Annotated in this window: 58 protein-coding genes and 2 pseudogenes (2 of these 60 cut by a window edge); 35 read left to right on the top strand and 25 right to left on the bottom strand. The window is 64.2% G+C overall.

Annotated features, from left to right (window positions below; translation table 11 throughout):
• The 3 genes in view from KAK09_RS09485 to KAK09_RS09475 are tightly spaced (each overlapping or abutting the next) and all read right to left on the bottom strand, a layout consistent with a single transcriptional unit that may run on beyond the window.
• Window positions 1-664, bottom strand: the 5' portion of a protein-coding gene (locus tag KAK09_RS09485; RefSeq protein WP_210878697.1) for an ABC transporter ATP-binding protein. 422 nt of this gene lie to the left of the window's left edge; the window shows 664 of its 1,086 coding nt (coding positions 1-664); it begins with the start codon at window positions 662-664; the stop codon falls past the left edge of the window.
• Window positions 661-1,665 carry an ABC transporter ATP-binding protein gene (locus tag KAK09_RS09480; protein WP_210878696.1) on the bottom strand — a complete coding sequence of 335 codons (1,005 nt, stop codon included), beginning with the start codon at window positions 1,663-1,665 and terminating at the stop codon, window positions 661-663. The genes KAK09_RS09485 and KAK09_RS09480 overlap by 4 nt, the downstream gene beginning before the upstream one ends.
• The gene (locus KAK09_RS09475; protein ID WP_210878695.1) at window positions 1,655-2,356 is read right to left on the bottom strand and encodes a FadR/GntR family transcriptional regulator; all 702 of its coding nucleotides are present in this window, start codon (window positions 2,354-2,356) and stop codon (window positions 1,655-1,657) included. Before KAK09_RS09475 ends, KAK09_RS09480 begins: the two co-directional genes overlap by 11 nt.
• Before the next feature lie 315 nt (window positions 2,357-2,671).
• Here KAK09_RS09475 and KAK09_RS09470 point away from each other — a divergent pair, with 315 nt between their 5' ends.
• From KAK09_RS09470 to KAK09_RS09430, 9 genes are all read left to right on the top strand, one after another.
• Window positions 2,672-3,139 (top strand): RrF2 family transcriptional regulator, encoded by a 468-nt coding sequence (locus KAK09_RS09470; protein WP_210878694.1) that lies wholly within the window; start codon window positions 2,672-2,674, stop codon window positions 3,137-3,139.
• A gap of 180 nt (window positions 3,140-3,319) precedes the next feature.
• Window positions 3,320-4,513: a sulfate ABC transporter substrate-binding protein gene (locus KAK09_RS09465; RefSeq protein ID WP_210878693.1), complete on the top strand. Its 1,194-nt coding sequence runs from the start codon at window positions 3,320-3,322 to the stop codon at window positions 4,511-4,513.
• A 3-nt stretch (window positions 4,514-4,516) separates the two neighbouring features.
• A complete protein-coding gene (gene cysT, locus KAK09_RS09460; RefSeq protein ID WP_210878692.1) occupies window positions 4,517-5,356 on the top strand; it encodes a sulfate ABC transporter permease subunit CysT in 840 nt (279 codons plus the stop codon).
• Entirely contained in the window at window positions 5,349-6,212 is an 864-nt protein-coding gene (cysW, locus tag KAK09_RS09455; RefSeq protein ID WP_210878691.1) for a sulfate ABC transporter permease subunit CysW, read from the top strand. The genes cysT and cysW overlap by 8 nt, the downstream gene beginning before the upstream one ends.
• Window positions 6,213-6,223: 11 nt before the next feature.
• Window positions 6,224-6,943 (top strand): sulfate/molybdate ABC transporter ATP-binding protein, encoded by a 720-nt coding sequence (locus KAK09_RS09450; RefSeq protein WP_210878690.1) that lies wholly within the window; start codon window positions 6,224-6,226, stop codon window positions 6,941-6,943.
• Window positions 6,944-6,946: 3 nt separating this feature from the next.
• Window positions 6,947-7,426, top strand: a complete 480-nt coding sequence (locus KAK09_RS09445) for an Lrp/AsnC family transcriptional regulator (protein WP_210878689.1) — start codon at window positions 6,947-6,949, stop codon at window positions 7,424-7,426.
• Window positions 7,427-7,520: 94 nt separating this feature from the next.
• Window positions 7,521-8,108, top strand: a complete 588-nt coding sequence (locus KAK09_RS09440; RefSeq protein ID WP_210878688.1) for an RBBP9/YdeN family alpha/beta hydrolase — start codon at window positions 7,521-7,523, stop codon at window positions 8,106-8,108.
• A 112-nt stretch (window positions 8,109-8,220) separates the two neighbouring features.
• The gene (locus tag KAK09_RS09435; RefSeq protein WP_210878687.1) at window positions 8,221-8,370 is read left to right on the top strand and encodes a hypothetical protein; all 150 of its coding nucleotides are present in this window, start codon (window positions 8,221-8,223) and stop codon (window positions 8,368-8,370) included.
• Complete coding sequence (locus KAK09_RS09430; RefSeq protein ID WP_210878686.1) at window positions 8,370-9,725, top strand: FAD/NAD(P)-binding protein; 1,356 nt, start codon at window positions 8,370-8,372, stop codon at window positions 9,723-9,725. The genes KAK09_RS09435 and KAK09_RS09430 overlap by 1 nt, the downstream gene beginning before the upstream one ends.
• A gap of 339 nt (window positions 9,726-10,064) precedes the next feature.
• Here the strand turns inward: KAK09_RS09430 and uraH are convergent, their stop codons facing one another.
• On the bottom strand, window positions 10,065-10,418 hold the full coding sequence (gene uraH / locus KAK09_RS09425) for a hydroxyisourate hydrolase (RefSeq protein ID WP_210878685.1): 354 nt from the start codon (window positions 10,416-10,418) through the stop codon (window positions 10,065-10,067).
• Window positions 10,419-10,576: 158 nt separating this feature from the next.
• Here uraH and puuE point away from each other — a divergent pair, with 158 nt between their 5' ends.
• The 4 genes from puuE (at window position 10,577) to KAK09_RS09405 (ending at window position 14,902) form a co-directional block, all read left to right on the top strand.
• Window positions 10,577-11,989, top strand: a complete 1,413-nt coding sequence (puuE, locus tag KAK09_RS09420; protein WP_336244442.1) for an allantoinase PuuE — start codon at window positions 10,577-10,579, stop codon at window positions 11,987-11,989.
• Complete coding sequence (locus KAK09_RS09415) at window positions 11,986-12,471, top strand: ureidoglycolate lyase (protein WP_210878684.1); 486 nt, start codon at window positions 11,986-11,988, stop codon at window positions 12,469-12,471. Before puuE ends, KAK09_RS09415 begins: the two co-directional genes overlap by 4 nt.
• Before the next feature lie 56 nt (window positions 12,472-12,527).
• A complete protein-coding gene (locus KAK09_RS09410; protein WP_210878683.1) occupies window positions 12,528-13,934 on the top strand; it encodes a uracil-xanthine permease family protein in 1,407 nt (468 codons plus the stop codon).
• A 128-nt stretch (window positions 13,935-14,062) separates the two neighbouring features.
• Window positions 14,063-14,902: a bifunctional allantoicase/(S)-ureidoglycine aminohydrolase gene (locus KAK09_RS09405; RefSeq protein ID WP_210878682.1), complete on the top strand. Its 840-nt coding sequence runs from the start codon at window positions 14,063-14,065 to the stop codon at window positions 14,900-14,902.
• Between the two features lie 6 nt (window positions 14,903-14,908).
• Here the strand turns inward: KAK09_RS09405 and KAK09_RS09400 are convergent, their stop codons facing one another.
• Complete coding sequence (locus tag KAK09_RS09400) at window positions 14,909-15,808, bottom strand: LysR family transcriptional regulator (RefSeq protein WP_210878681.1); 900 nt, start codon at window positions 15,806-15,808, stop codon at window positions 14,909-14,911.
• 154 nt (window positions 15,809-15,962) lie between these two features.
• Between KAK09_RS09400 and xdhA the strand changes: the two genes are divergently transcribed.
• Genes xdhA through guaD form a run of 5 tightly spaced genes read left to right on the top strand, consistent with a single transcriptional unit; the run spans window position 15,963 to window position 23,669 of the window.
• Entirely contained in the window at window positions 15,963-17,426 is a 1,464-nt protein-coding gene (gene xdhA / locus KAK09_RS09395; protein WP_210878680.1) for a xanthine dehydrogenase small subunit, read from the top strand.
• A 20-nt stretch (window positions 17,427-17,446) separates the two neighbouring features.
• Window positions 17,447-19,765: a xanthine dehydrogenase molybdopterin binding subunit gene (gene xdhB, locus KAK09_RS09390; RefSeq protein WP_210878679.1), complete on the top strand. Its 2,319-nt coding sequence runs from the start codon at window positions 17,447-17,449 to the stop codon at window positions 19,763-19,765.
• Between the two features lie 3 nt (window positions 19,766-19,768).
• Complete coding sequence (xdhC, locus tag KAK09_RS09385) at window positions 19,769-20,650, top strand: xanthine dehydrogenase accessory protein XdhC (RefSeq protein ID WP_210878678.1); 882 nt, start codon at window positions 19,769-19,771, stop codon at window positions 20,648-20,650.
• Window positions 20,651-20,693: 43 nt separating this feature from the next.
• Window positions 20,694-22,295, top strand: coding sequence for a xanthine/uracil/vitamin C permease (locus KAK09_RS09380; RefSeq protein ID WP_210878677.1), 1,602 nt, complete (start codon window positions 20,694-20,696; stop codon window positions 22,293-22,295).
• A 60-nt stretch (window positions 22,296-22,355) separates the two neighbouring features.
• Complete coding sequence (guaD, locus tag KAK09_RS09375) at window positions 22,356-23,669, top strand: guanine deaminase (protein ID WP_210878676.1); 1,314 nt, start codon at window positions 22,356-22,358, stop codon at window positions 23,667-23,669.
• A 159-nt stretch (window positions 23,670-23,828) separates the two neighbouring features.
• Here guaD and KAK09_RS18735 read toward each other — a convergent pair.
• The 6 genes and pseudogenes from KAK09_RS18735 to KAK09_RS09345 form a co-directional block, all read right to left on the bottom strand.
• Window positions 23,829-24,133: pseudogene (locus tag KAK09_RS18735) on the bottom strand (ISKra4 family transposase); the annotation flags it as partial.
• Between the two features lie 7 nt (window positions 24,134-24,140).
• Window positions 24,141-24,443 carry a DUF4387 family protein gene (locus KAK09_RS09365; RefSeq protein WP_210878674.1) on the bottom strand — a complete coding sequence of 101 codons (303 nt, stop codon included), beginning with the start codon at window positions 24,441-24,443 and terminating at the stop codon, window positions 24,141-24,143.
• Window positions 24,427-25,809 (bottom strand): acyclic terpene utilization AtuA family protein, encoded by a 1,383-nt coding sequence (locus KAK09_RS09360; protein ID WP_210878673.1) that lies wholly within the window; start codon window positions 25,807-25,809, stop codon window positions 24,427-24,429. The genes KAK09_RS09365 and KAK09_RS09360 overlap by 17 nt, the downstream gene beginning before the upstream one ends.
• A 49-nt stretch (window positions 25,810-25,858) precedes the next feature.
• Window positions 25,859-27,382 carry a tripartite tricarboxylate transporter permease gene (locus tag KAK09_RS09355; RefSeq protein WP_210878672.1) on the bottom strand — a complete coding sequence of 508 codons (1,524 nt, stop codon included), beginning with the start codon at window positions 27,380-27,382 and terminating at the stop codon, window positions 25,859-25,861.
• 12 nt (window positions 27,383-27,394) lie between these two features.
• Window positions 27,395-27,832, bottom strand: coding sequence for a tripartite tricarboxylate transporter TctB family protein (locus tag KAK09_RS09350; protein ID WP_210878671.1), 438 nt, complete (start codon window positions 27,830-27,832; stop codon window positions 27,395-27,397).
• Complete coding sequence (locus KAK09_RS09345) at window positions 27,832-28,800, bottom strand: Bug family tripartite tricarboxylate transporter substrate binding protein (protein WP_247651143.1); 969 nt, start codon at window positions 28,798-28,800, stop codon at window positions 27,832-27,834. The genes KAK09_RS09350 and KAK09_RS09345 overlap by 1 nt, the downstream gene beginning before the upstream one ends.
• 165 nt (window positions 28,801-28,965) lie before the next feature.
• Here KAK09_RS09345 and KAK09_RS09340 point away from each other — a divergent pair, with 165 nt between their 5' ends.
• The 3 genes from KAK09_RS09340 to KAK09_RS09330 are packed head-to-tail and all read left to right on the top strand — an operon-like array spanning window position 28,966 to window position 32,044.
• Complete coding sequence (locus tag KAK09_RS09340; protein ID WP_210878670.1) at window positions 28,966-29,631, top strand: response regulator transcription factor; 666 nt, start codon at window positions 28,966-28,968, stop codon at window positions 29,629-29,631.
• Window positions 29,631-31,013 (top strand): sensor histidine kinase, encoded by a 1,383-nt coding sequence (locus KAK09_RS09335; RefSeq protein ID WP_210878669.1) that lies wholly within the window; start codon window positions 29,631-29,633, stop codon window positions 31,011-31,013. Before KAK09_RS09340 ends, KAK09_RS09335 begins: the two co-directional genes overlap by 1 nt.
• Window positions 30,983-32,044: an ABC transporter substrate-binding protein gene (locus KAK09_RS09330; protein WP_210878668.1), complete on the top strand. Its 1,062-nt coding sequence runs from the start codon at window positions 30,983-30,985 to the stop codon at window positions 32,042-32,044. Before KAK09_RS09335 ends, KAK09_RS09330 begins: the two co-directional genes overlap by 31 nt.
• Before the next feature lie 342 nt (window positions 32,045-32,386).
• On the opposite strand, the gene KAK09_RS09325 is transcribed toward KAK09_RS09330, so the two are convergent.
• From KAK09_RS09325 to dctP, 4 genes are all read right to left on the bottom strand, one after another.
• Window positions 32,387-33,202 (bottom strand): alpha/beta fold hydrolase, encoded by an 816-nt coding sequence (locus KAK09_RS09325; protein ID WP_210878667.1) that lies wholly within the window; start codon window positions 33,200-33,202, stop codon window positions 32,387-32,389.
• Window positions 33,178-34,479, bottom strand: coding sequence for a TRAP transporter large permease (locus tag KAK09_RS09320; RefSeq protein ID WP_210878666.1), 1,302 nt, complete (start codon window positions 34,477-34,479; stop codon window positions 33,178-33,180). Before KAK09_RS09320 ends, KAK09_RS09325 begins: the two co-directional genes overlap by 25 nt.
• A gap of 3 nt (window positions 34,480-34,482) precedes the next feature.
• Window positions 34,483-34,986 (bottom strand): TRAP transporter small permease, encoded by a 504-nt coding sequence (locus KAK09_RS09315; protein WP_210878665.1) that lies wholly within the window; start codon window positions 34,984-34,986, stop codon window positions 34,483-34,485.
• Window positions 34,987-35,049: 63 nt separating this feature from the next.
• Window positions 35,050-36,039 carry a TRAP transporter substrate-binding protein DctP gene (dctP, locus tag KAK09_RS09310; RefSeq protein WP_210878664.1) on the bottom strand — a complete coding sequence of 330 codons (990 nt, stop codon included), beginning with the start codon at window positions 36,037-36,039 and terminating at the stop codon, window positions 35,050-35,052.
• Window positions 36,040-36,214: 175 nt separating this feature from the next.
• Here dctP and KAK09_RS09305 point away from each other — a divergent pair, with 175 nt between their 5' ends.
• Complete coding sequence (locus KAK09_RS09305; protein ID WP_210878663.1) at window positions 36,215-37,099, top strand: LysR substrate-binding domain-containing protein; 885 nt, start codon at window positions 36,215-36,217, stop codon at window positions 37,097-37,099.
• Window positions 37,100-37,159: 60 nt separating this feature from the next.
• On the opposite strand, the pseudogene KAK09_RS18730 reads toward KAK09_RS09305, so the two are convergent.
• Window positions 37,160-37,387, bottom strand: a pseudogene (locus KAK09_RS18730) (hypothetical protein); the annotation flags it as partial.
• Window positions 37,388-37,719: 332 nt separating this feature from the next.
• On the opposite strand from KAK09_RS18730, the gene KAK09_RS09295 reads away from it, so the two are divergent.
• The 6 genes from KAK09_RS09295 to KAK09_RS09270 all read left to right on the top strand — a co-directional run bounded on the left by KAK09_RS09295 (window position 37,720) and on the right by KAK09_RS09270 (window position 42,524).
• A complete protein-coding gene (locus tag KAK09_RS09295) occupies window positions 37,720-37,878 on the top strand; it encodes an entericidin (protein ID WP_418895521.1) in 159 nt (52 codons plus the stop codon).
• A gap of 167 nt (window positions 37,879-38,045) precedes the next feature.
• Entirely contained in the window at window positions 38,046-38,486 is a 441-nt protein-coding gene (locus KAK09_RS09290; RefSeq protein ID WP_210878662.1) for a DUF6789 family protein, read from the top strand.
• A gap of 307 nt (window positions 38,487-38,793) precedes the next feature.
• Window positions 38,794-39,564 (top strand): 3-hydroxybutyrate dehydrogenase, encoded by a 771-nt coding sequence (locus tag KAK09_RS09285; protein ID WP_210878661.1) that lies wholly within the window; start codon window positions 38,794-38,796, stop codon window positions 39,562-39,564.
• A gap of 25 nt (window positions 39,565-39,589) precedes the next feature.
• Window positions 39,590-40,333 carry an acetoacetate decarboxylase gene (locus KAK09_RS09280; protein WP_210878660.1) on the top strand — a complete coding sequence of 248 codons (744 nt, stop codon included), beginning with the start codon at window positions 39,590-39,592 and terminating at the stop codon, window positions 40,331-40,333.
• 45 nt (window positions 40,334-40,378) lie between these two features.
• Window positions 40,379-41,422, top strand: a complete 1,044-nt coding sequence (locus KAK09_RS09275) for a patatin-like phospholipase family protein (protein ID WP_210878659.1) — start codon at window positions 40,379-40,381, stop codon at window positions 41,420-41,422.
• A gap of 457 nt (window positions 41,423-41,879) precedes the next feature.
• Window positions 41,880-42,524, top strand: coding sequence for a YiaD family glycine zipper/OmpA-like lipoprotein (locus KAK09_RS09270; protein ID WP_210878658.1), 645 nt, complete (start codon window positions 41,880-41,882; stop codon window positions 42,522-42,524).
• A gap of 533 nt (window positions 42,525-43,057) precedes the next feature.
• On the opposite strand, the gene KAK09_RS09265 is transcribed toward KAK09_RS09270, so the two are convergent.
• On the bottom strand, window positions 43,058-43,789 hold the full coding sequence (locus KAK09_RS09265) for a Crp/Fnr family transcriptional regulator (RefSeq protein WP_210878657.1): 732 nt from the start codon (window positions 43,787-43,789) through the stop codon (window positions 43,058-43,060).
• A 173-nt stretch (window positions 43,790-43,962) separates the two neighbouring features.
• Here KAK09_RS09265 and KAK09_RS09260 point away from each other — a divergent pair, with 173 nt between their 5' ends.
• The gene (locus KAK09_RS09260) at window positions 43,963-44,196 is read left to right on the top strand and encodes a hypothetical protein (protein WP_210878656.1); all 234 of its coding nucleotides are present in this window, start codon (window positions 43,963-43,965) and stop codon (window positions 44,194-44,196) included.
• 80 nt (window positions 44,197-44,276) lie between these two features.
• Here KAK09_RS09260 and KAK09_RS09255 read toward each other — a convergent pair whose 3' ends face one another.
• Window positions 44,277-44,432 carry a DUF3309 family protein gene (locus tag KAK09_RS09255; protein ID WP_210878655.1) on the bottom strand — a complete coding sequence of 52 codons (156 nt, stop codon included), beginning with the start codon at window positions 44,430-44,432 and terminating at the stop codon, window positions 44,277-44,279.
• A gap of 274 nt (window positions 44,433-44,706) precedes the next feature.
• Window positions 44,707-44,880: a CsbD family protein gene (locus KAK09_RS09250; RefSeq protein WP_210878654.1), complete on the bottom strand. Its 174-nt coding sequence runs from the start codon at window positions 44,878-44,880 to the stop codon at window positions 44,707-44,709.
• A gap of 284 nt (window positions 44,881-45,164) precedes the next feature.
• Between KAK09_RS09250 and KAK09_RS09245 the strand changes: the two genes are divergently transcribed.
• Window positions 45,165-46,346, top strand: a complete 1,182-nt coding sequence (locus tag KAK09_RS09245; protein ID WP_272491256.1) for an AI-2E family transporter — start codon at window positions 45,165-45,167, stop codon at window positions 46,344-46,346.
• On the opposite strand, the gene KAK09_RS09240 is transcribed toward KAK09_RS09245, so the two are convergent.
• Window positions 46,293-46,679, bottom strand: coding sequence for a hypothetical protein (locus tag KAK09_RS09240; RefSeq protein WP_210878652.1), 387 nt, complete (start codon window positions 46,677-46,679; stop codon window positions 46,293-46,295). The two genes, KAK09_RS09245 and KAK09_RS09240, sit on opposite strands and share 54 nt — an antisense overlap.
• Before the next feature lie 6 nt (window positions 46,680-46,685).
• Window positions 46,686-46,961 (bottom strand): glycine zipper domain-containing protein, encoded by a 276-nt coding sequence (locus tag KAK09_RS09235; RefSeq protein ID WP_210878651.1) that lies wholly within the window; start codon window positions 46,959-46,961, stop codon window positions 46,686-46,688.
• Between the two features lie 82 nt (window positions 46,962-47,043).
• Between KAK09_RS09235 and KAK09_RS09230 the strand changes: the two genes are divergently transcribed.
• The 5 genes from KAK09_RS09230 to KAK09_RS09210 all read left to right on the top strand — a co-directional run bounded on the left by KAK09_RS09230 (window position 47,044) and on the right by KAK09_RS09210 (window position 52,051).
• Window positions 47,044-47,343: a hypothetical protein gene (locus tag KAK09_RS09230; RefSeq protein WP_210878650.1), complete on the top strand. Its 300-nt coding sequence runs from the start codon at window positions 47,044-47,046 to the stop codon at window positions 47,341-47,343.
• Window positions 47,344-47,915: 572 nt separating this feature from the next.
• Window positions 47,916-48,413: a VOC family protein gene (locus tag KAK09_RS09225; protein WP_210878649.1), complete on the top strand. Its 498-nt coding sequence runs from the start codon at window positions 47,916-47,918 to the stop codon at window positions 48,411-48,413.
• Between the two features lie 58 nt (window positions 48,414-48,471).
• The gene (locus KAK09_RS09220) at window positions 48,472-49,338 is read left to right on the top strand and encodes a branched-chain amino acid aminotransferase (protein WP_210878648.1); all 867 of its coding nucleotides are present in this window, start codon (window positions 48,472-48,474) and stop codon (window positions 49,336-49,338) included.
• A 61-nt stretch (window positions 49,339-49,399) separates the two neighbouring features.
• Entirely contained in the window at window positions 49,400-49,933 is a 534-nt protein-coding gene (locus KAK09_RS09215) for a glutathione peroxidase (RefSeq protein WP_210878647.1), read from the top strand.
• A gap of 51 nt (window positions 49,934-49,984) precedes the next feature.
• A complete protein-coding gene (locus KAK09_RS09210; protein ID WP_210878646.1) occupies window positions 49,985-52,051 on the top strand; it encodes a HelD family protein in 2,067 nt (688 codons plus the stop codon).
• A gap of 5 nt (window positions 52,052-52,056) precedes the next feature.
• On the opposite strand, the gene tdh is transcribed toward KAK09_RS09210, so the two are convergent.
• From tdh to KAK09_RS09190, 4 genes are all read right to left on the bottom strand, one after another.
• The gene (gene tdh / locus KAK09_RS09205) at window positions 52,057-53,079 is read right to left on the bottom strand and encodes an L-threonine 3-dehydrogenase (protein ID WP_210878723.1); all 1,023 of its coding nucleotides are present in this window, start codon (window positions 53,077-53,079) and stop codon (window positions 52,057-52,059) included.
• 16 nt (window positions 53,080-53,095) lie between these two features.
• Complete coding sequence (locus KAK09_RS09200; protein ID WP_210878645.1) at window positions 53,096-54,016, bottom strand: PLP-dependent cysteine synthase family protein; 921 nt, start codon at window positions 54,014-54,016, stop codon at window positions 53,096-53,098.
• Window positions 54,013-55,209: a glycine C-acetyltransferase gene (locus KAK09_RS09195; RefSeq protein ID WP_210878644.1), complete on the bottom strand. Its 1,197-nt coding sequence runs from the start codon at window positions 55,207-55,209 to the stop codon at window positions 54,013-54,015. Before KAK09_RS09195 ends, KAK09_RS09200 begins: the two co-directional genes overlap by 4 nt.
• A gap of 77 nt (window positions 55,210-55,286) precedes the next feature.
• Window positions 55,287-55,324 carry the end of a hydantoinase/oxoprolinase N-terminal domain-containing protein gene (locus KAK09_RS09190; RefSeq protein ID WP_210878643.1) on the bottom strand. It continues 1,963 nt past the right edge of the window, so 38 of the gene's 2,001 nt are visible here — the last part of the coding sequence; its start codon lies off the right edge, out of view; it ends in the stop codon at window positions 55,287-55,289.

Here is a 55,324-nt window from a genome sequence, read left to right as displayed (position 1 = left end):
TCATGTGGCGGATCACGGCAAGATCATGGGCGATGATCACCAGCGTCAGGCCGAATTCCTGCTTGAGATCCTCCAGCAGGTTCACGATCTGCGCCTGAACCGAGACATCCAGCGCCGAGACGGGTTCATCCCCAATCAGAAGCTTCGGACCCGAGGCCAGCGCCCGCGCGATCGAGATGCGCTGCCGCTGGCCGCCGGAAAACTCATGCGGATAGCGATCCGACATGTCCGGCCGCAGCCCCACCCGCGCCATCAGATCCGCCACCCGGGCGCGGCGCGCGGCGGATGACAGGGTGGTATGCACGCGCAGCGGTTCCGCAATGATAGAGGCCACGCTCATGCGCGGGTTCAGCGACGAAAACGGGTCCTGAAAGATGAATTGCAGTTCTGATCGCAGCGCCCGCATCCGCGCCGCACCGAGCGCCGTCAGATCTTGCCCGTCATAGACGACGCGGCCCGCGCTGGGTTCGATCAGGCGCAGCAAGAGCCGCGCCAGCGTGGATTTCCCGCAACCGGATTCCCCGACAATGGCAAAGGTTTCGCCGCGCCGGACCTGTAGCGACACACCGTTGACGGCGTGGATTGTGGTCGCCCGCGCCAGCAGGCCGCCGCCTTGCCGGAAGCGGCGCTGCAGATCGTGGGTCTCCAGAATGAAATCGCTCATTGCGCCGCCACGATCTGATCGAGCGGCGCGCGAAGGCAGGCGACTGACTGGCCTGCCCGGTCCGCAACCAATGTCGGTCGCTTCATCGAACAGTCGGGGATCGCCAATGGGCAACGGGTCGCAAAGCGGCAGCCTGCAGGCATCGCCTCGGGCGCGGGCACCGCGCCGGGGATCGTCAGCAGCCGCCCCTGCCGCCCCGCAATCGCAGGCATCGAGCCCATCAGGCCCAGCGTGTAGCAATGCTGCGGCTCTTCGAAGATCCGGCCCACCGGGCCGCTTTCGACCACGCGCCCGGCATACATGACCGCCACGTCATCGGCGATTTCCGCCACCACGCCCAGATCATGGGTGATCATCAAAAGCGCCGCTCCGGTGTCGTCCTGCAATTCGCGCATCAGGTCGAGGATCTGCGCCTGGATCGTCACATCCAGCGCCGTTGTCGGCTCATCCGCGATCAGCACCTCTGGATCGTTGACCAGCGCCATGGCGATCATCACCCGCTGGCGCATACCGCCCGACATCTGGTGCGGGTAATCGTCCAGCCGGGTTTCGGCGGCGGGCATGCGCACCTTGCGAAACATCTGCAACGCGCGGTCGCGGGCCTCGGCCCGTGAACAGCGCTTGTGACGCCGCACCGCCTCTGCCACCTGATGGCCGACGGTGAAGGCCGGGTTGAGGCTGGTCATCGGTTCCTGAAAGATCATCGCCATGCGATTGCCGCGCAGATCCTCTATCGCGCGTTCGGGCAGGTCCAGAAGATCCGTCCCGTTGAACCGCACCGTGCCTTGCGTGATCGTCGCCGCGCGTTTCGGCAATAGGCCCATGATCGCCAGCGAGGTCACGGATTTTCCGCAGCCCGACTCGCCCACCAGGCACAGTGTCTTGCCGCGCGCGATTGAAAAACTGACGCTGTCGATCAGATCCAGCGCCTGCCCGCGAAAGCGGATCGACAGATCGCGCACCTCCAGTGTGCTGTCGGGCTGGAGGGGGTCAGGAGGCATCCTCAAGCTCCTCCAGCGAAGTCAGGCGCAGGATGCTGTCATGCAGCGTCATCAGATGGGCGCGCATCGCCTCGCCGGCGCGGACCGGGTCATGCGCGGCGATGGCGGCCAGCAATGCGCGGTGCTGACGCGTCGTTTGCGCAAGATTGGCCCGGCTGCGCGCACGTTCGCGCAAGGCCCGCCAGGCGTCATCGTGGCGCGCGCGGTCCATCGAGTCGAAGATCATTAGAAAGAACCGGTTTCCCGCCGCACGGGCGATCTCCCGGTGAAAGGCGGAATCCCACAGCTCGCGTCCGTCGGCGTCGTGGGTGTCTTCCAGCCGGGTCAACGCATCTTCCATGCGCGCTATATCGGCGGCCGAGGCGCGCAGAGCGGCCAGTTGTGCCAGTTGCGGCTCCAGCCGCAGGCGGACTTCCATGATTTCGGAAAAATTGGCCTCCAACGCAGGGCTGCCCGACAGGGTATCGGGGCGCGGTCCGGCGAATGTCCCGGCACCCTGTCGCCGCCAGACCAGTCCTTCGGCCTCCAGCACCTCCAGCGCGCGCCGCACCGAGCGGCGGCTGATCCGCAGTGAGCCGGCCAACTGACGCTCGGTCGGCAGGCGATTGTCGCCGGTGGCCGGGATGTCGCGCAGCATGGCGCGCAGCCGCTCCAGCGCAAGCGAGGAATTGTCGCGTTCGGGATCGGTCATGAGGAACCTTTGCGAACCAATCGTCAATAGGTTCATCATGGGCAATTCTCCGCCCCGCGCAACAGGAATCTGCACCCCGCTAGTCCCGCCGCCTTCTGATCGTTGGCGCTATGAGCGTGATCCGCTGGGTGATCCGTAAAGGCGGCAGTGAAAACCACTTGGTGCACTTATTTCGCTCAAGGCGTTAAGCGAGCCTGCGATATTCACTTTAAGCGTCGGTGGTTTCGATCGCAATTAGGACGCGGGTCTCGCCTTTCGCACAGATCCTGATAAAGTTGACCTTGTTAGTCGCACTTTCGAGGCCACATACCAAAGATGATCACCCACAAGACAAAATATGCCCTCAAATCCCTGATGGTTCTGGCTGACGAGAAGGCAGACACAGGCGAGGCGTTGCGGATCGAGGAAATCGCAGAGCGGTCCGGCGCGCCAAAGCGGTTTCTGGAGCATATTCTGCTTGATCTCAAGCGGGCGGGGCTGATCGGAAGCAGGCGGGGCCGCAATGGTGGTTATGAGCTGATCAAGGAGCCGCGCCGCATTTCGATCGCCGAGGTGCTGCGCCTGATTGACGGGCCGATGGCCCCGCTGCCGTGTCTGTCGCGCCGCGCCTATCGCCGGTGCGAGGATTGCACGGATGAACAGACCTGCCGCGTGCGGGCCGTCTTTGGCGGGTTTTACGCGACATATATCCTGATGATCGAATCCCTGACGCTGGCCGATTTGCAACAAGATGCCGATCCCCTGGTGCGCTTTGCTGACGCTGCCCAAGCCGTCGGAGAATAGGATTCTATAATCACGATCAAAATGGACGTGATTTTTCCTTTGCAATACTCGACTAACTCTGTCGTTATTAACGTGTCAGACGGCGCCAGCCTGGAACAGCCCCAGAGTGACTGGTTGCACCTTCCTCGGCCCCACCCGTCTGACACGAGATTTGGACACGGGGTTGCAAAGGAGACACCCATGTATCGCACGATCCAGCTTGGCGCATATGCGCAGGCACAGGGAAAATTCATCCGAAGTCTGGGCGATGGCCGTATCGAGATCGAGACCGGCACCAAGCGGCTTGTCGGACGGGCCGTTGAAACCCGGCGCGTGGTGGCCGACATCGGCGCACGGCTCTTGGGGCAGCGCGGCTTGCGCGGCGGGCTTGTGGCGACGGTGGCTGCTCTTGGCCTGATGCTCAGCCCGGTCGGGACGGGCGTGGCCAAGGCACAGGACGGCGTCAATATCCTCAACGTCTCTTACGACCCGACCCGCGAATTTTACCGCGAATACAACGAGCTTTTCAACGCGTGGTGGGTCGCGCAGGGCAATGCCCCGGTCACCATCCAGCAATCGCATGGCGGCTCTGGTGCACAGGCGCGGGCCGTGATCGACGGGCTGGAGGCGACGGTGGTGACGCTGGCGTTGGCCGCCGATATCAACGCCGTGGCCAGTCGCGCGCAGGGCAAGGTGCCCGAGGACTGGCAGAGCCGTTTGCCGCACAATTCCTCGCCCTATACCTCGACCATCGTGTTTCTTGTCCGCGAGGGCAACCCCAAGGGCATTCAGGACTGGGGCGACCTGATCAAGGATGGCGTTCAGGTCATCACCCCCAACCCCAAAACGAGCGGTGGCGCTCGCTGGAATTACCTTGGGGCCTGGGCCTGGGCGGAAAACGAATTCGGCGGTGACGAAGAAAAGATCCGCGACTTCGTCGGCAAGGTCTACAAGAACGTGCCGGTTCTGGACACGGCTGCGCGCGGGTCCACCACCACCTTTGCACAACGCGGCATAGGCGATGTTCTGCTCGCCTGGGAGAACGAGGCCTATCTTTCGTTGAAGGAGCTGGGCGAGGACAAGTTCGACATCGTGGTCCCGTCGGTCTCGGTGCTGGCCGAGCCTCCGGTGGCGCTGGTCGAGGGGAACATCACAACTGAGGCGCAGCGCGCCGCAGCCGAGGCCTATCTCAACCATCTCTACAGCGCGCCGGCGCAGGCTCTGGCTCTCAAGCATTTCTATCGTGCCTGGGATGTGTCGGCGGCAGCCGCAGAGGACATCGAGCGGTTCCCCGAGGTGAAACGGCTGGGTATCGACCATTTTGGTGGCTGGGCCCAAGTGCAACCGCAGCACTTTGGCGAAGGCGGCATCTTTGACCAGATATATTCGGAGTAATCCATGAGGGCGAGCATCCTGCGCTCGCCCTCACCCCTGCCGGGGTTTGGGCTGAGCTTCGGGATCATGATGGCGATTTTGTCCATCGTGGTCCTTCTTCCCATCGGGGCACTTCTGGGCCGGGGCCTGATGATCGGCCCCGGTGATCTGTGGGACATGGTGAATTCGCGCCGCATCTGGTCGGCGCTGTCGCTGTCGTTCCGCGCGGCACTGATTGCGTCCCTGTTCAATCTGGTGTTCGGGATCGTGCTGGCCTGGGTGCTGGTGCGCTACCGCTTCTGGGGGCGCAAATTGGTGGATGCCGCCGTGGACCTGCCCTTTGCCCTGCCGACGGCGGTGGCGGGCATCGCGCTCACGGCTCTTTATGCGCCGAACGGCGTATTCGGGCAGGCGCTGGCGCCATTGGGCATCAAGGTCGCCTATACCGAATTGGGCATCTGGATGGCGCTCATCTTCATCGGGTTGCCGTTCGTGGTGCGCACGGTGCAGCCGGTGATCGAGGAACTTGACCGCGAGGTCGAGGAGGTCAGCGCCACCCTGGGCGCGCGCCGGGCCTATACGCTGCGCCGGGTGGTCCTGCCGACGCTGGCGCCTGCGGCCCTGACGGGCTTTGCGCTGGCGCTGGCGCGGTCGGTCGGCGAATACGGCTCTGTCATCTTTATCGCGGGCAACATTCCCAACCTGACCGAGATCGCGCCGCTGCTGATCGTGATCCGGCTGGAGGAATACAATTACGACGCCGCCGCCGCGATCGGTATCGCCATGCTGCTGATTTCCTTCGCGATGTTGCTGGCAATCAACCTCATCCAGATCTGGAGCAGACGGAGGATCGGTCTTGTCTGACATCACATTCATTCGGGCCGAGTCCGTCACCACCGAGCCGCGCCTTGTGCGTGGCGCTGTGATCGGAACCGTGCTGGTTCTCATCGCCATACTGCTCTTTGCGCCACTCATCGCCGTCTTTGCCGAGGCGCTGTCGCGCGGTTGGGCGGCTGCGGTCGCATCGCTTGGCGCGCCAGATGCACGCTCGGCCATCCGGCTCACGATGATCGTGGCGGCCATCGCGGTGCCCTTGAACGCGGTCTTCGGCATCGCTGCCGCCTGGGCGATCACCAAGTTCGACTTTCGCGGCAAGGCGTTTCTGATCACGCTGATCGACCTGCCGTTTTCGGTCTCGCCGGTGGTGGCCGGTCTGGCGCTGGTGCTGCTATTCGGGGCAAATTCATCCCTTGGCGCGTGGTTCATCGCCCATGACGTCAGGATCGTCTTTGCCTTTCCCGGCATTGTGCTGGCCACGATGTTCGTGACCTTTCCCTTTGTGGCGCGCGAACTGATCCCCGTCATGATCGAACAGGGCCGGGCCGAGGAAGAGGCGGCGCTGACGCTGGGGGCATCCGGCTGGCGCGCCTTCTTAACCGTGACCCTGCCCAATATCCGCTGGGCGCTGCTTTATGGCGTGCTGCTGTGCAACGCGCGCGCCATGGGTGAATTTGGCGCGGTTGCGGTCATCTCGGGCAAGATCCGGGGCGAGACAACGACCATGCCGATCATGATCGAGATGCTTTACAACGAATATCTCTCGGTCGCGGCCTTCTCTCTGGCTGCCGTGCTGGCGCTTCTGGCGCTGGTCACGCTCACCCTCAAATCGCTTCTCGAATGGCGTCACGCGGATGTTCTGGCCGCGACGCGCCGTCACTGAAAGGGAAACCCATGCATATCGAAATCGAGGAACTGGCCAAGGAATTCGGCACCGAGCGGGCGCTGCATCCGGTCTCTCTCTCCATCCCGTCGGGTGCGCTTATCGCACTTCTGGGGCCGTCCGGTTCGGGCAAGACGACGCTTTTGCGCATCCTGGGCGGGCTGGAGTTCCCGACCTCGGGGCGGGTGCTGTTTGACGGGTCCGACGCCACTGGCCTCACGGTGCAGGAACGGCGCGCGGGCTTTGTGTTCCAGCATTACGCGCTGTTCAAGCATATGACGGTGTTCGAAAACATCGCTTACGGCCTGCGCGCGCGCAAACGCCGCGAGCGCCCGACCGAGGCCGAGATCGGGCGGCGGGTCAATCGCCTGCTCGACCTGATCCAGCTGCCCGATATCGGCCCGCGCTATCCCACCCAGCTTTCGGGCGGGCAGCGGCAGCGGGTGGCGCTGGCGCGCGCGCTGGCGATCGAGCCGCGGATGCTGCTTCTGGATGAACCCTTTGGCGCACTTGACGCCAAGGTGCGCAAGGAATTGCGCGGCGGGTTGCGCGACATTCACGATACCACGGGCCTGACGACCATCTTTGTCACCCACGATCAGGAAGAAGCAATGGAACTGGCCGATCTGGTGGTGGTCATGTCGATGGGCCGGATCGAGCAGGTGGGCAAGCCTGGGGACATCCGCGCGCGGCCCGCCAATGATTTCGTGCGCGCGTTCACGGCGGCCTGAGCCATGAGCAAGACCGATCTGGACCGGATCGACCGCAAGATCCTGCATGAGCTGATGCGCGACGCGACCATCCCCGTCGCGCAACTGGCGGAACGGGTAGGGCTGTCACAAACCCCTTGCTGGAAGCGGGTGCAAAAGCTCGAAGCGGCGGGCATCATCATGGGCCGCGTGGCGATCGTTGACCCCGCGCAAATCGGCCTTGGCCTCCGGGTTTTTGTCGAGATTGAAGCGCCCGACCATTCCCGCGAGTGGCGTGCCGAATTCCGTGCCGCCATAGCGGAGTTCCCTCAAATCGTCGAGGTGCATCGCATGGCGGGCGATGTGGATTACCTGCTGAAGGTGGCCGTGGCCGACATGGCCGCCTTTGATGAATTTTACCTGCATCTCACCCGCCGCCTGCCGTGCCGCAACGTGACCTCCAAGTTCTCGATGGAGGTGATCCGTGACACGACGGTCTGGCCCATCGACACAGTTACGGCCTGATATTCCAAGGAGACTGAGATTCCAAAACCCCCATGAAATTTGGAACCCTAAAACACGATAAAGATGATAGTGTATATGGGAAAGGAGATCACCCATGATCAGAACCCTGCTTATTCCCGGCCTCGACGGCTCTCCCGCGCCGCATTGGCAACATTGGTGGGAACGCATGGACCCGACCGCGCGCATCGTCGAGCAGAAATGCTGGGATCGCCCGCGCCCGGATCAATGGCTGACCGAGATCGCCGGCGCGCTGCTTTTGCATCCCGGTGCGGTTCTGGTGGGTCATTCCCTTGGCGCGGTGGCGGCGGTGCAGCTCTTGTCGCGCTGGCCGCAGCTCAAGGTCGGTGGCGCGCTTCTGGTCGCCCCGGCAGAACCATCGCGCGACCCGCGAACGGCGCCCTTCGGCAAGCTCCCCGATGGCCCGCTGCGGGTGCCCACCATTGTCGCCGCCAGCCGCAACGATCCCTGGATGTCGCAGCCGCGTGCGCGCTGGCTGGCCAGACGCTGGGGCGCCGAATTCGTCGATATGGGCGAGGCGGGGCATGTCAACGTGGCCTCGGGCTTTGGCCCCTGGCCCGAGGGGCGCGCCCTGCGCGATCTTATCTGGTCGTTGCCTGCCCTGCCTGGCCGCGCCACGGCCAGCCTGCAAGACCATCTGACCCGAAAGGAGGCCATCGCATGACCCCCGTTTTCAACCGCATCCGCCGCGCCATGCCGATCACGGTTTTCGCGGTCAGTTATCTCACGCTTCTGGCCGTCGTCATCCTGACCTGATCCCGATAGGAGGGATTGCAATGATCTGCTACGCCCCCGATCCCGGCCTTGCCGGTCTGGGCGCGCCGGAATACGGCGTGCCCGAGGATGGGTCCTTGCCTTCTCGTGGCGAGGTCGTGCTTGGCCTTGTCTGCCTTGGGCTCACCTGTCTCATTCTCGGGGCCCTGTGATGGACGGCACATTCGCGCATCCCGCCCGCCATGCGCTGATCATCGGGGGCGGGGCGAGCGGGGCGCTGATGGCGACACACCTGTTGCACCGCGCCCCCGAAATCCGCGTCACCATCGTGGAAAAGCGCGGCATCGTCGGTTGCGGCATCGCCTATGCGACCGACAACCCCGAGCATCTGCTCAACACCCGCGTTCACAACATGAGCGCCTTTCCCGACGATCCCGGTCATTTCCTGCGTTGGCTGCGCACGCGCGATGAGGATTGCGGTGCGACCGAACAGTGCTTTGTCAGCCGCGCCACCTATGGCCGCTATCTCGAAAGCCTCGTGGCGCCCTGGCGCGACGACCGGCTGCGCTGCGTCTCGGGCGAGGTGCTGCGGATCGAGGAGACGGACAAAGGCGTGAGCGCGCATCTTGATGACGGGACCGTAGTTCTGGCAGATACCGCGATCCTCGCCACCGGCCATGCGGTGCCCGCCGCACCGCGCGACGGATTGCGCGGCGCGTGGGATTTCACCCCGCCCGAGGATCTGGATGCGCAGGTGGTGATCGTTGGCACCGGACTGTCGATGGTGGATCATGTGGTGGCGCTGCTGGCGCGGGGCCATCGCGGGCCGATCACCTGCCTGTCGCGCCGGGGCCTCTTGCCACAACCGCATGTCAACGGCGCGGCCCAACCGATCGGGCGCGCCGAGGTGCCGCTTGGCGCCTCCGTCAGCGCGCTTTTGCGTTGGCTGCGCGGGCATGTGCGCGCCGCCGAGGCGCAGGGCCTCCCCTGGCAGCTTGTGCTTGACGGGTTGCGCCCGCATGTGGCGGCCATCTGGCGATCCTGGGATACCGGGACGCGTGCCCGTTTCCTGCGCCACGGCGCAAGCCGCTGGGAGGTGCATCGCCACCGGATGCCGCCGCAATCGGCGCGGGCCATCGAGGCCGCGCGCGAGACCGGGCAATTGACGCTTCTGCGCGCGCGTCTCACCGGGGCGGTGCCCATTGGCGCTCAGACCGGCATCGTCACCGCCCGGTCCGACGGCACCGAGCGGATGCTGATCGCCGATCACGCGATCAACTGCCGTGGCATCCGTCGGAACCCCGAGACCGACAGTGCCCCGGTGATCCGGAACATGCTGGCGCGGGGGCTGGCGCGGCTCGATCCGCTGCGCCTCGGGCTGGATACGACCCCCGGCGCGCGGGTGATCGCGCGCGGCGGCGTCGCCTCTCGCCGGATCTTCGCCATCGGGCCCTGCGCGCGCGGCGCCCTGTGGGAAATCACCGCGATTCCCGACATCCGCCTGCAATGCGCCGATCTCGCCTGCGCGCTGAGCGGTCATGCTGGCATCGTCAAACAGCGAAGCTGACATTCTCCCTGCCGCGTCGGGACGGCATCTTTTCTCTCTTTTCACCGATATCTTTGGATTGGGAGCAAGGCGCATATACATTATACTAAATCATGATAGATATAATCGTTAAAAAGAAGGTTCATGAGCGAGACCATCGGTTTCGTCGGCAGCGCCAGCCAACCCTCACGCACCCGCGCTCTCGTTGCGGCGGCGGTGAAGGACGCCGCTCGCCAGACGGGCTCGGGCCATGCGCGGGATCATCGCCAGAACGACAACCCCACACTCAAACCCAAGCCGGGTGAGATGGTGGGCCTGTTCACCCACCGCCGCCACGATCCGCGCCACCGAGACCGCGCGTTAACTGCCGCGATAGGTCGAATAGCCGAAGGGCGAGAGCAGCAGCGGCACGTGGTAATGCGACGGCTCGGACATGCCGAAGCGGATCGGGATGATATCGAGAAAGCGCGGGGCCTCGGGCGGCGTGCCGCAGGCATCGAGATAGGCCCCGGCGTGGAACACCAGCTCATAGGTGCCGGTGGCGAACTCCTCTGCGGGCAGGATCTGCCCATCGGTGCGCCCGTCCGCATTGGTCCAGAGGGTCCGCAGAAGGGCTCGCCCCGCGCCCTCGATCCGATAAAGCTCGATCCTCAGCCCCTCTGCGGGGACGCCCCGCGCGGTGTCAAGAACATGCGTTGTGAGATAGCCGGTCATACTGGAGCCTCCTCAAACCTTCGCCTTTCTAGTCCGGTTTCTCCATCTGAGGCAAAGCCGCTCTGCCGAAAGACAGCTTCGCATTCTTTTTGAAAAACATCGCCAATTTTCTGGTTTATGCATGGGGTGGACCAAAAGGGCCACAGGAGGGCCAAGGCGTGACACGTTATCCCCGAGACATGACCGGCTACGGCGCACGGCGGCCCGTGGCCAACTGGCCCGGCGGGGCGAAGATCGCCGTTCAGATCGTGCTCAACTACGAGGAGGGCGGCGAGAACAACATCCTGCACGGCGATCCCGCCTCCGAGGCGTTCTTGTCGGAGATCACCGGCGCCGCGCCCTGGCCTGGGCAGCGGCACTGGAACATGGAATCGATCTATGAATATGGTAGCCGCGCCGGGTTCTGGCGGGTGCATCGTCTGCTCTGCGATCTGCCGGTGACCGTCTATGGTGTCGCCACCGCGCTGGCGCGTGCGCCCGAACAACTGGCTGCGATGAAGCAGGCAAGCTGGGAGATCGCAAGCCACGGCCTGAAATGGATCGAACACAAGGACATGAGCCGCGAGGAAGAGCGCGCGCAGATCCGCGAGGCGATTGCCCTGCATACCGAGGTTGTGGGCGCGCCGCCGCGCGGCTGGTATACCGGGCGGTGTTCCATGAACACGGTTCAACTGGCCGCAGAGGAGGGCGATTTCGCCTATATCGCCGACAGCTATGCCGACGATCTGCCCTATTGGATGCGCACGGGCGGCAAGGATCAATTGATCTTGCCCTATACGTTGGACTGCAACGACATGCGCTTTGCGATTCAGGCGGGTTTTGCCAATGGCGACCAGTTCGAGAGCTACCTGAAGGACAGTTTCGACATTCTCTATGCCGAGGGGCAGGCAGGCGCGCCGAAAATGCTCTCGATCGGGCTGCATTGCCGTCTTGCCGGGCGTCCGGGCCGGGCCATCGCGCTCAAACGCGCGCTCGATTATTTCCGCGCGCATGACGGGGTGTGGTTCGCCACCCGGTTGCAGATCGCCGAGCACTGGGCGCGCGAACACCCCCCAAGGCAGGGCCTACGCCCCTCCGAGATGGACCGGGAGACGTTTGTCGCCACATTCGGCGGTGTGTTTGAGCACAGCCCCTGGATCGCCGAGGCGGCGTTTGAGCGCGAGCTTGGGCCGACCCATGACACGGCGACGGGTGTGCATCTGGCGCTGGCCCGCGTGTTTCGCACAGCACCCGAGGGCAAGCGCCTTGACGTGCTGACCGCCCATCCCGATCTGGCGGGCAAGCTGGCGGCAGCGGGGCGGCTCACGCGCGAGAGCACGATGGAGCAGGCGGGCGCGGGGCTCGACATGCTGACCGATGCGGAACGGGTGGCCTTCACCACGTTGAACGACGCATACATGGCAAAATTCGGCTTTCCCTTCATCATCGCCGTGCGCGACCATACCAAGCCCGAGATCCTCGCGGCCTTTCAACGCCGGCTCGACAACGACCGCGCCACCGAGTTTGCCGAAGCATGCCGTCAGGTCGAGCGCATCGCCGAATTGCGGCTCCGCGAGATCGTCGCACAATGACCGAGGTCTTGAAAACCCGTCCCCTGACGGCGGAGGCGTTCGCGCCCTTCGGTGACGTGCTCGACACCAGCGGCGCACCTGACAAGCTGATCAATGCGGGGCTATGCGGGCGCTATCACGACCGGGCACGGCTTGATTTCTCCGATGGTCGCGCCGGGATCAGCCTGTTTCTGGCAGAGCCGCGCCGCCTGCCCCTGCGGCTCGATCTGGTCGAGCGTCACCCCGATGGCAGTCAGGCGTTCTTGCCGATGACCGAGGCGCCGTTTCTGGTTGTCGTCGCCCCCGACATAGGCGGCAGACCGGGGCAGCCGCTGGCCTTCCTGACCGCGCCGGGCCAAGGCGTGAACTATCACCGCGGGGTCTGGCACGGGGTGCTGTGCCCGCTTGCCGCGCCGGGGCTTTTCGCCGTGATCGACCGCATCGGCGCGGGGCCGAACCTTGAGGAACATCATTTCGATCATGAGATCCGCATAGAGAATTAACCTGGCGCGCGCGGGAGGAGGAGCCCGCGCGCGTCCCAAGGGAGGGAGACGACACCATGGCCCACGCATCCATCGGCACGCCCGAGCAATTGCGCGACCCGAATTACACGCCGCCACTCGTTCAGGCCGTGCCACTCGGGATTCAGCACGTTCTGGCGATGTTTGTCTCGAACGTGACGCCCGCGATCATCGTCTGCGGCGCGGCGGGGTTCGGCTTCGGCTCCAACAGCCCCGACTTCCCGCAGATGATCTACATGATCCAGATGTCGATGTTCTTTGCCGGCGTCGCCACCCTGTTTCAATCCATCGGCGTCGGCCCGGTCGGCGCGCGCCTGCCGATCGTGCAGGGCACCAGCTTTGCCTTCATCCCGATCATGATCCCGCTGGTCGCGGGCAAGGGCGTCGAGGCGATTGCCGTGCTGATGGGCGGGATCGTTGTGGGTGGCCTCTTTCACGCCTTTCTCGGGTTGTTCATCGGCAGGCTGCGCTTTGCCCTGCCGCCGCTGGTCACCGGCCTGGTGGTCACGATGATCGGTCTGGCTCTGGTCAAGGTCGGGGTGCAATACGCGGCGGGCGGTGTGCCAGCCATCGGCACCGAGGCTTATGGCTCGGGCCGCAACTGGTTCATGGCGGGCACGGTGATTGTGGTGACGTTGGGGTTGAAGTTCTTTGCGCGCGGGATGCTGTCGATCTCGGCGGTGCTGATCGGCCTCTTGGTGGGATATGCCGTGGCCTTTGTGCTGGGCGAGGTGGACCTCGGCAATGTCGGGCGCGCCGCCTCGTTCGCCCTGCCCAACCCGCTGCATTTCGGGATCGAATTCTCGGTCGCGGCGATCATCGGGTTTTGCGCCATGTCTTTCGTCTCAGCGGTCGAGACGGTGGGCGATGTCTCGGGCATCACCAAGGGCGGGGCCGACCGCGAGGCGACCGACCGCGAGATAGAGGGCGCGACCTTTGCCGACGGGTTCGGCACCGCCGTGTCGGGCCTCTTTGGCGCGCTGCCCAACACATCGTTCAGCCAGAATGTCGGCCTCATCGCCATGACCGGCGTGATGAGCCGGGGGGTGGTGACCATCGGCGCGCTCTTCCTGGTCCTCTGTGGCCTTCTGCCCAAGATCGGCGCGGTGATCTCGTCGGTGCCGATCGAGGTTCTTGGGGGCGGGGTGATCGTGATGTTCGGCATGGTGGTGGCGGCAGGCGTGTCGATGCTGTCGGATGTGACATGGAACCGGCGTAACATGGTGATTTTCGCCATTTCCCTGTCTCTCGGTCTCGGCCTGCAACTGGAGCCGGGCGCGTTGCAACACCTGCCCGCGACGCTCAAGGTTCTGGCCACCTCGGGTATCCTGCCCGCCGCCGTCATCGCCATCGTGCTCAACCTTGTCCTGCCGCAAGAACTTGCGGATGAAGCGACAGAGGAGGTTTCGGGCGGCATGGCAGGACAGGGGCGGAGCAATACGTAACGGAACTCATGGGATGCGCCCGTAGCGATCACATCGGGAGGTGCGCGGGGCGGTGGCCCCACGCATCTCTGGTCTCGCAGCGCCGCGCCCCCCCATAACAGGACCAACTCAGACCATCGGGACAGACCATGACCAGCAAATATTTCGCGCCCCACGGCGGCCACCCCGGACAGGATCAGCTTCTGACCGATCGCGCCGTGTTCACCGAGGCCTATGCGGTGATCCCCAAGGGCACGATGCGCGATATCGTGACCAGCTTTCTGCCGTTCTGGGAGGGCACGCGGCTTTGGGTGATCGCGCGCCCGATGAGCGGCTTTGCCGAGACCTTTTCGCATTACATCATGGAGGTGCAGCCCGGCGGCGGTTCGGACCGTCCCGAGAGCGATGCGCAGGCCGAGGGCGTGCTGTTTGTCGTAGAGGGTGAGGCGGCGCTCAAGCTCGGCGGCACAACGCATCGGCTGACGCCGGGCGGCTATGCCTATCTGCCCGCAGCGCAAGGCTGGACCCTGCACAATCGCGGGGATGAAACGCTGCGGTTCCATTGGTTGCGCAAGGCCTATGAGCCGGTCGAGGGGCTTGGCGCGCCCGCGCCTCTGATCCTGAACGAAAATGACATCGCCCCCACGCCCATGCCGGGGACAGAGGGAAAATGGGCGACGACGCGCTTTGTCGATCCCGCCGACCTGCGCCACGACATGCATGTGACCATCGTCACGCTGGAGCCGGGAGCGGTCATTCCGTTTCTTGAAACCCATGTGATGGAGCACGGGCTTTACGTGCTTGAAGGCAAGGCGGTTTATCGCCTCAACCGGGACTGGGTAGAGGTGGAGGCGGGCGATTACATGTGGTTGCGCGCCTTCTGCCCGCAGGCGTGCTATGCCGGGGGGCCAGGGCGGTTCCGCTATCTGCTTTACAAGGATGTGAACCGCCACATGCCGCTTTGCCCGCCGGGGGGCGGCCGCCGCTGAGCCGGGTCAGGCGAAAAAGCGTTTGCAGTGCCGCGCGATATGTTCGACGAAAAGCCGCACCTTGGGATCCTGCAACTTCTTGTGCGGATAGAGGCAACCAAAGATCGTCGGCATCGGCGGCGTGTCGGGCAGGATCTCGACCAGCCGCCCGCTTGCCAGATGGTCGCGCACATCAAAGCGGGGCTTGTTGACGATTCCGCGCCCCATGAGCGCCCAGTCGGTCAGCACGTCGCCATCATCGGCATCGTATCTGCCCGTCACGTCGAGCTTGCGCGGCCCCATCCCGGTGCGCAGCGTCCAGAAATATTCCGGCGAGCGCGGATAGCGCAGCAGAAGGCAGTTATGGCCGTGCAACAGGTCGTCGGGGGTGCGTGGCACGCCCGCCCGTGACAGATAGTCCGGCGCGGCACAAAGCACGCGGTCGCAATCGGCGAATTTGCGCAGTTTCATGGTTGAATCGCCGGGATCGCCCACGAAGAACGCCAGGTCCTGACCGTCCGCCAGAATGTCGATCCGCCGATCCGAGAGCCGCATACGCACCTCGGTTTCGGGATAACGGTCGGTGAAATCCGGCACCAGCGGAGCCACGATCCGGCGGCCCACGCCAAGCGGCGCGGTGATGCGGATCGCGCCGCGCGGGGCCTCGGAAAAGCTGGCCACACGCGCCTCGGCATGGTCGAGCGCAAGCAGCACGGCGCGCGCCTCTTCATAGAACACGGTGCCCACCTCGGTCGGGGTCATGGAGCGGGTGGTGCGGTTGAAAAGCCGCACGCCAAGGCGTTTTTCCAGCTCCTTCAGCCGCTTGCTGGCTACCGCCGGGGTCAGCCGCAGATCGCGCCCCCCCGAGGTGATGCTGCCAAGCTCCATCACCCGGACAAAGACCCGCAAGCTCTCGATATAGGACATGCCGACCTCCCCGAAGATCAACCTGCCCTGTTCCGCCACAACTTTCAACGGTCTGTTGAAAGTGTTTGCCGCTTATGATGATTTTCAGATGCAATTATGGCCTGTAAGGTTTTCCTGTTCATCGGCGGCATGGCCCGCCGGAGGGGAGGGGATCATGACGCATCGCACCGATATCCGTTTCATTCTCAACGGGCGTGACATCTGCCTGCCCGAGGTGGCGGCGAACCAGACCCTGCTTGATTTCCTGCGCCTCGATCAGCGCCTCACCGGCACCAAGGAGGGCTGTGCCGAGGGCGATTGCGGGGCCTGCACCGTGCTGGTCGGGCGGCTTGATGCGGCGGGGCTGAGCTACGGCCCGGTCAATGCCTGCATCCGGTTTCTGGCCTCGGTCGATGGCTGTCATGTCGTAACGGTCGAACATCTCGCGGGGCGCGATGGCCGGTTGCACCCGGTGCAACAGGCCATGGTCGATCATCACGGCAGCCAATGCGGCTTTTGCACCCCCGGCTTCGTCATGTCGCTCTATGCGCTCTGGATGCAGGTGCCCGAGCCGACCGAGGCGCAGGTGGAGACCGCGCTTCAGGGCAATCTCTGCCGCTGCACCGGCTATGCGCCGATCATCCGCGCCGCCCATGCGATCAGCCGCTACGGCACACCCGCCTCGGACCACCTGACGGTCGAGCGCGCGGCGATCACCGCGCGGCTGGCGGCGCTCAGGGATCACCGGCGCGTCGTGACCGGGCCAGAGGACAATCGCGCCATCCTGCCCGCCGATGTCGATGATCTGGCCACCTGCATGCTGGAGCATCCCGGCGCGACCATCGTCGCCGGGGCCACGGATGTCGGCCTCTGGGTCACGAAGTTCCTGCGGCCCATCGGCCCGGCGATCTTCACCGGCCATCTCGATGAGATGAAATCCGTCGTGCAGGACGGCAAAAGCCTGCTGATCGGCGCGGGAGCAAGCTATAGCGAGTGTCAGGGCCTGTTGTCGCGGCATCTGCCCCACCTTGCCGCCTATTGGGATCGCATCGGCGGCTGGCAGGTGCGCAGCATGGGCACGGTCGGCGGCAATATCGCCAACGGCTCGCCCATCGGGGATACGCCCCCCGTGCTCATCGCGCTCGGGGCCGAGATCACCTTGCGTCGCGGCACGATGCGTCGGACCCTGCCCTTGCAGGATTTCTTCATCGACTACGGCAAGCAGGACAGGCAGGCGGGCGAGTTCGTCGAGAGCATCCGCGTGCCCCTGCCGGGGCAGGACGACCGCAACGCCGCCTACAAGATTTCCAAGCGGCGCGACGAGGATATTTCCTCGGTCGCGGTCGGCATCCACATGAGCGTGACCGGGGCAACGATCCGCAACGCCCGCATCGCCTTTGGCGGCATGGCCGCGACGCCCAAACGCGCGACGGCGACTGAGGCGGCCCTGAACGGGCAGCCCTGGACGCGCGAGAGTTTCGAGGCCGCGGCGCGTGCGCTGACAGAGGATTTCACGCCGCTGACCGATTGGCGCGCCTCTGCCGCCTACCGGATGCAGGCCGCGCAGAACCTGCTGCGCCGGTTCCATCTGGAACACGATGCCGCCACGGCGACCCCCGTGCGCCTTGAAGCGTTCTGAACCGACAAGGAGACGAGACCATGAAAGACGCCGTTTCCATCACCGGCTCCGCCCATACCGACCGCATCCATGACAGTGCGGCCAAGCATGTCACGGGGCGCGCGGATTACACCGACGATATCACCCTGCCCGAGGGCGCGCTTCATGCCTATCTGGGCGTGTCGGACGTGGCCCATGCGCGGCTCATCGGGCTTGACCTCTCGGACGTGCTGACCGCGCCTGGTGTCGTCGGCGTGCTGACCGCCGCGGATATTCCGGGGGCCAACGATATCAGCCCCACGGGCCTGCATGACGAGCCGGTATTTCCGACCGAGACCATTCAGTTTCACGGCCAACCCCTCTTTGCGGTCATCGCCGCGACCCGCGATCAGGCGCGGCGCGCCGCCGAACGGGCCAAGGTGCAGTATGAGCCGCTGCCCCACGCGCTTGACCCGACTGCGGCAAAGGAGACGGGCTATCCCTATGTCACCGCGCCGCTGACGCTGGAGCGGGGCGCGGTCGCGTCCGCGCAGGAGGACGCCCCGCATCGCATCAAGGGAAGGATGCATGTGGGCGGGCAGGATCACATGTATCTTGAAGGGCAGATCGCCTTTGCCATTCCCGGCGAGGATGACGAGGTTAGCGTGCATTGCTCCACGCAGCACCCGTCCGAGGCACAGCACATGGTGGCGCATGTGCTTGGCGTGCCGTCGAATGCGGTGGTGGTGAACGTGCGCCGGATGGGCGGCGGGTTCGGTGGCAAGGAAAGCCAGATGAACCTCTTTTGCGTGGTCGCGGCGCTTGCAGCGAAGAAATGGAACCGCGCCGTCAAGATCCGCCCCGACCGCGATCAGGACATGACCGCAACCGGCAAGCGGCATGATTTCGTGATCGACTATGACGTGGCCTTTGACGGGGCGGGGCGGATTCTGGCGGTCGAGGGCGATTTCGCCGCGCGCTGCGGGTTTTCGGCGGATCTGTCGGGGCCGGTCACCGACCGGGCGCTGTTTCACGCCGACAACGCCTATTTCTATCCCAATGTGCGGCTGAAAAGCCATCCGATGAAGACCAACACGGTCTCCAACACGGCGTTCCGCGGCTTTGGCGGGCCGCAGGGCGTGATCGCCGCAGAACGGATGATCGAGGAAATCGCCTATGTCCTCGGGCGCGACCCGCTCGATATCCGCAAGGCGAATTTCTACGGCGGCGCGGGGCGCGACGTGACGCCCTATCACCAGCAGATAGAGGACAATATCCTTGAACGCGTCGTTGGCGAATTGGAGGAGAGCGCGGCCTATCGTCAGCGGCGGCAGGAGATCATCGCCTTCAACCGCGCCTCGCCGGTTCTGCGCAAAGGTATCGCGCTGATGCCGGTCAAGTTCGGGATTTCCTTTACCGCGACCTGGTACAATCAGGCGGGCGCATTGGTGCATGTCTACAATGACGGCTCGATCCACCTCAACCATGGCGGCACAGAGATGGGGCAGGGCCTTAACACCAAGGTGGCGCAGGTGGTGGCCGAGGCGTTTCAGGTCGATTTCGAGCGCATCAAGATCACCAGAACCACCACCGAGAAGGTGCCCAACACCTCGGCCACGGCGGCCTCTTCCGGGTCGGACCTCAACGGTATGGCGGCGCTTGATGCGGTGGCGCAGATCAAGGCGCGCCTTATCGCCTTTGCTGCCGAAAAATGGGGCGTGGCCCCCAAGGCGGTGCGCTTTCGGCCCAATGAGGTGCAGGTGGGCACGGAGGTGATGAGCTTTGATGCCTTCATCCGCGCGGCCTATATGGCGCGGGTGCAGCTGTCGGCGGCGGGCTTCTACAAGACGCCGAAAATCCACTGGGACCGGGCCAAGGGGCAGGGGCGTCCGTTCTATTATTTTGCCTATGGCGCGGCCTGCTCGGAAGTGGTGATCGACACGCTGACGGGCGAATACCGCGTCGAGCGAACCGATATCCTGCATGACGTGGGCCGCTCGCTGAACCCCGCGCTCGACCGCGGTCAGGTGGAGGGCGCGTTCATTCAGGGCATGGGGTGGTTGACCAGCGAGGAGTTGTGGTGGGACGACGCCGGGCGGCTGCGCACCCACGCGCCCTCGACCTACAAGATCCCGCTCGCCTCTGACCGCCCGCGCATCTTCAACGTGGCGCTGGCCGACTGGTCCGAGAACCGCGAGTTGACGATCAAGCGCTCCAAGGCCGTGGGAGAGCCGCCCTTCATGCTGGGGATTTCCGTTTTCGAGGCGCTGTCCATGGCGGTGGCCTCGGTGGCGGACTACCGCGAATGTCCGCGCCTTGATGCGCCGGCCACGCCCGAACGTGTCCTGATGGCCGTCACGCGCCTGCAAGGGGGGCGCTGAGCCATGGCCGCCTCTGCGCCCGCGCTGCGCGCATTCCTCGTCGCCCAACCTGCGGTGATCCGGGTGGTGTTGAGCCGTGTGCGCGGCTCCTCGCCCCGTGACGCGGGTACCGAGATGTTCGTGGCGCCCGCAGCACTCTGGGGCACGATCGGCGGCGGGCAACTGGAATATCTTGCCATTGATGCGGCGCGCGCGATGTTGCGCGAGGGCGTGCTTACACGCGCGCTTGACGTGCCCCTTGGCCCCGAGATCGGGCAATGCTGCGGCGGGCGGGTGGACATAGGCCTCACGCGGATGCGCGCCTCGGACCGGCGCACCGCCGAGGCGCGCGCCGCGCGGCACGACGCCACGTTGCCGCATGTCCATGTCATGGGCGCGGGCCATGTGGGTCGGGCGGTGGCCGATCTGTTGCAGCACCTGCCGGTGCGCTGCATCCTCATCGACACGCGCCCCGAGGAGATCGCGCTTTGCACGGCGGCGGTGGAGCGGCGTGTGAGCGTGCTGCCCGAGGCCGAGATCGCCAACGCGCCGCCGGGCAGTGCCTTCATCGTGCTGACCCATGATCACGGGCTGGATTTCCTGCTGACCGCTGCCGCCCTCGACCGGGGCGATGCGGCCTATGTCGGCATGATCGGCTCTGCCAGCAAGCGGGCCAAGTTCCGGGCCTGGGCGAAACGGCACGCAAGTGCACAAAATATCGACGATCTTACATGCCCCATCGGGGCAAGCGGTAGCCGCGACAAGCGGCCCGGCGTCATCGCCGCCTTCGTGGTGGCCGAGGTGATGGCCGAATTGACCTCTGAAACTGCCGCGACCGCCCCCATAGGGGCACAGGACGCGCCCCTGTCGGGGCACGGGAACGACCGGGAGGGGAAATCGGCCTGACATCCGTCACGCCGGGCCGGTTCTGTCAGAGGAGGAGACCGTCATGGACGGGAGGAGTTACGACTACAAGCTGTTCACGCGCAGCGATTTCAGCGCCTTCTGGGCGCTGTTCACAGATAACCTTGTCAACCTGCTGATCCTGTCGGGGATCTGTCAGTTCGTGTTCCAGATGCCCGCCGAGATCGTCTTTGGCCGGATCGTTCCGGGCGCGGCCATCGCCATTCTGGCCGGGGTCGTGGTCTATACCTGGCTTGCGAAATGGACGGCCGAGACACAGGGCCGCGATGTCACCGCCCTGCCCTATGGCATCTCGACACCGGTGATGTTCGTCTATCTCTTCGGGGTGATCGGGCCGATCTACTGGGCGACGCAGGATCCGCTGCTGGCCTGGCAGGTCGGGATCGGGGCCGGGTTCGTGGGCGGTATCGTCGCGGCACTCGGGGCGATTGTCGGCCCGTTCCTCAAGCGGATCACGCCGCGCGCGGGGATGCTGGGCACGCTTTGCGGCATTGCGCTGGTGTTCATCGGCTCCGTGCCGCTGGCCGAGATATTCGAGCATCCGGTGATCGGCTTTGCCGCGCTTCTCTTCATCCTCTGGGGGCTGATCGGGCGCTTTCGGCTGCCGGGCAACGTGCCTGCGGGGCTGGTAGCCATCGGCGTGGGCACGGTGATCGGGCTTTTCCTGGGCGAGTCCCGGATAGACCTGAGCGGCGTGGGCTTTTACCCGCCAGTGCCCTATTTCGGTGATCTGATCGTGGGCGTGCAGTATCTTTTCGCCAATCCCGAACTGTTCCTCGTGCTGATCCCGGTGCAGATCTACAATTTCATCGAGACGATGAACAATGTCGAATCCGCCGAGGCCGCCGGGGACAGCTATCCCGTCGGGCTGTGTCAGGTCACCGATGGCGCAGGCACGATGATTGGCGCGGTGTTCGGCTCGCCGTTTCCGACCACGGTCTATATCGGCCATCCCGCCTACAAGCGGCTGGACGCCCATGCCGGCTATATCGTCGGCGTGGCCGTGGTCATCGGTGCGGCGGCGTTCCTGGGCTTTTTGTCCTTTCTTGCGGGGCTGATCCCGCTGGCCGCTGCCGCGCCGGTGCTGGTCTTTGTCTCGGTGAGCCTCATCACCAACACTGCCTGGGCGGTGAAGCCGATGCATATGGCCGCCGTCACATTCGCGATGCTGCCGCATATATCGGGGTTCCTGATCGTGAAATGGGGCTCGCTCATGAACGCGCTGCGCAGCACTGGCGCCGAGGGGCTGCCCGCGCTGGGCGATGAGCGGCTGACCGCCGCGCTGCTGATGGAGGGCGCGCATTACGAAGGGCATCTGGCGCTCAGCCAGGGGGCGATCATCACCGGGCTGATCTGGGGGGCGATCGTGGCCGATGTGATCGACGGGCGGTTCCGCATGGCCGGCGGATTTGCCATCGCGGCGGCGGTGCTCTCGTCGGTGGGGGTGATCCATTCCCACAGCTTGCAGATGCCGCAGCTTGACGGGATCACCATCGGCTATCTGATCATCGGGGCGTTCCTTACGATCTATCCGGCGCTTGCGCCGAAAGAGGATCTGCAACATCGCATCATCGTGCCGGACGAGCCGGACATGATCGACGACGACACGCCCGCACGACAGGCGTAAACCAAAGGGGCGGCCCGAGTGCCGCCCCTTTTCCACCCTTTGACGGAAACGAGACCTGCCATGACACAGACCCTGCTTCGCGGTCGCCTGCTGACCTTCCACCGCGCGCCCGAGAGCGGCGAGGATAGCGGCGCCTATACCTATCTTGAGGATGGCGGTCTTTTGATCGGGGATGGTCTGATCCGTCAGATGGGGCCGTTTGACGAGCTGAGCGTGCAGGCGGGCCATGTGCCGGTGATCGATCACCGCCCGCATCTGATGATGGCCGGGTTCATCGACACCCATATCCATTTCCCGCAGGTGCAGGTGATCGCGTCATGGGGGGCGCAACTTCTCGATTGGCTCAATACCTATACCTTTCCCGAGGAAACCCGATTTGCCTCCGAGACGCACAGCGCGGTCATGGCGCGGGCCTTCTTTGACCAGATCATCGCCCATGGCACGACCACAGCCGTCGCGTTCTGCTCGGTGCATAAGGCATCGGTAGAGGCGTATTTCGCCGAGGCCACGCGGCGCAACATGCGGATGCTGGGTGGCAAGGTTCTGATGGACCGCAACGCGCCCGATGCGCTGCGCGACACGCCGCAGGGCGGCTATGACGACAGCAAGGCGCTGATTGGAGACTGGCATGGCAAGGGCCGCAACGGCTATGTCATCTCGCCGCGCTTTGCCATCACCTCGACGCCCGAGCAGATGGAAATGGCGCAGGCGCTGGCGCGCGAACACCCGGAGTGCCATATCCAGACGCATCTTTCCGAGAACAAGGACGAAATCGCCTATACCGCACGGCTTTACCCCAAGGCGCGCGATTATCTGGACGTCTACGAATCCCATGGCCTGCTCGGGCCGAAGGCGCTGCTTGGCCATGCCATCCACCTTGAGGAGCGCGAGATTGCTGCGCTGGCCGAGACCGGTGCGCATCCCGTTTTCTGCCCGACCTCGAACCTGTTCCTGGGCAGCGGCCTGTTTGACGATGCCGGGCTGCGGGCGCGCGGGATCGTCAACGGGATCGCCACCGATGTCGGCGGCGGAACCAGCTATTCCATGCTCCAGACACTTAATGAGGGCTACAAGGTGCTGCAATTGCGCGGCCAGTCGCTGCACCCGTTGCGGGCCTTCGACTGGATCACGCGGGGCAATGCCTGCGTGCTCGGGATGGAGGACCGGATCGGCACTTTGGAGGCTGGAACAGAGGCGGATATCGTCGTGCTGAATGCGCGCAGCACCCCGGCCATGGCCCTGCGAATGGACCGCGCGGATACCCTTGCAGAGGAACTCTTCGTACTGCAGATGATGGGAGACGACCGCGCCATCGAGGAGGTTTATATTGCCGGCGCGTCCGCCAAATCGGTCTTGGCACCTGATGAGAAATGAGCCAGGTGAACGACGGTTGACCGGCCTCTGCGGCATCACCGGGTGAAGGCTGCCCACGGTCCTGCGGGAATACGAGAAGGAGGGCCGTCAATGTGCCCGCGAGGGGCTGGACCATGTCCCGTTCCCGGCGCATCTGGTCGAACTGGAACCGATCGACCGAAAGCAGCGGGCAAGCGGCGATAGCGGCCAGACGAAACGGCTTCCGGTTTGACCTTGCAGGCGCAGCGGTGAATGCGCGGCGCCTTGACATGGAAGCGCCTGAACAGCGTGTCGAGAACTCTGGGTCGATAATCATGGATGGCTCTGATCTTGTCGCCGTCCGGACAGATCCTGCTGGCTTCCGGTATCTCCTCGAGATGATCGAGCAGGATGGCTTTCTGCATGTGCCCAAGGTTCAACCTGGCATCTTCGAGCAGGAGTCCGTATCCCTCGGGCGCGATCCTTCGAAATGGCCAGGAGACGCGACAGCTATCAGGCGATTTCGAACTCGGCCATCAGATGCGCCCATTGCGCGCCGTGCATGTCGCGGTCCTCGGCAGAGCCCTGTACCACGGGGCGGGGGAAGCTGAACTTGATCACGTTCAGATCGATAATGTCGAAGCGTTTGAGAAGTTGCGCGGGCTGGTCGTAAAGCGCGGCCACCGCCGCAGTGTCCAGCGCCGCAGCGATACGGGAAAAGGTGGCGGCATCGCCGCAGAACACATCGACCGTCACCCAGAAGGGACCGGCGTTCTTGGACCGGACCTTGACGACCAGCTCAGCGAGCTTCGGCATGGGGCACCTTTTCGCCAAGCGTTTCCCCCTCCAGCCGGAACGCCTCCATGGGGTCATCCAGCCGCATCACATGGTTCAGCGCGAATTCGTAAAGCGCGCCTCGGTCGGTGGTGGCAGGGGAATAGGGGAAGGCGAAGGTCGGCAGTTCCTCGTCATCGGTCAGCGGATAGTGCAGGACGAAGGGATTGATCAGCTTGCCGATCTCGGCCGCCTGCGCCTGGCTGGACGCGGTGACGATCCCCAGCACACCCACCTCGACCGGCGCGCCCGCTTGATTCTCCAGCATTCCGAGGGCCGCGTCCACGCCGATCAGCCGGAACTCCAGCCCATAGGCCTCGGGGGGTAGCCTCATACGGTGCCGGATAGTCTCGTGCAGGAATCCGGTCAACCGCACCACCCAGTCGCGGGCATGGGCAACGTAATGCGGATCGCGCAGCACGGCAAGGATGGTGGTCTGGTAGCCAGCAACCCGCGCGCCCTCCAGTTTCACCGTATAGGGGCCGGGCACCCAGACCGAGCCCTCCACCCGCACGCGCCGGGCGTCGAGCGCGGTATAGCGGGCGGCGCGCACATCGAGGTGCCCGCCGGGTTCGTAAAGCAGGAAGGGGTCAGCGTTTTCATACAGCATATGCGCCGACACCGAATGCGGCGTGCAGGCAGCACCTTCGGCGAGAGGTTCCACCGTAAAGCCGTCGCTGTCGAAATCGATCAGGATTACGCCGGAGGTGGGGTTCGTCGAACAGAGCGCCCCGCATTCGCCGATCTTGGCGCCGTGCCAGCAGGCGCCGGGATTCTCGCCGCGCGAAAGGGGCAGGGCGGCGATGATCGCAGTATCGGTGGTGCGGCCCGCGATGACGATATCGGCGCCGGTCGCCAACGCCGCCTGAATCTGCTCGGCCCCTGCCAGCGCCACGATATTGGTCATGGTGGCGAGGACTTCGGACGTGATCTCGGGCGCAGGCGTCAGGGGTTGCACCCGGCCCTCCTTCAGCGCTCTTGCGACCCGGTCGGCGGGCTGGCCGGAATAGAGTTTTGCAATCTTCACCCGCTCACCCGTCTCGGCGGCAATCTCGGCGGTGATGTCGGCCATCCAGTCCACGGTCGCATCCGCGCCGCAAGTTCCCGCTGTGCCGATCACCAGCGGCACACGCGCCGCGCGACGGGCGGCCATGATGTCCGCCCATTCCGATTTCGTCGCGGCACGGGCGTATTTCGACTGGCCCGCCCCCAGAGAGAACGGGCCGGAATCGGTCGAACCGCCGTCGATGGCAATGATATCGGGCTGCATCGTCACGCCGCGCGCCAGGGCCGCGCGGTCAAAACCAAGGCCAAGGACGCCGGAAGGGATCAGGACGCGGGTCGGCATGGCTGTCTTCCTGTCAGGCACCCGGCGCCGAGGGGCCAGGCGGAGCGGGTCAATCGCGGTCGTAGCTTTCCGTCGCCGGAAGCGGCGGCTTTTTCAGCACGCGGCGCAGGAACATCGGCGCCACGAAGCCCAGAACGGCGGCCGTCCAGAGCGCGACGGAGATGCCCGAACTGAACAGATAGGTCCAGTCCCCGTTAGACAGCACCATGGCGCGGCGCAGGTTGTCCTCCATCGCATTGCCCAGAAGGATGCCCAGGATAATCGGCACAGTCGGAATATCCAGCTTCCTGCAGATCCAGCCAAGAAGGCCGAAGGCGACCATAAGGAGCATGTCGAACGACGATCCGGTCAAGGAGTAGATGCCCACGAAGGCCACCATCGTCACGCCGGGCAGCAGCACCCAGGATGGCACCGACAGGATCTTCACAAAGACCTTCACCATCGGCACGTTCATCACCAGAAGCATGATGTTGGCGATCAGAAGTGCCGCGATCAGTGACCAGACCACATCCGGCTTTTCCGTGAAAAGGAGCGGTCCCGGCGTGATGTTCAGCGTCAGGAGCAGCGCCAGGAGCACGGCGGTCGTCCCCGACCCGGGTACGCCCAAGGTCAGCATCGGGATCAGCGCGCCCCCGGCGGCGGCATTGTTGCCCGCCTCGGGCGCGGCCACGCCTTCCGGCGCGCCCTTGCCGAAATTGGCGCGGTTCTTCGATACTGATTTTTCCGCCATATAGGCGAGAAATGATCCCAGCGAGGCCCCCGCCCCGGGCAGGATACCGGCGACAAAGCCGATCCCGGTGCCCCGTGCCATGGCGCCTTGCGACTTGCGCAGGTCGCCCCATGGAATGCGGATCTTGCCCAGCTTGACGCCGATGGCGCTGTTCTTGCCGTGGCTTTCGATGAAGTGGAACACCTCGGCCACCGCGAACAACCCGACAATGGCGACAAGAAAGTCGATCCCGTCCATCAGGTGCAACTCGCCAAAGGTAAAGCGCGGCATGCCGGTGGTCTTGTCCAGGCCGATCATCGCGATGCCAAGGCCGATCGCGGCCGCCATGGCCGCCTTGGCCTGATTGTTCGACCCCACGCCCCCCAGCGTGCAGAAGGCCAGCATGTAGAGCGCGAAATACTCCGCCGGGCCGAACTGAAAGGCGACGCGGCTCAGCATCGGAGCGAGGAACATCAGGCCAACCGTGGCGATGACCGCGCCATAGAACGAGGCCACGCCCGAAATCACCAGCGCGTCTCCAGCCCGGCCCTGCCTGGCCATCGGATAGCCGTCCAGCGTGGTCATCATCGCCGGCTCATCGCCGGGGATGTTCAGCAGGATCGACGAAATCCGCCCGCCATACATCGCCCCGTAATAGACCGAGGTCAGCAGCACGAGAGCCGAGATCGCATCCAGCCCCAGGGAAAAGGAAATCGGGATCAGAAGCGCCACACCGTTCGACGGCCCAAGCCCCGGCAGGCAGCCGATGATCGTGCCGACAAAGCAGCCGATCAGCGCCAGGAACAACGTCCAGGGGCTGAGCGCGATGGAGAACCCCAACGCGAGGTTCGACAGGATGTCCATGATTTTCCCTCCTCAGAACCAGCCGCGTGGAAAGGCGACAAGACCAAGGCCAAGCACGACCTTGAACAGAACGAAAAGCCCGGTCCCGAGGCCAAGCCCCGCCAGCGCCGCAGGTACGGGGCGCGGGCTGATCATGTAGCTGATCGCGGCCGAGGCGATGGCGGTCGGGATGATGAAGCCCATCGGCCGGATTAAGAGCGCATAGCCCACCAGAACCGTCAGCGCCGCCCCGATCTTCAGCGCCATCATGGGCGCGGGCCAGTTGGCGTTCGGGTCGGGCCTCAGCAGCATCACCAGCGAGCAAAGGATGATGACGCCCGCGACCATATAGGGAAAGACGCGCGGCCCAACCGGATCGGACATGAACGAGGTCTGGATGTTCATGGCGCTGAGGATATACCCCAGCGCGAGAACGATCATGACCACGCCAAAGATGCGGTCGGCGGCCATTACTGGATGATCCCGATTTCGCGCGAGATTTCCTGGATTTCGGTGACGTTGTTCCTCACCCATTCGGTGAAGTCAGGGCCGATCAGGATGAATTCGTCCAGCCCGTTTTCGGTCATTGTCTGCTTCCATTGGTCGGATGCCGCAACCTTGTTCAGCGCCTCCACCCAGCGATCGAATTCAGCGTCAGAAATGCCGCCGGGCACGTAAAGGCCGCGCCAGTTGCCGGCCTCGAAGTCGATGCCCTGCTCCTTTGCGGTCGGGATATCCTCGAACCCGTCCACCCGCGCGTCTGCAAGGACCGCAAGCGCGCGCACGTCGCCAGACCGGATGAAGCCGGTTATTTCAGACAAATCGCCCGTCATCGCCTGGGTAAAGCCGCCGACCGTCTGGGTGATTGCATCGGCCCCGCCGTCAAGTCCGATGTATTTCACGGCCCGCGCATCGGTGAACCCGGCCCGGCGCAGCATCATCAGCACTTTCAGATGGTCGAACCCACCCACCGCCGAACCGCCGGCAAAGGCCACCTTGGACGGGTCTGCCTTCACCGCCGACACCAGATCGCCAAGTGTCTGGAACGGGCTGTCCTTGCCCACCACGATCACACCCGGATCGGTGCCGATGGCGCCCAGCCAGCGCACCTGATCGACCGTCATGCCCGCGAAGGCGTTCTGCGCCAGCCGCGTCGTGGTGGCCGAGGACGCCGCGACGATCAGGTCGGCATCGGTGGCGCGCTGGCCCACAACATGCGTATAGGCCACGCCGCCGCCTGCGCCGGCCATGTTGGAGACCTGCACCATGTTCTGCTCGACCCCTATTTCCTGCAGGATGCGAGCAATCTGGCGGCAGGTGAAATCCCAGCCACCGCCAGGGTTTGCCGGCGCGATGCATTCCGCCGCCATTGCCGATGTGCCCCCCAGCGTCGCCATCAGAACCCCGGCGCGCAGCGCCCTTGCAAACGTCTTCGTCATGTGATGACCCTCCCAGATCGTCTGATTGCGGGGCCGTGTCCCTTGCGGGGCACGAATCCCTTGACCCCGGATCATTCTGCGAAATACTGACACCAACCTGTCACGCAGCAATTTTTCCAGTTGCCGGGCCTTACCGGGCGGTGTTCCGAAGAAGTGGACACGACGATGCGCTTTCTCCTGGTCGAGGATACAGCCAAACTTGCCCGATCAGTGCGGGACCTTCTGGCGCTGGATGGCCATGGCGTCGATACTGTCGCCAGCCTGGCCGAGGCCGGTGATTGTCTGGCAGCCACCAGCTATGACCTGATCCTGCTGGATATCGGGCTGCCCGATGGCGATGGCCGCGCCTTCCTCGCGCAGCAGCGTCGGCAGGGGCGGGACACGCCTGTCATCATGATCACCGCGCGCTCTGCGGTGGCGGACCGGGTGGATGCGCTGGACGGAGGCGCCGACGACTATGTGACCAAGCCCTTCGAGATGGCCGAGCTTGAGGCCCGCATCCGCGCCGTGTTGCGCCGACGCGGAGGGGCCACGCAAACGCGTCGCGACTTTGCCGATGTCACCTTCGATCCACTGGCGGCAACCTTGACCGTAGCAGGCGAGACGCGGGAACTGCGCTCGCGGGAATTGCGGTTGTTCGAGATCCTGATCGCAGCGCCCGGGCGCATTCATTCCAAGGAGCATCTTTGCGACCGGCTGTTCAGCTATGCCGAAGCCGTGTCGGACAATGCGATCGAGGTTTATGTGGGTCGCCTTCGCCGCAAGCTGCAAGGCAGCGCGGCCCGGATCGAGACGGTGCGCGGCCTGGGCTATCGGCTGATCGGGCCCTGATGGCGCGGCCCGAGGCGCATTCCTTGCGGCGCAGGCTGTTGTTGCAGCTTCTGCTGGGCGCAGCCGTGATGGCGCTTGGCCTGTATCTGGCGGTGCGCGCCACCGCAGAACGCGCGACCGAAGCTGCGCAGGATGCCATCCTGATCGCCGCGGCCGAGAATATTTCGGACGGGTTACGCGGCACTGAAGTCGGGGTGGAGATCGACCTTAACCGCGCCACGTTTTCCATGGTCGCGGCAGCCGGACAGGACCGGCTGTTCTGGCGGGTCGAGGTGGGCCGCGAAACCCTGACCGGATACGATGATCTGCCACTGCCCGGGATGGTCCCCGATGGCACCGGCCCGGTCGTCTATGAGGCCAGCTATCGTGGTGCCGACCTGCGGCTTGCCGCCGTTGGTCGCAGCGTGATGGACCGCGACAGCTTGCAACCCGCGCTGATCGTGCTGGGCCAGACACGGTTTGGCCAGCGTGCGATTGCCGATCGTCTGGCCAATGGCGCCGCGCTGGCGGGGCTGGCGTTCTTTGCACTGGCGGTGCCCCTGTCGCTGATCTTCACCAGTTCGGTCCTGGCCCCGGTCCGCCGCCTGGCCGAGGCCGTGTCGCGGCGCGGTCCGGCCGATCTGCGCAGCATGGATCATCCGACCCCGCGCGAACTGGCCCCGTTCCAGGAGGCGCTGAATTCCTTCATCGCGCGCCTGCGGATGACGCTGTCGCAAACCGAAACCTTCATCGCCGAGGCCGCGCATCACATCCGCACCCCGCTTTCGACGGTCCGCGCCGAAGCCGAAATCGCCCTGCGCCGCGCCGAGGGCGAGGAAAGCCGCGCGCGGTTGCGCTCGGTCATCCGGGCGGTGGATGAAAGCGCGCGTTCGGCAGGGCAGCTTCTGGATCATGCGATGGTGGCCTATCGTTCCAACCGGATGACGCAGGCGCGGATCGACCTTTCGGCGATGCTGGGCGATCTGGCGCGCAGTTTCGGCCCGACGGCAGACCTGCGCGACATATCCTTGACCATGATAGTGCCGGGGCCGGACGCTGCCGAAGTCATCGGGGACCGGGTGCTGGTCGAAAGCGCCTTGCGCAACCTGATCGACAATGCGTTGAAATATACCGATGCCGAAGGCACGGTGCATGTGTCGCTGCGCCACGATGGCGGGCTGGTCGTTATCGAGGTCTGCGACACCGGACGGGGGCTTGCCGGTGCCGAAACCAGCATGCTGACCGCCCGGTTCCAGCGCGGCCCCAATGCGGGGACTGTCGTCGGGTCCGGGCTGGGACTGACCATCGTGGCGGAGGTCGCACGCGCCATGGGCGGTGCGTTCGATCTGTCACCGGCAGAAGGAGGCGGCACATGTGCAAGGCTGTCATTGCCAGCAGGCTGAAGGCGCTGACGTGCCTGCTGCTGCTTGTGGCCCTGCCTGCCGCGGCCTTCGAGATCGAGGCGGAACGCCTGTTCCATGGTCGCGCGCCGGTCGCCGAGGTGCGCCTGTTGTCCACCACCGACAGCGACATCGCGGCGCCGCTGATCGAGGCCTTCCTGTCCACCCGGCCAGACCTTTCAGTGCGCTATGTCATGGCCTCCTCGCGTGAGGTTTTTGCCGCCATCGCTGATGAGGGCGCGCCTTTCGATCTGGTGATGTCCTCGGCGATGGATTTGCAGATGAAGCTTGCAAATGACGGCTTTGCGCGGCCCCACGCCTCTGACGTGGCGGCAGCCCTGCCGGACTGGGCGCGCTGGCGGGATCTGCTGTTCGGCTTCGCACTGGAGCCGGTGGTGGTCATTGTCTCGCTCAAGGGGATCGAGGGGCTGCCCATTCCCCAGACCCGACGCGACCTGATCGCGCTCTTGCGCGAGAACCCCGCGCACTTCTCGGGCCGGGTCGCGACCTATGACCCGCATCTGTCGGGCGCGGGCTATCTGTTCTTTACCGAAGATGCCCGCCAGACCGATGCCTTCTGGCGTCTGGCCGAGGTGATGGGCCGGCTGGAAGCGCGGCTTTACTGCTGCTCGGTTGACATGATCGAGGATCTGGCGGCAGGCAATATCCTGATCGCCTATAACGTGGTCGGCAGTTACGCCGCCAGCCATGCCCGGCGCATCCCGGATACAGGGATCGTCGAATTGCAGGATTTCACCCAGGCCCTGCTGCGCACAGGGTTGATCCCGGTCACCGCCCCCCGTCCGGATCTGGGCGCGGCGCTGCTGGATTTCACGCTGTCGCCCGAAGGCCAGGCGCTGGCGCGCGGTCCCACCGGCTTTCCGCCGCTGGATTCCGGCGCGATCCGCCTGTCGGCCCATATCCGCCCGATCCGGCTGGACCCCGGGCTGCTGGTCGGGCTGGACCGCATGACGCGGGCCATATTCCTGCGCGAATGGGATGCGGCGCTGAACCAGCCGCTCGCCGGGCGCTGAAGACGTCGGCCCTCGCCGCGTCTTTGGAACTTTATTCACGTTTCGCACGAAAGCGGCAGGGGTGAAGATGCGCGGAACGGAAGTGGCGAGCGGATCGCCGTTCAGCCATGTCGATCCGGAGACTGTGTCATGTCCTCGGACCGCTGACGACGCCGGACCCGCAAGGTCGGGTTGCTGATCACGCACAACTTGGCCCGCCGGCAGGCTCGCGGGGCGATGTCCGGCACCCGGATGAGGTCGTGGTGACGATCGCGGGCCGGCCATTCTGGCCCTTGCGTGCCGTCGGGGGGGCGGTCACATCATCAACGCCCCGTTCATCAGGGAGCAGCTTTTCGGTTATGACTACGATGGGATTTGTGCATCGACGCCGCCCGGCGTCGTGAGAAAATCTTCGAGCATTGCGTGGAATAGGGCGGGCTTTTCAAGATGAACGGCATGTGCCGTGCCCGGGATTACGGCCAACTCGGCATCGGGTAGCCCCTGCCAGAGCGCCTCGACCTGCGGCCAGCGATAGGAGCGGTCGCCGTCGCCCCAGAGCACCAGCGCGGGCATCGTGAGGCGCGGCAGCGTGCCGCGCCCGTCCCAATGGCTCATCGCGTCAAGCCCGGCAAGGGCGGCGCCCTCGCTGGCCTGCGCGCCAAGTTGCGCCACCACGTCAAAGCCCCGCGCCGCAGCCCCGGCGCGAAACCACGTTGCCCCGATCCGCCGGATGGTCTGCGCCACGCCATCACAGCGCACCCGCTCCCGCGAGGTGTCGAGCGGCTCGAACCTGTCAGGCATGAGGCCAAGCGGCCCGGTGCCGTAGAGGATCAGCCGTGCGATGCGGTCGGGATGGGTGGCGGCCAGATCCTGCACGATCATGCCGCCCATGGAGTGCCCCAGCAGGGTAAAGCGGCCAACGCCAAGCTCGTCCAGCAACGCCACCACCGCCGCCGCGAACTGCGCGATCCGGTCGGCAGGCGGCAGCGCGGCGGAACCCGCAAATCCCGGCAGGTCCGGCGCGATCACGTCAAAGTGGTCGGCAAAGCGGTCAATCTCCGCCTGCCATTGCGCCGCGCCGCCAAGATAGCCATGCACCAGCACCAGGGGCGTGCCCCGGCCCGCGCGCAGGTATCTCAGCCCCGCGCGCGAGATCAACGCATCTGGTCGGGCAGCCACAGCGCGGTCTCCGGGAAAAGGATGAGAATGACGATCAACAGCACCAGCGCGCCGATAAAGGGCAGGCAGCCCATGATCACATCGCCGATGCTGACCTGCCCGCGCCCGATGCCCTGGATGACATAGAGGTTGAGGCCGACAGGGGGTGTCAGCACCGCGATTTCCATGGTGATCGTATAGACCACGCCGAACCAGATCAGATCGAACCCGGCGGCGGACATCAACGGAAAGATCGTCGGCAGGGTGATGAAGGTCATCGACACCGGCTCAAGAAACATGCCCAGCAGGATATAGAAAACCAGCACGATCATCAGCACGACGTAAGGCGAGAGATCAAAGCTCAGGAACAGTTCGGTGAATTGCTGCGGCACCCGGTAATAGGTGAGCACAAAGCCAAAGAGCACCCCCGCCGACAGCAGCAGGCCGAGATAGCCCATGGTGCGCATGGTGGCAAAGAGCGAGTCCTTGAACCCCTGCCATGTCAGCCCCCCCACACCAAAGGCGAGGATCACGGTCAGGAGCGCCGCCACGGCGGCGGCCTCGGTGGGGGTGGCGATGCCCGCATAGATCGCCACGGTGATGACAAGGCCGATAAGACCGATGGGGGCGATGGTGGCGGCAATCTGGATGATCCCCATTTTCACCGCCGACTCGCGGTCGGGGATGTCCTCGGGCTTGAGGATGCCCCAGATCAACACCACGATGGCGAAGGAGGTGACAAGGATGAGGCCGGGAATGACACCCGCGATGAACAGGTCGCCGATGCTCTGATCGGTGACGATGCCGTAAAACAGCAGGATCAGCGACGGCGGCAAGAGCACGCTCAATGTGCCCCCCGCCGCCAGCACGCCGGATGAGAGCCGCTTGCCATAGCCAAGGCGCAGCATCTCGGGCAGGGCCACGCCGCCGATGGTCAGCGCGCCCACCATGGACGAGCCACAGACCGCGCCGAACCCCGCGCAGGCCCCGATAGAGCCATAGGCGGCAGAGCCGCGCACGCGCACGCCCTGATGCAGGAATTGATAGAGGTTCGGGCCGATATTGGATTTGCCGATCAATTCGCCCAAGAAAACAAAGAGCGGCACCGCGAGGAGGATATAGTCGATCCACACCCCCCACAGCTTCAACTCTGCCGAAACGATGGAGGTGTCAAACGTCTGGATCTGCCACAGGAACGGCAGGGACGCCGCCGCCAGCGCAAAGGGGATCGGCAGGCCGATGGCGATGAGAAACATCAAGAGGCCCAACAGGCCAAGGCCGACTTCATACCATTCCATCGCTCAGACCTCCCGTGCCGGGGTGCGCAGGAGCCGGATCAGCCGCAGCCCCGCATATAAAGAGAACAGCAGCAGCGCCAGCGCCCCCGGTGCCCAGAACGCATAGCGCGGCCAGAGCAGGATTTCCGACGAAGACCCCGAGTTGAACGAGCGGATCGTCGCGCTGACGGCTGCGAGCGAAAAGAACAGGCCCACCCCCAGCATCACACAGAGATTGACCACCGCCGCCACCTTGCGCCAGAGCGGCGACAGCGTGTCGGTCAGCATCGTGACCTTGGGATAGGCATCCTCTCGCATCGCATAGGCAAGGCCCGCGAAGGCCACCGGAAACAGCAACAGCGCCGTCGCCTCGGTCACCATGCGGTCGGGCGCGCGCAGGGCATAGCGGGTAAAGACGCCATAGGTGATCCACACCATCTGCACGATCACCACGACGCCCCCCAAGGCGGCGAGCCAGACCACGGCGCGTTCCACAAGGCCGATCAAACGGTCAAGACCGGGTTGCATGGCAAGCCTCCCTTTACCGGAAATGGAAAAGGTGCCGCAGCACGGGCCACGGCACCTGTCAGATCAGGGCGCGTGCTGCGCGAAAAGGGCACGGACCTTGCCAGCAAGCTCGGGACCGCAGGCCTCGTCCACGGTCTCGTTCCACTTGCCTTGCACGCTGTTGATCAGTTCCATCCGCTTGGCCTTGGGGATCGACACGGCGGCACCGCCGCCCTTCATCACCGCATTGCCGACGCGCTGATCCACCCAATCCTCATAGAGCGGCTTGAGCCATTCCTCGGTCTCGCGCGCGGCGGCCATCACGGCGGCCTGTTCATCGGCGGACATGCTGTCGAACTTCTTCTTGTTCATCATGTATTGGATATTGCCGTAAAACAGGTTGGCATTGACCATATAGGGCATCACATCCCACAGCTTCCAGCTTGAATAGGTGGCCACACCCATGTTGATCCCGTCCACCACGCCGCGCTCGGCGGATTGGAACACCTCCTTGGGCGCGACAAAGACCGGCGCGCCGCCCCATGTCTCGATCATCAGGCTCACGAGCGGCCCGATCGAGCGCACCTGCTTGCCCTGAAGATCGCCCAGATCGGCAATCCCGCCCTTGAACCACCATTCCTGATCGTAGGAATAGTTGGAGTTGAACACAGGCACGAGGTTGATCGCGGCGGCCTCGTCACGCACCAGATCGGCATAGGCGGCATCCAGATCGATCTGGTTTTCCAGATCAATCGCCGCCGGATAGAGCGAGGTGACGCGATAGCAGGGCAAACGCTGATCGGCCGGCATCCAGCTTATGTCAGAGACACCGCCCTGCACCGCGTCCACGCCTTCGGACCAGCCATGCAGCGTGGCCGAGGGAAATATCTGCACCTTGACGCTGCCGCCGGTCTTTTCCTCGACCAGATTGGCAAAATGCACAAAGCCGTCATGGCGGATGTCGGATTCGTTGACATAGGTGGACAGGCGGATGGTGGTTTGGGCTGCGGCAGGCACCGCCACCGTCAACCCAAGGGCTGTGGTGGCAATCAGTCCTTTCAGGGAAGTTTTCATGTCTCTCTCCTTGTTGGTGGTTTGGCGAGACCGTTCATGCGGCCTTCGTCCCTTGATGTTGACAGGAATGCTAGGACAGACCCCCACGAGTCGGCCAATTCAAACATCTCATCAAACTATTCCGATCTTGCATGATTGTGGCGGCTGGCGCAGGCTGTCGGCAAAGGGGGCGATCATGGACACCAACTGGCTGCGCGATTTCGTCTGTCTCGGGCGCACGCTGAATTTCACCCGCGCGGCGGAAGAACGCAACATCACGCAATCGGCCTTCAGCCGCCGCATCCGCTCGTTGGAAAACTGGATCGGCGTGCCGCTCATTGACCGGGCCAATTACCCGGTGCAACTGTCCGAGGCGGGGCGGCAATTCCTGCCGGTGGCGCAACAGACGGTGGCCGATCTCACCGACACGCGCCAGGCGATCCGCGAACGCGCGCGCGGCAATGCCAGCTTTCAACGCTTTGCGGCGCTGCACGCGATCTCGGTCAATTTCCTGCAACCGCGCATGGCAGAACTGGAGCGGCAATACCCCGAGATGCGCACGCGGGTGATCTCCGACAGCCTGACCGCCTGTTGCCAATTGCTCAGCGAGGGCGGTTGCGAATTCCTGCTTTATTACCGGCATCAGGACGTGGCCCCGATCCTCGACGAGACAAGGTTCAAGCGCAAGGACATCTGCGAGGAACGCCTGATCCCCGTGGCCCAGCACGAGGCCGCCGCGCGCCATGGTTGGGCGCTGCCCGCGCGGGCAGGGCGCGAGGTGCCCTATCTCAGCTATGACCCCAACACGTTCCTTGGCACCGTGGTGGACCAGACCATCGGCAACCGCCGCCCCGCGCTTGACCTGCGTTACATGGATGCGTTGGCCGAGGCGCTCAAGCGGCGCACGCTGGCCGGGGCGGGGCTGGCGTGGCTGCCGGAGTTTTCCATCCGTCAGGAACTGGCCGATGGCACGCTGGTGCGGCTTGGTGGGCGCGACTGGACCGCGACGATGACGATCTCGCTCTTTTGTTCTCCTGAACGTCTCGACGAGCTTGGCAGCGCCATCTGGGCGGAGTTCTGACGCGAAGGCTCACCATCTGACACACGATTCCCGTCGTCAGCTTCATGTGCCATCAATTGCTCAGCTTCCTTCTGCGCCATCGGCTGCGATACGAGCGCCAGCCATTGGACGAAGCACCATCGCCGGTGGCTGGCGGAGGGTAAACATCCACCGAAGCTTGCAGTTAAGCCCAAGGCCCGCGACCCATTCGGTCATCGTCCGCGCGACCCCGCCCAGGGCAAGCGTGACATTCAGCGTGAAGGCCGCAGCGATGATCAGCAGGATCATGCCCGACGTCTTGGTGGTCTGGCCCACGCTCCAGTTTACCGCATCCTCAAACAACACCTCGGAATAGGTCCAGATCTCCTCGATCAACGTGTCGAACGCGGCTTGCAGCTTGCCCTGATCCTCTTCCGACAGGCTGTTCCAGCGGTCCAGATTGATCCCGTAACCGTTCATAGCCACCTGAAAGGCGATGGGCATCATGTAGTTGGACACTTCCGGCCAACCGGCGGAATTGGCAGAGCTTGGCCCGGTGAAAGCTGACGCAGGTAAGTGCCGCCTTTGCGGAAAGGGACTATCCATGCGCTTCAGAGATGGCGACAAGAGCCGCCAGCATATTGATGTCAGGAGAACATGACATGAAGACTCCCAGACTCGCGCTGATGCCGCTGATGGTGTTCGCTATCGCGGCATCCTTATTGCTTCAGGCCTGCAACACGACGGCCGGCATCGGACGGGACGTATCCGCCGGGGCGGATGCGGTCACCGGATCGGCCGAGAGGAGCAAGGGCTACTGACCCTCGACTGGTCCGGAGCGAAGAGTCTGACACCGGACAACCGCAAGGCACATGCTGGTCATCAACAGACCAGAGACCCTGTCGGCACCCAACGCACAGCCGGAGAACCAGCCGTTTCCCGGGCCCTCATGGCGTCGGTTAGGCGGCAACCAGGAAAGTCTGTAACCATGACGAATATCGTAAAGGGAATGCTCGCCGGTCTTTCGGCAACCATCGTCCTCTCGCTTCTGATGCTCATGAAGGGGGCGATGAGCCTTTTGCCCGCGCTGGATCCGATCGGCATGGTCGCGATGATGATGGACGTGCCGATGGCTGTTGCCTGGGGCGTTCACCTCATGATCGGTGCCATCATCTGGGGCGGCGTCTTCGCACTCCTTGAGCCGCACCTGCCTGGCGGGGCGCGCTGGCTGAAGGGTGTCGTCTTCGGCATCGGCGCCTGGCTCATCATGATGGTGACGATGATGCCGATGGCCGGCACCGGGTTCTTCGGCATGCAGCTTGGCATGATGGCCCCGGTCATGACGCTGGTGATGCACATCGTCTTCGGCGCCGTTCTCGGCGGCGTCTACGCCATGTTGCTGCGCCGCGGGTCTGCCTCGGCGATCTGAGGCGCGCCACGGCTCGCTTCACGATCCGTTGAGGTCCGTTGTAGTGACCGCGCCGGACCGCCATTTGCGCCGAGGAGACGGACGTTTCGTCCGTTCGATGGCGCGCACTGACGGGATCGACGGGCATGACGGCCAGAGGTTGGCCTGCCGGCGCGCTTATCAGTCATTCATTTGACGCCTGAGAATAATAACCGGCGATGTTGCGGCGAAGAGCCGAGCGCCGCCGCCGCGGCTTTTATCCGACGCCTGTCGTTCTTCGCCCTGTGAAGCGGCGGAGGCCACTAACACCTGAAAAGGCGACACAACCATGAATCTTGACGGTAAGATCTGCATCATTACCGGCGGTGCCAGCGGCATCGGCTTCGAAATCGCCAAAAAATTTGCGGCCGCAGGCGGCAAGGTCGCGATCGCCGATATCAACGTCGACGCAGCGAAGACGGCCGCAAAGTCGCTCGGTGAGGGGCATTTGGGTGTCGATATGGACGTCACTGAACCGGACGCCGTGCAGCGCGGCGTCGACAAGGTGATCGACGCGCATGGTCGGGTGGACGTTCTGCTGTCGAACGCCGGTATCCAGATGGTCAAGCGGGTCGAGGAGTTCACCTTGGAGGAATGGCGCAAGGTGGTATCGATCCATCTCGATGGCGCCTTCCTGACCTCGAAGGCGGTTCTGCCGCATATGTACAAACAGGGATCAGGCACGATCCTCTACATGGGCTCGGTCCACTCGCAGGAAGCCTCTGCCCTGAAGGCGCCCTATGTCGCGGCAAAGCACGGTTTGATGGGGCTGGCGCGGACCATTGCCAAGGAAGGCGGCGAAAAGGGTGTTCGCACCAACGTGATCTGCCCCGGTTTTGTCAAGACGCCGCTGGTGGAGAAGCAGATCCCCGAACAGGCCAGGGATCTCGGCCTCTCCGAGGAGGAGGTCGTCAACAGGGTGATGCTGGGCGAGACCGTGGACAAGCAATTCACCACCGTCGAGGACGTGGCGCATACCGCGCTGTTCCTCGCAACCTTCCCCAGCAACGCGTTGACCGGCCAGAGCATCGTGGTCAGCCACGGCTGGCGGATGGACTGAATCGGCAGATTAAGGACACGACGCCATGAACAAGGACGAGATCCTGTCGCTCGCTGGGATGCCGCCGGGCAATCCGAGCTATCCTTTCGGCCCCTACCGCTTTGTCGGTCGGCAATATTTCAACATCATCTATGAGACCGACCCAGCCGCGATCCGCGCCATGGTGCCCGAGCCGCTGAAGCCCGACGGATCCGGCACCGTGGTCTACGAATGGATCGATATGCCCGACAGCTCCGGTTTCGGCGCCTATCAGGAATCAGGTATCGTCATACCCTGCACGCTGGATGGCAAGCCGGTCAACTACACCGCGATGATGTTTCTCGATATCGAGCCGCCGATCACCGCGGGGCGCGAGATCTGGGGCTTTCCAAAGCGCTGGGGCGAGCCATCCCTGCGGGTGGAAAAGGACACGCTCACCGGCACGCTCAACTATGCCGGGCAGCGGGTGGCGATGGGCACCATGGTTTACAAGCATGAAAGTGCCTGCGACGATGCCGCCACCTGCGCGGCCAAGCTTGCAAAAACGGTCGTGAACCTCAAGCTGATCCCCTGTGTGACCGGCGGCCCCCGCATCGCCGAACTTGTCGCGTTCGAGATGACGGACATCACCGTCAAGGGCTTCTGGCGGGGCCGCGCGCGGCTGCACCTCGTGCCGCATGTCAATGCGCCGGTGGCAGACCTGCCGGTGCGCCGCATCGTCGAGGGCCAGCATATCATCGCCGACCTGTCGCTGCCCTACGGCCGCGTCGTGCACGACTATCTGGCCTGAGCGCCGTGCGGTCAGCGCATCCCAAACCGAAGAAGGACCAATCGCATGGCGCCGAAGACCAAACTCGTCAATCTCGCCCTGCAGGGGGGCGGTGCGCATGGCGCCTTCACCTGGGGGGTTCTGGACCGCATTCTCGAAGACGGGCGGCTGCAGATCGCCGGGGTATCGGGTACCTCGGCTGGCGCGATGAACGCGGTGGCGTTGGCGGATGGCTTCACCCGTGACGGTCCCGAGGGCGGGCGCGCGGCGCTCGATCACTTCTGGCGCTGCATGAGCGACGGCGCGAGGAACAGCCCGCTGAAGCGCACGCCCTATGACAAGCTGACCGGCAACTGGGGGCTGGAGAATAACCCCATCTATCACGCCATGGACGCGCTGTCGCGGATCGCCTCGCCCTATCAGATCAACCCGATGAACAGCAATCCGCTGCGCGATCTGGTGGAGGAGAGCATAGACTTCGACAGGGTGCGCCGATGCACCGCCTTCAAGCTCTACATCTCGGCCACCAATGTGGAGAGCGGCAAGGTCAAGGTCTTTCCGCGCGAGGCGCTGACGCTGGACATGGTGATGGCTTCGGCCTGCCTGCCGCATCTCTACCAGGCGGTCGAAATCGACGGCGTGCCCTACTGGGATGGCGGTTACATGGGCAATCCGTCGCTGTTTCCGTTTCATGGCGAAACCGGCACCGACGACATAGTGGTGATCCAGGTCAACCCGATCGAGCGAAAGGGCGCGCCGAAGACACCGCAAGACATCCAGAACCGGATGAACGAGATCAGCTTCAATGGCAGCCTGCTTAAAGAACTGCGTGCGATCGATTTCGTCGACCGGCTGATCTGCCAGGGCAAGCTCTCGGCCGAGGATTATCGGCAGGTGCGGGTGCATGTCATAGAGAACCAGGCCGAACTGAAGCCGCTGGGCGCTTCGTCCAAGATGAATGTGGAATGGGATTTCCTGACCATGCTGCGCGATATGGGCCGGGAGACCGCCACGCGCTGGCTGGACGAGAACTTCGCGGCCATCGGAGAGCGATCGACCGTCGATCTGCGCGAGATGTTCCAGGGAATCGGCGCCCAGCACCAGGGTTAAGGACGATTGCAACTGCGGCGGCCATCGGCCCTGCCGGCGTTGATATTTCCCGCACATGGCGGGCGGAACGCGGACTGATGCCGGTGCGGCAATGCACATGCGGCATTCCTGCAGGAACGGACGCTCGGAGGGCTACGGAGATGCCTCACACCGGCGCTGTTGGTAAGATGGGCTGAGTGGTTCGTCTCGTGGCTGCGCCGTTATGGCTGGAGGGCATGAGCAGACCGACACCCCAGACCTGCAAGACCCGCATCTGGCCCAGAAGCAATGACGCGCTGATGCGCCGCAGCTCGCTGACGATCCGGTTCAATCTTGCCATGACCAGGCAGGTCGTTCGAACCAACATCGGGCTGACACAGATCAGCATGTCCCATGGGTATTCCTGCCATTGTCTGTTTCATTCGGGGGACCGCATGGCTTTTGCATTGCGGGTGCGCCCCAAGAAAGGACATGCAGGATGGGCAGCCGGGGAAGAACGATTGCGATCGCTGTCACGGCGGCATCGCTGGCACTTGTGGGGTGTACGAACACTGACGGAACAAGCAATCAGACCGGCACTGGCGCGATCATCGGCGGCTTGACAGGCGCGGCGGCAGGACAGGTGATCGGCGGCGACACCAAGGCAACTGTGATCGGTGGCGCCATCGGGGCGGCCGTTGGTGGCGCGATCGGAGCGCAGATGGCCGCGCAGGAGCGGGAACTGCGCCGATCTCTGGCAGGCACTGGGGCTGATGTAACCAACACAGGCTCGCAGTTGCGGGTCATCCTGCCGGAATCGGTGACTTTCCGCACCGCATCGTCAGTGGTCGATCCCGGATTCCGCCCCGCACTGCGCGCTGTGTCTGAAAGCCTGCGGCAGCATCCGAACTCGACGGTCCGGGTGATCGGCCACACGGACAATGTCGGCTCGGCGGCCTACAACAACCAGCTCAGCCAGGAACGGGCGATGGCCGTCGCGCGGGAACTGATCGCGGCCGGCACGTCTGCCGCCCGGATAACGGTTTCCGGCCGAGGCTTTTATGAGCCGATCACCTCGAATGCGAGCGCAGCCGGGCGGGCGCAGAACCGCAGGGTGGAAATCGTTATCACACCGACAAACTGAGCGCAGTCGATGGCTTCGAGAAATGCGACGGGCCGGGGTCGATGCCCGCGCCCGTTTTTTTCTTGCATGCACGGCCTTGGGGCTCGGCGAAACTATTGCTTGAAATACCAACATGCATCAGTCTGGTCCACAGGGTTCGTCGATAAGATTCCTGAGACGGCAACAGATTCCGCCGTCAATCGTTTGTCACGAGTGATGGCGAGGCTCTCCCGCTTGGCAACCGAGCATCGTTCCGGTCCGGCGGGAAGGCTTCGTCAATTCGAACAGGCGAAAAAGGACGAAGCGCGTGGAAGTGAAATCCTCCGTGCCGCATACCGCCGAGAGGATGAAAATCGTCAAGGCGGCCTGAGACAAGGCGCCGGCCGGACCCAAGAAGGATGCGGCGCTGAAGCATTACTAGGCGGCCGAAAAGGTGATGGCCGCAAAGCACGATGGCGAGTGCAGCCGCGAGCTTGATGCAGCGACCAAAGCGCTCGCGTAATCCACGCCTGTTGCGAAACTCTCCCCTCCGGCGCGACTCGCCGGAGAGACCTTCACCGCAGCAGCGGTCCATTCTGATCGAGATAGGCCGTGTCGAATGTGGCGAGCGTCGTGAGGCGCCCGAAGTCGTCGAAGGTCACGCGCCCCTTCTGGAAGGTGACGAGCCCCTCCTCGCGCAGATGGCGCAGGACGCGGTTCACATGCACGGCGCTGAGCCCCAGAGCATCGGCGAGATGATACTGGGTCACGGGGCAGTCGTAGCCCGTCCTGTCGCCCAGCCCCACCAACGCAAGCCGCGTGGCGAATTCCAGAAGGAAATGGGCCATGCGTTCCTCGGCCGAGCGGCGGCCGATACTGACCAGATGCTCCACCACCATCGCCTCATCACGCGAAGCCGCCCAGAGAACAGCGGTGGCCAGTCGCGGCGCCCGCGCGAAGGCGTCGAGAATGTCGGAGGCGAGTATCTCGGACGCCTCGATGCGGGTCACCGCCTCGAGGCTGTGATCCGATGTGCGGAACAGGATGCTGCGCAACCCGAGGAAATCGCCAGGGATATGGAAGTCCACGATCTGCCGCTCGCCGTCGGGTAAAAGCTTGTAGGAACAGGCCCAGCCTTTCGCCAGCACGAAGGCCGATGAGCCTGTCTGCCCCTCATGGATCATCTCGTGCCCCGGCTGAAAGCTCCGCCGGCGACGGTCAAAGCCCGCCAGCGTCGCAAGGTCGGCGTCCGAGAGCGCGACGAAGGCCGAGAGTTTGCGGGTGAGCGGGCTGAGTTCAGTCAGCATGAATGGTCCAATCGGGATCTGCAGCTTCCGGTTCGCTAACGGATATATCCGGAAAAGAGCGGTGTCAGACTGCTGTAAATCAGTTCAGGATATCAGATCAGGGCTATGATCGCGAGATGTTCCGGGCATTGTCGAGCGGAACCCCCGTCCCCAGAGCGAAGGCGCAACCGACCATGACCGTCCCCAACGACATTGCCGGAACCGCTGCGCTCGCCATTTGCGAGTCGCTCTTGCTCGCACTGAACGATCACAAGATCCTGCCGGAGAGGGAGGTTGTCGGGGTTCTCAAGGATGCTGCGGCGGCACATGAAAATGCGCCTAAGGGCGACAGGGATGCGCTGAATGCGGCGGTGGCGACTTTGATCAACGGTATCCTCGCCGGTGGCAACTCGGTGCGCCGCCGCTGAGCGCGGCTACCCCACGGCGAGGTTGCCGGACCGTCCGGTTGTTCCGAGGCACATTGCCTCGGACCTTGGCGATCAGCCTGCTACAGGCGCCCTGTCAGCACAAGGACAATGAGCACCACCAGAATCAGACCGATGGTGCCGCTGGGGCCATAGCCCCAGGAGCGGCTGTGCCGCCAAGTGGGTAGCACGCCGAGGAGCATCAACACGAGAATGACGATCAAGATGGTACTGAGCATGATACGGCTCCTGTTTTCGGTTTCGCATTGATTGGCCCCGCCACGCGAGGGACGTCGCGGCGGGACCATCCGGCAGAGACATCAGCCCTTGCGGGAGCCATCCTTTGCCCTGCCGGTTGGGTTGTGGAACGCCGCGTCGGTCTGGCTGGGACTGCCTTCGCACTCGCGGGATTTGTAGGCGCTCGGCACCTTGACGCCCTTCGGCGTTCCGGTTCCGGGCTTCTACTTGTCTTTCACCGGTTTGACCTTTCATTGCGGCTGAACGATTGCGCAATCAACTCGTGCGCAGAGCGTCCCTGGCCTTGCCATACGCCTTCTGAATCGTGCCTTCGGCCTTTTCGATCTTGCCTTCGGCCTCTAGGGTCGGGTTGCCGACAAGCTTGCCCGCCTGTTGCTTGACGGTGCCCTTGGCCTGCTTGACGGTTCCCTTGATCCGGTTCTTGTCCATGTTCCAAACTCCATCGATTTTAGAAGGGCGCCGCGCATGGCCCACAGAGTCGGGCGGCCGAACGGCACTGCCAACGTCACCTTTGCAGTTTGCCGCCCGCGCGACCCTAACCTGGATCAGCAGGACGTGTGGTCGTGGCTGATATTGTCCACCGCGTCCGATGACGCTGCCCCGCAGCATGCTGTGACTTGCAAAGCGCAGAAGCATGCCCATCCGCTTGGGGGCGGGCGCAATAGGCACGGGTATCCTGCCCGCTGATCAGTTCGAAAAGGCTGCCACCCAACATGCCGGAAGATCATCCAGACCTTGACCGCGCGATTGCGCGCGGTGCGCCACCCCTCGGGTGGTTCTCCGCAATTGATCGTGGCGGGCTCCAGACTGTGTTTCTCGGCGTCATCGCGGGGGTGAGCATGCTCGCGGCGCTGAACGCCGCCAGCCTGATCGCGATCCCGACGGTGCTGGCGGTTCTCTGCGCCATCGCCCTCGTGCCCGCTGTCCAGACGCTGGAACGTACCGGGGTGCCCACGTCGCCCTGTGCCGCGCTGGTCGTCGGCGGGCTGCTTCTCGGGGCTGCGACGGCCGTCTATGCGCTTGCCCCCTCGGCCGAGGCGTGGAACGAACGGGCGCCGCAGATCCTGCGCGAGATGGAACGCCGCGTGCGCGAGATCCTGTCCGGATTGTCGACTACGTTTGACACCGGCACCAATGCCCCACACATAGTAGAAACTGGCCCGCCGCTGGCCGAAGCACCGCCTGACACGGCAGACCATACGGTGGAAAGGCTTGTTGAGGGTGGCCAGCGCCTGCTGGCGGACTGGGCCATCGGTGCCCCGAGGCTGGCGGCAGGGGCGGCATTGTGGGCGATGCTGACCTTCTTCCTGTTACGCGACCGGGTGATGCTTGCCCGCTGGGGAATGTCGCTTGTGCCGGACGCATCGACACGTCGGGCGGTCGGCCGGGCAATGCGCGATGTGCGCACCAATGTCGCCCGTTACCTGCTGGCAATCACCGCCGTGAATCTCGGGCTGGGGCTGTGCATCGGGGTCGCGTTCCAGCTGCTCGGCGTGGCGAACGCCCCGCTGTGGGGGGTGGCCGCGGCGCTTGCAAACTTCATGCCCTTCATCGGAATCGCCATCATGGCGCTGGTCACGCTGGGTGTCGGCATCGTGTCGTTCGAGGACCCGCTCGTTGCCTTTGCACCCTTCGCCGTGGTGGTGGTGCTGAATATGATCGAAAGCCAGGTGGTCACGCCGATGGTGGTCGGCGCGCGCCTCCGGATCGCCCCCATTGCCATCTTTGCCGGAATTGTGTTCGGAGCCTGGCTTTGGGGGGCTGCGGGTGCGCTGGTCGCCACACCGACCTTGATCGTCGCTGTAGCGTTCGTGCGACGGCTCAATGCCGCCGCGCACCTGTCACCGCCGTTGCATCAAAGCGAAGGCCGCGAGGAAGGCCGCGACGGGCAGTAACGGCCGGGCTGAGCGGGAGAGCGCTGCGGCCAGGACGATATCGGCCCTGGCCTGACGACGCGCAACCGCACGCTGTTCGGCGCGGCGCGCCGACAGCTTGCGCCCGAGCAGATACACGGCCAGCGCAAGTGCCGCGAACACGCTGGCGACAATCAGCGCCGCCAGCGGGAAACCGACCTCGGCAGTGAGTGCGACGAGCACGGCAGCCACCATCAGCGCAACGGCTACGCCACCAAAAACCAGCGTCGCAATCCCCGTTGCGACCCGCTCCACCGCATCCCCTGCGAGCGCGGAAAGACCGGTGCGAAGCGGGTCAAGTAGCGGGATTGCCATGACCCCTCAGCCCTTGCGCACGACAAGTCCGAGCAGCAGCCCAAGGCCCGCAGCGATCCCGACAGCAGCCAGAGGATGTTCCAGCACGGCATTGGTGGCGGTCTCGCGGGCGTCGCGGCCGGTCTGGCTGATCTGTCTTCCCGCACTGTCGACCCCCTCGGCCACGTCACCCGTGATTGTCGAGGCAAGCTTCATCAGATCAGCGCGCAGGGTCTCGATCTGCTGGCTGATATCTTCGGGCGAGGGCGCGGTTTTCGCGGTCTGTGTGACGGTGGCACTCATTCTGTTTCTCCGGTCATGGGTCGAACGCACCGGATCGTGCCGGTGCACACATTCGCGCCCCGTGGCCGAAGCAGATCGGCCCGTGGCATTCTATCGGCGCAAAAGCTGCGCGGGCTTGCCGATCTCGCTGCGCTCAACGCAGGCCGAGATAGCCCAGGATGAACATGACGATCACCACGAGCCCAACTATCCAGATGATCTGGTTCATTTTGTTCAAGCCCTTCTAAATTCCGACCATTGGTCGCTCATCGGCTCTACATTGATCTTTTACCTGGACGGCACCACAACATGGATCAGTCAAGTGCTTCCATCGACACGCAACTCGGCATCCTGGGTCGCGACGCACAAACTGGCTCGGCGCAAAAAGGGCGCGCTTGGCTGATCTGCATCAACCTTGGCATGGCGCCATTGGGCCAAGGTCAAATCTGACAAATGAAGCCTCGTTCGCGAAAGCGCATGTTTCAGAATTCCGAAAAACACAGGGCGGCCCAGAGGGGTCGTCGAAACTGCTGTGTTCCAAACCTCCGGAGCAGTCCACCAAAGAACAACGCCGGTTTCTCAATGCCTGCGCGCGGGGACCAGAAACTGCGCCGGTTCAAGTCCCTCTCCTATGCAGCCCGGTCGTGGCCGAAAGAGCGACGCATCATTGCCCGCATCGAGATCGACCCCATCCGCCTTCTGTTCAACGCCCTCGCGCCGCAAAAACCGGAGGCCGATCACACATGCGATCGGCACAAAGCGCCTATTGGAAAAAGCCACTCAGAGGCAGCAGTGAGGGCCTCATGAATTATGCGGGTTAGGATGGTTCGGGCAGGGGTCTGTTGCGCCGCTTCGTCTCATTCAGTTTGCGGGCGATCCGGACCCGCACATATTCTGCGCCTCCTTGCGGAATTGCAGGTTGGGGGGGCGGGGTGCATCATCTGGGGTGTCAAGATCATTTCAGGAGCCACGTCAATGACCACTCCCGTCCATCCCGCTACCCGTATCGGCCATGTTCACCTCAAGGTGGCCGACCTTGAGCGCGCCATCGGGTTTTACTCCGGCGTGCTCGGCTTCGAGCTTCAGCAATATTACTCCGGCGGGCGCGCGGCGTTTCTCTCGGCGGGGGGCTATCACCACCATATCGGGCTGAACACCTGGGAAAGCGCCGGTGGCACACCGCCGCCGCCGGGGCATACCGGGCTCTACCACACTGCCTTTCTCTACCCTGACCGGGTGGCGCTAGCCGATGCGGTGCGGCGCGTGATCAAGGCGGGTATTCCGCTTGACGGGGCCGCCGATCACGGGGTGAGCGAGGCGGTCTATCTGAGCGATCCGGACGGCAACGGGGTCGAGCTTTACCGCGACAAGCCCGAGGCTGACTGGCCACGCGACGCGGAGGGGCGGCTTGCCATGGTCAATGCGCGGCTTGATCTTGACGCACTTCTGGACGAGGCCCCGGCGCGCGGCTGACCCCTCTGGACGCAGGCCCGCGCGCGGCCTAACCTCGCGTCAGACAGGAGGACAGCGCATGGCGACAGGCACCAATATCCGCACCTATTTCGACGGGCGCTGGCACGACGGCGATCTGGCGGTGATGAAGGCCGCAGATCACGCCATGTGGCTTGGCACCTCGGTCTTTGACGGGGCGCGGTTCGTCGAGGGGATCGCCCCCGATCTTGACCTCCATTGTGCCCGCGTCAACGCCTCGGCGCGCGCGCTGATGATCACGCCGACGCTGAGCGCGGGCGAGATCGAGGAGATCGTCTGGGACGGGCTGTCGGCCTATCCAAAGGGTGCGGCGATTTATATCCGCCCGATGTATTGGGCGCTCGAGGGCGGGTATCTGGGCGTGCTGCCCAAGGAGGGGGCGACCGGCTTTGCCATCAGTCTCGAGGAGATCCCGATGCCGCCTCCGGGCACCGCCACCACGCTTTGCCGCACGCGCTTCCGCCGCCCGGTGCTTGAGGATGCGGTGGTGAATGCCAAGGCGGGTTGCCTTTATCCGAACAACGCGCGCATGCTGAAAGAGGCGCGCGACCGCGGCTTTGGCAACGCACTTGTCGCCGACGCGCTTGGCAATGTGGCCGAGACGGCGACCGCCAATGTGTTTGCCGTGAAGGATGGTGAGGTGTTCACCCCGATCGCCAACGGCACCTTTCTCGCCGGGATCACACGCGCGCGCCATATCGACAACATGCGTCGTGAGGGCATGACCGTGCATGAGACGGTGATGAGTTTCGCCGACTTCGAGGATGCGGATGAGGTGTTCCTCTCGGGCAATCTGATGAAGGTGACGCCTGTCTCCGCCTTCGAGGACCGGCAATATCAGCCCGGCCCGGTCACCGGGCGTGTGCGCGAGATGTATTGGGATTGGGCCCATTCGTCGCAGTCATGACGCCCCGGTGATCCGCGCGCGGCCCTGGCCCGTATCTCTGCCAGACAACAGGAGGGTTATCATGCGCCTGATCGCCGCCATTTTCGCCACGCTTCTCGCTCTGCCCGCCGCCGCGCTCGATCTGGCCGCACCCTTCGGCAATATCGACGGCGGCGAGATCCGCCTCAGTGACTGGAAGGGCCAGCCGGTTCTTGTCGTCAACACAGCCTCGCGCTGCGGCTTTACCCCGCAATATGACGGTTTGCAGGCGCTCTATGACCGCTACCGCGACGCAGGGTTGATCGTGCTTGCCGTGCCGTCCAACGATTTCCGGCAGGAACTGGCCAGCGAGGCCGAGGTCAAGGAATTCTGCGAGGTGAATTTCGGTCTCGACATCCCGATGACGACGATCACCCCGGTGAAAGGTGCGGGCGCGCATCCGTTCTATGCCTCGCTCGCAGCCGAGACGGGGTTTCAGCCCGCCTGGAATTTCAACAAGGTTCTGATTACCCCCGATGGCCGCGTTGCGGGCACCTGGGGATCGCGCACCAAGCCGCTCTCGCCCGAGATTACGAGGCAGATCGAGAACCTGCTGCGCCAGACCCCGCAGGGTTGACAGGCCCGGTCACGGCCACTAGGCCAAGTTGCCACATGACCAGAGGCTTGCATGAGTGACGTTGAAACCCAGGAGGCACAGCACCTTTCCGCCTGTCTTGTAGCGATCAACGAGAATCTCGGCCTGCTCACCTGCAGGCTGTCGGACTATGGGCGCGAGATACAGGAGAGCCACGACCACATGTGGGAGGCGCGGCGCGACATGGACCACCTCGACAAGGCGGCCATGCGGCAATCCATCGACCAGATGATGCGTTCTTCGGACGTGCTGCGCGCGCAACAGATCAAGCTTGAGAAACTGCGCAAATCCCCTTACTTCGGCCGCTTCGACTTTGCCCGCACCAGCGCGCAGGCGACTGCCTTTTACATCGGCGTGCACGATTTTCGCGACGAGACCAACGGCGCGGCCTGGGTCCATGACTGGCGTGCGCCGGTCTCGTCGCTGTTCTACGATTTCGAGACCGGCCCCGCCCATTATGACGCTCCTTCGGGCCGCATCGCGGGCGATCTCACACTCAAGCGGCAATTCCGCATCCGCGACAGCCGGATGGATTTCATGCTCGACGTGTCGGTGAACATCGTCGATGACGTTCTCCAACGCGAGTTAAGCCGCGCCAGCGACGAGGGCATGAAGAACATCGTCGCGACCATCCAGCGCGACCAGAACGCCATCATCCGTGATGCCGAGGCGCATACGCTGATCATTCAGGGCGTGGCCGGGTCGGGCAAGACCTCGATCGCGCTGCACCGCATCGCCTTTCTGCTCTACCGCTTCAAGGATACGCTCACCTCGTCGGATATTCTCATCATCTCCCCCAACCGGGTCTTTGCCGATTACATCGGTAACGTTCTTCCCGAACTGGGCGAAGAAACCGTCCCAGAAATCGGGATGGAGACGCTGGCCGCACAGCTTTTGGGCGGCAACCTCCGCTTTCAGAGCTTCTTTGAGCAGACTACCCATCTGCTCGAAACCGACGATCAGGCCGCGCAGGAGCGCATCCGCGCCAAGGCCACGCCCGAATTCCTCGCCCAGATCGCGGCCTATGCCACCCATCTGGACAAGACCACCTTTGTCGGTGCGGACGTGGTGATCCGCAAGCGCCCGCTGCCAGGTTTCGTCTTCGAGACCGCCTGGGCGCGATACGCAAGCCTGCCCGCCAACGAGCGCGTGACCGCCACCGCCAATTCGGTCATCGGCCAGTTTCAGGATCAATACCGCATCGAATTGCGCAAGGAAGAGCGCGCCACGATCCGCACCGCCCTGCGCGGCATGATTCGTCGCACCACCCTGCGCAAGGCCTACAAGGAATTCTTCGACTGGATCGAGCGGCCTGATCTGTTTCAGCTCACGGGTGGGCGGCTTGAATATGCCGATGTCTTCCCGCTCATCTATCTCAGGATGCGGCTTGAGGGGCTGGAAAACCCGTGGTCGGGCGTCAAGCATCTGCTGGTGGACGAGATGCAGGACTACACGCCGGTGCAATATGCGGTGCTCGATCACCTCTTTCCCTGTCGCAAGACGATCCTTGGTGACGCGACACAGGCGGTCAATCCCTATAGCGCCTCAAGCGCCGAGAGCATCGCAAAGGTGCTCAGATCCGCGATCCGCGTGACGCTCAACAAAAGCTACCGCTCAAGCTGGGAGATCATGCAATTCGCGCTGGCCATCGCGCCCAACCCCGACCTTATCGCCATGGAGCGTCATGACGAGGCGCCGCGCGTGCTCAGCGTGCCCGACCGCGTCTGCGCGATGGACGAGATCGCCCGCACCATCGCCGCTTTCCACGCCTCCGAACACACCAATCTCGCGCTGATCGCCAAGACACAGAAGGCCGCCGCGCGGCTGCACCGCGATCTGGAAAAGGCCGGGATCGAGGCGCGGCTGCTCGACGCCGACAGCACCGGCTTTGCCAGCGGCGTCATGGTGTGCACCGCCCATCTCGCCAAGGGGCTGGAATTCGACCGCGTCATCATCCCCGACGCCAATGCCGAAACTTACCGCACCGAAATGGACCGCAACCTGCTCTACGTCGCCTGCACCCGCGCCATGCACCGGCTGACGCTCCTCGCGATCGGCGCGCCTTCGGCGCTCTTGCCGCAGGATCGCGTGGCGGCCTGAGCGCCTTACCAGTCCATCACCACCTTGCCGGAATTGCCCGAGATCATCGCGGCAAAGCCCGCCTCGAAATCGTCGATCCCGATCCGGTGGGTGATCAATCCCGACACATCCAGCCCCGATTGCACAAGGGCGATCATCTTGTACCAGGTCTCGAACATCTCGCGGCCATAGATGCCCTTGATATGCAGCATCTTGAAAATCACCGCGTTCCAGTCCACCGGGAATTCGGTCGGCGCGATGCCCAGAAGCGCAACCTTGCCGCCATTGTTCATCCGCGCGATCATCTGCTGCATGGCAGGCGCCGCGCCTGACATCTCCAGCCCCACGTCGAACCCCTCGGTCATGCCGATCGCGTCCATCACGTCGCGCAGCGTCTCGCGACTTACATCGACCACATGCTGCACCCCCATCCGCTTGGCAAGGTCAAGCCGGTAGGGGTTGATGTCCGTAATCACCACCTTGCGCGCGCCCGCCTTCTGCGCGACCAGCGCGCCCATGATGCCGATGGGTCCGGCCCCCGTGACCAGCACATCCTCGCCCACCAGATCGAAACTCAGCGCAGTGTGCACCGCATTGCCGAACGGATCGAAAATCGCCGCGATCTCGTCAGGGATGTCCTCGGGGATCGGCACCACGTTCATCTCGGGGATACAGACATATTCCGCGAAACTGCCGGGCCGATGCACCCCCACCCCCTTGGTATTGCGGCACAGATGCCCGCGCCCGGCGCGGCAATTGCGGCAGGTGCCGCAGACGATATGGCCCTCGCCAGAAACCCGCTGTCCGATCTTGTATTTCACCGCCGCAGGCCCGCAATCGACGATCTCACCGACGAATTCATGACCCACCACCATCGGCACCGGCACGGTTTTCGCGCTGAATTCATCCCATTTCCAGATATGCACATCGGTGCCGCAAATGGCGGATTTGCGCACCTTGATCAGCACATCCGACGGGCCTACCTCCGGCACCGGCACATAGTCCATCCACAGCCCCGGCTCGGGCCGTGATTTCACCAGCGCCTTCATCTCGTTGGTCATCGGATCACTCCCACAAATCGGTGCTTAGATATTTCAACCCGCTGTCGCAGATCACAAAGGCCACGCAACCGCCGCGCTCGGGACCTTGCAGGAGCCTGATCGCCGCAGCCAGATTAGCCCCGGCGGAATAGCCGCCGAAAATGCCCTCTAGCCGCGCCAGCAGCCGCGCATGATCCGCCGCCTCGGCCCCCGAGACCGTCACCTCGCCCGCCAGATCGGCCCCGTCCAGATGCACCAGATTGGGCATCCCATAACCGCCCCCCTGGATCGGATGATCCGCGCGATCAGGGTTCACCGCATAGCACGGCACCCCCAGAGGCGCAAAGAACCGCGCTGCGCCGCCCACCGTGCCGCCCGAGCCGACAAAATCGCAGAACGCGGTCACCGCGTGGCCCGACTGCTCCCAGATTTCGGGCGCGGTGCCGGTCGCGTGGGCCTCCGGATTGCCCGCCCGCGCGAACTGATCGGCCCGGAACGCGGCCCTTTCCCGCGTGATCCGCTGCGCGGCCGCCTCGACCAGCGCCAGATCCGCCCCCGACACCTCTCCCGGCTTGGCCCCTTCGGCTTGCGGAACAAGCACCACCACCGCCCCTAGCGCACGCATCATCCGCGCGCGTTCCTCAGAATTGCCCACACTCATCACGGCGACAAAGGGATGGCCAAGCACCGCGCAGACAATCGCCAGCCCGGTGCCCATGTTGCCCGAGGTCAGTTCCACCACGGTCTGCCCGTCGCGCAACGCCCCGCTCTCTCGCGCCGACTCTATGATCGCCCGCGCAGCGCGGTCTTTCTTGGAAAAGCCGGGGTTGAGATAGTCCAGCTTGGCCAGCAAGCGTCCCTCAAGGCCAAGCGCCTCTCGGACACGGCGCAATTCGACCAAAGGCGTGCCGCCAATTGCCTCGATCACAGAGGGGAGGGGCGTCATGCAATGACCCCAAGGTCACGCCCCACCGCCTCAAAGGCATCAATCGCCCGGTCCAGCATCCCGCGCGTGAGACCTGCGCTCATCTGCGTGCGGATGCGGTCCTGATCCTTCGGCACCACCGGAAACGAGAACGCCGTCACATAAACGCCCCGCTCGTTCAGACGTGCCGCCATCTCCTGCGCCAGTTTCGGATCGCGCAGCATGACCGGGATGATCGCATGTTCGCCCGGCAACAGCTCGAACCCAAGCATGCCCATCCGCTCCCGGAAATACGCCGCATTCTCCCACAGCAGCGCGCGCCGCCCGGCCCCGTCCTGCAACAGGTCAAACACCTTCAGAGACGCCCCCGCAATCACCGGCGCCAGCGTGTTGGAGAACAGATAGGGCCGAGACCGCTGCCGCAGCCAGTCCACCACCTTAGCACTTGCCGCCGTATAGCCCCCCGACGCGCCCCCCAGCGCCTTGCCCAAAGTGCCGGTCAGTATATCGACCCGCTCCATCACCCCGAACCGCTCCGGCGTGCCGCGCCCGCTCTCGCCGACAAACCCCGTGGCGTGGCAATCATCCACCATCACCAGCGCATCATACCTTGCCGCCAGATCACAGATCTCATCGAGGGGCGCATAGGTGCCATCCATCGAAAACACACCATCCGTGGCAATCAACCGATGCCGCGCGCCCGCCGCGTCCTGCAAACACCGCTCCAGATCGGCCATGTCGCGATTGGCATAGCGATACCGCTGCGCCTTGCACAGCCGCACCCCGTCGATGATGCTGGCATGGTTGAGCGCATCAGAGATAATCGCATCCTCCGACCCAAGAAGGGTCTCGAACAGGCCGGTATTGGCATCAAAGGCCGCCGCATAGAGGATCGCATCCTCCTTGCCGAGATACCCGGCAATCCGCGCCTCCAGCGCCTTGTGCTCCTCCTGCGTGCCGCAGATAAAGCGCACGCTCGCCATGCCGAATCCATAGCGGTCCAGCGCCGCATGCGCCGCCGTGATCACCTCCGGGTGATCCGCCAGCCCGAGGTAATTGTTGGCGCAGAGGTTCACCACCTCCCGCCCATCCGCTAGCCGCACTTCCCCCGCCTGCATCGAGGAAATCACCCGCTCCACCTTGTAAAGCCCGTCCTCGCGCAAGCCGTCGAGCCGCGCCGCCATATCCGCGTCAAACCGATCCGCTGCCGCCATGTCACCCTCCGTTTCACCGTTCCCGAAATACTCCGGGGGAGTCGCCCGTCGGGCGACGGGGGCAGCGCCCCCACTCTTCAGACGGCGATCCTTGGCCGTCCACTTGCCTCTACCA

Origin of the sequence: Roseovarius autotrophicus, assembly GCF_018069895.1 — a bacterium.
Classification (GTDB): Bacteria; Pseudomonadota; Alphaproteobacteria; order Rhodobacterales; family Rhodobacteraceae; genus Roseovarius; species Roseovarius autotrophicus.
Note: the sequence above shows the minus strand (reverse complement) of the source record. Positions and strands in the feature narration are given on the sequence as shown.

Coding starts and splice junctions, on each gene's coding strand:
- xdhA (WP_210878680.1), top strand. CDS start 15,963: ATGACGCATCGCACCGATATCCGTTTCATTCTCAACGGGCGTGACATC.
- KAK09_RS09295 (WP_418895521.1), top strand. CDS start 37,720: ATGAAGACTCCCAGACTCGCGCTGATGCCGCTGATGGTGTTCGCTATC.
- KAK09_RS09345 (WP_247651143.1), bottom strand. CDS start 28,800: ATGACGAAGACGTTTGCAAGGGCGCTGCGCGCCGGGGTTCTGATGGCG.
- KAK09_RS09410 (WP_210878683.1), top strand. CDS start 12,528: ATGGCCCACGCATCCATCGGCACGCCCGAGCAATTGCGCGACCCGAAT.
- KAK09_RS09220 (WP_210878648.1), top strand. CDS start 48,472: ATGGCGACAGGCACCAATATCCGCACCTATTTCGACGGGCGCTGGCAC.
- KAK09_RS09265 (WP_210878657.1), bottom strand. CDS start 43,789: ATGCTGACTGAACTCAGCCCGCTCACCCGCAAACTCTCGGCCTTCGTC.
- KAK09_RS09465 (WP_210878693.1), top strand. CDS start 3,320: ATGTATCGCACGATCCAGCTTGGCGCATATGCGCAGGCACAGGGAAAA.
- KAK09_RS09255 (WP_210878655.1), bottom strand. CDS start 44,432: ATGCTCAGTACCATCTTGATCGTCATTCTCGTGTTGATGCTCCTCGGC.
- KAK09_RS09470 (WP_210878694.1), top strand. CDS start 2,672: ATGATCACCCACAAGACAAAATATGCCCTCAAATCCCTGATGGTTCTG.
- KAK09_RS09355 (WP_210878672.1), bottom strand. CDS start 27,382: ATGGACATCCTGTCGAACCTCGCGTTGGGGTTCTCCATCGCGCTCAGC.
- KAK09_RS09200 (WP_210878645.1), bottom strand. CDS start 54,016: ATGACGCCCCTCCCCTCTGTGATCGAGGCAATTGGCGGCACGCCTTTG.
- tdh (WP_210878723.1), bottom strand. CDS start 53,079: ATGAAGGCGCTGGTGAAATCACGGCCCGAGCCGGGGCTGTGGATGGAC.
- KAK09_RS09400 (WP_210878681.1), bottom strand. CDS start 15,808: ATGTCCTATATCGAGAGCTTGCGGGTCTTTGTCCGGGTGATGGAGCTT.
- KAK09_RS09430 (WP_210878686.1), top strand. CDS start 8,370: ATGGACGGCACATTCGCGCATCCCGCCCGCCATGCGCTGATCATCGGG.
- dctP (WP_210878664.1), bottom strand. CDS start 36,039: ATGAAAACTTCCCTGAAAGGACTGATTGCCACCACAGCCCTTGGGTTG.
- KAK09_RS09210 (WP_210878646.1), top strand. CDS start 49,985: ATGAGTGACGTTGAAACCCAGGAGGCACAGCACCTTTCCGCCTGTCTT.
- KAK09_RS09305 (WP_210878663.1), top strand. CDS start 36,215: ATGGACACCAACTGGCTGCGCGATTTCGTCTGTCTCGGGCGCACGCTG.
- KAK09_RS09415 (WP_210878684.1), top strand. CDS start 11,986: ATGACCGAGGTCTTGAAAACCCGTCCCCTGACGGCGGAGGCGTTCGCG.
- KAK09_RS09290 (WP_210878662.1), top strand. CDS start 38,046: ATGACGAATATCGTAAAGGGAATGCTCGCCGGTCTTTCGGCAACCATC.
- KAK09_RS09350 (WP_210878671.1), bottom strand. CDS start 27,832: ATGGCCGCCGACCGCATCTTTGGCGTGGTCATGATCGTTCTCGCGCTG.
- xdhC (WP_210878678.1), top strand. CDS start 19,769: ATGGCCGCCTCTGCGCCCGCGCTGCGCGCATTCCTCGTCGCCCAACCT.
- KAK09_RS09215 (WP_210878647.1), top strand. CDS start 49,400: ATGCGCCTGATCGCCGCCATTTTCGCCACGCTTCTCGCTCTGCCCGCC.
- cysT (WP_210878692.1), top strand. CDS start 4,517: ATGAGGGCGAGCATCCTGCGCTCGCCCTCACCCCTGCCGGGGTTTGGG.
- KAK09_RS09475 (WP_210878695.1), bottom strand. CDS start 2,356: ATGACCGATCCCGAACGCGACAATTCCTCGCTTGCGCTGGAGCGGCTG.
- KAK09_RS09280 (WP_210878660.1), top strand. CDS start 39,590: ATGAACAAGGACGAGATCCTGTCGCTCGCTGGGATGCCGCCGGGCAAT.
- KAK09_RS09320 (WP_210878666.1), bottom strand. CDS start 34,479: ATGGAATGGTATGAAGTCGGCCTTGGCCTGTTGGGCCTCTTGATGTTT.
- KAK09_RS09315 (WP_210878665.1), bottom strand. CDS start 34,986: ATGCAACCCGGTCTTGACCGTTTGATCGGCCTTGTGGAACGCGCCGTG.
- KAK09_RS09195 (WP_210878644.1), bottom strand. CDS start 55,209: ATGGCGGCAGCGGATCGGTTTGACGCGGATATGGCGGCGCGGCTCGAC.
- uraH (WP_210878685.1), bottom strand. CDS start 10,418: ATGACCGGCTATCTCACAACGCATGTTCTTGACACCGCGCGGGGCGTC.
- KAK09_RS09360 (WP_210878673.1), bottom strand. CDS start 25,809: ATGCCGACCCGCGTCCTGATCCCTTCCGGCGTCCTTGGCCTTGGTTTT.
- KAK09_RS09250 (WP_210878654.1), bottom strand. CDS start 44,880: ATGGACAAGAACCGGATCAAGGGAACCGTCAAGCAGGCCAAGGGCACC.
- KAK09_RS09445 (WP_210878689.1), top strand. CDS start 6,947: ATGAGCAAGACCGATCTGGACCGGATCGACCGCAAGATCCTGCATGAG.
- KAK09_RS09285 (WP_210878661.1), top strand. CDS start 38,794: ATGAATCTTGACGGTAAGATCTGCATCATTACCGGCGGTGCCAGCGGC.
- KAK09_RS09245 (WP_272491256.1), top strand. CDS start 45,165: ATGCCGGAAGATCATCCAGACCTTGACCGCGCGATTGCGCGCGGTGCG.
- KAK09_RS09260 (WP_210878656.1), top strand. CDS start 43,963: ATGACCGTCCCCAACGACATTGCCGGAACCGCTGCGCTCGCCATTTGC.
- KAK09_RS09440 (WP_210878688.1), top strand. CDS start 7,521: ATGATCAGAACCCTGCTTATTCCCGGCCTCGACGGCTCTCCCGCGCCG.
- guaD (WP_210878676.1), top strand. CDS start 22,356: ATGACACAGACCCTGCTTCGCGGTCGCCTGCTGACCTTCCACCGCGCG.
- KAK09_RS09335 (WP_210878669.1), top strand. CDS start 29,631: ATGGCGCGGCCCGAGGCGCATTCCTTGCGGCGCAGGCTGTTGTTGCAG.
- KAK09_RS09405 (WP_210878682.1), top strand. CDS start 14,063: ATGACCAGCAAATATTTCGCGCCCCACGGCGGCCACCCCGGACAGGAT.
- KAK09_RS09270 (WP_210878658.1), top strand. CDS start 41,880: ATGGGCAGCCGGGGAAGAACGATTGCGATCGCTGTCACGGCGGCATCG.
- KAK09_RS09225 (WP_210878649.1), top strand. CDS start 47,916: ATGACCACTCCCGTCCATCCCGCTACCCGTATCGGCCATGTTCACCTC.
- KAK09_RS09480 (WP_210878696.1), bottom strand. CDS start 1,665: ATGCCTCCTGACCCCCTCCAGCCCGACAGCACACTGGAGGTGCGCGAT.
- KAK09_RS09340 (WP_210878670.1), top strand. CDS start 28,966: ATGCGCTTTCTCCTGGTCGAGGATACAGCCAAACTTGCCCGATCAGTG.
- KAK09_RS09235 (WP_210878651.1), bottom strand. CDS start 46,961: ATGAGTGCCACCGTCACACAGACCGCGAAAACCGCGCCCTCGCCCGAA.
- KAK09_RS09380 (WP_210878677.1), top strand. CDS start 20,694: ATGGACGGGAGGAGTTACGACTACAAGCTGTTCACGCGCAGCGATTTC.
- KAK09_RS09435 (WP_210878687.1), top strand. CDS start 8,221: ATGATCTGCTACGCCCCCGATCCCGGCCTTGCCGGTCTGGGCGCGCCG.
- xdhB (WP_210878679.1), top strand. CDS start 17,447: ATGAAAGACGCCGTTTCCATCACCGGCTCCGCCCATACCGACCGCATC.
- KAK09_RS09450 (WP_210878690.1), top strand. CDS start 6,224: ATGCATATCGAAATCGAGGAACTGGCCAAGGAATTCGGCACCGAGCGG.
- KAK09_RS09240 (WP_210878652.1), bottom strand. CDS start 46,679: ATGGCAATCCCGCTACTTGACCCGCTTCGCACCGGTCTTTCCGCGCTC.
- KAK09_RS09365 (WP_210878674.1), bottom strand. CDS start 24,443: ATGCCGAAGCTCGCTGAGCTGGTCGTCAAGGTCCGGTCCAAGAACGCC.
- KAK09_RS09330 (WP_210878668.1), top strand. CDS start 30,983: ATGTGCAAGGCTGTCATTGCCAGCAGGCTGAAGGCGCTGACGTGCCTG.
- KAK09_RS09275 (WP_210878659.1), top strand. CDS start 40,379: ATGGCGCCGAAGACCAAACTCGTCAATCTCGCCCTGCAGGGGGGCGGT.